At 70.4% G+C, this 57,671-nt stretch carries 42 protein-coding genes (2 of these 42 cut by a window edge); 25 read left to right on the top strand and 17 right to left on the bottom strand.

Translation table 11 applies throughout. The features are described 5' to 3' along the window. Positions 1-1,522 carry the 3' portion of a polynucleotide kinase-phosphatase gene (locus ACZ56V_RS22415; RefSeq protein WP_467384564.1) on the top strand. 1,037 nt of this gene lie to the left of the window's left edge, so 1,522 of the gene's 2,559 nt are visible here — the last part of the coding sequence; its start codon lies off the left edge, out of view; its stop codon occupies positions 1,520-1,522. A gap of 3 nt (positions 1,523-1,525) precedes the next feature. Here ACZ56V_RS22415 and ACZ56V_RS22410 read toward each other — a convergent pair whose 3' ends face one another. After that, positions 1,526-2,851, bottom strand: a complete 1,326-nt coding sequence (locus ACZ56V_RS22410) for a cation:proton antiporter (protein WP_467384562.1) — start codon at positions 2,849-2,851, stop codon at positions 1,526-1,528. 290 nt (positions 2,852-3,141) lie between these two features. Between ACZ56V_RS22410 and ACZ56V_RS22405 the strand changes: the two genes are divergently transcribed. From ACZ56V_RS22405 to ACZ56V_RS22395, 3 genes are all read left to right on the top strand, one after another. Next, the gene (locus ACZ56V_RS22405; RefSeq protein WP_398913784.1) at positions 3,142-4,365 is read left to right on the top strand and encodes an arginine deiminase; all 1,224 of its coding nucleotides are present in this window, start codon (positions 3,142-3,144) and stop codon (positions 4,363-4,365) included. A gap of 68 nt (positions 4,366-4,433) precedes the next feature. Beyond that, the gene (gene argF, locus ACZ56V_RS22400; RefSeq protein WP_398913782.1) at positions 4,434-5,441 is read left to right on the top strand and encodes an ornithine carbamoyltransferase; all 1,008 of its coding nucleotides are present in this window, start codon (positions 4,434-4,436) and stop codon (positions 5,439-5,441) included. Between the two features lie 103 nt (positions 5,442-5,544). Beyond that, a complete protein-coding gene (locus ACZ56V_RS22395) occupies positions 5,545-6,996 on the top strand; it encodes an amino acid permease (protein ID WP_468944605.1) in 1,452 nt (483 codons plus the stop codon). Here ACZ56V_RS22395 and ACZ56V_RS22390 read toward each other — a convergent pair. Further along, positions 6,953-7,396 carry an ATP-binding protein gene (locus ACZ56V_RS22390; RefSeq protein WP_356364669.1) on the bottom strand — a complete coding sequence of 148 codons (444 nt, stop codon included), beginning with the start codon at positions 7,394-7,396 and terminating at the stop codon, positions 6,953-6,955. The genes ACZ56V_RS22395 and ACZ56V_RS22390 overlap by 44 nt on opposite strands. A gap of 191 nt (positions 7,397-7,587) precedes the next feature. On the opposite strand from ACZ56V_RS22390, the gene ACZ56V_RS22385 reads away from it, so the two are divergent. Both ACZ56V_RS22385 and ACZ56V_RS22380 read left to right on the top strand, forming a co-directional pair. Beyond that, positions 7,588-8,415 carry an enoyl-CoA hydratase family protein gene (locus ACZ56V_RS22385; RefSeq protein WP_468944601.1) on the top strand — a complete coding sequence of 276 codons (828 nt, stop codon included), beginning with the start codon at positions 7,588-7,590 and terminating at the stop codon, positions 8,413-8,415. A 4-nt stretch (positions 8,416-8,419) separates the two neighbouring features. Beyond that, complete coding sequence (locus ACZ56V_RS22380) at positions 8,420-10,825, top strand: bifunctional salicylyl-CoA 5-hydroxylase/oxidoreductase (protein WP_398913777.1); 2,406 nt, start codon at positions 8,420-8,422, stop codon at positions 10,823-10,825. Here the strand turns inward: ACZ56V_RS22380 and ACZ56V_RS22375 are convergent. From ACZ56V_RS22375 to ACZ56V_RS22365, 3 genes are all read right to left on the bottom strand, one after another. Continuing rightward, on the bottom strand, positions 10,813-11,724 hold the full coding sequence (locus ACZ56V_RS22375; protein ID WP_398913776.1) for a sulfotransferase family protein: 912 nt from the start codon (positions 11,722-11,724) through the stop codon (positions 10,813-10,815). The two genes, ACZ56V_RS22380 and ACZ56V_RS22375, sit on opposite strands and share 13 nt — an antisense overlap. Positions 11,725-11,807: 83 nt before the next feature. Continuing rightward, positions 11,808-12,653 carry a PaaX family transcriptional regulator gene (locus ACZ56V_RS22370; RefSeq protein ID WP_398913774.1) on the bottom strand — a complete coding sequence of 282 codons (846 nt, stop codon included), beginning with the start codon at positions 12,651-12,653 and terminating at the stop codon, positions 11,808-11,810. Between the two features lie 15 nt (positions 12,654-12,668). After that, a complete protein-coding gene (locus ACZ56V_RS22365; RefSeq protein ID WP_468944596.1) occupies positions 12,669-14,357 on the bottom strand; it encodes an AMP-binding protein in 1,689 nt (562 codons plus the stop codon). A gap of 151 nt (positions 14,358-14,508) precedes the next feature. Between ACZ56V_RS22365 and ACZ56V_RS22360 the strand changes: the two genes are divergently transcribed. Genes ACZ56V_RS22360 through ACZ56V_RS22350 form a run of 3 tightly spaced genes read left to right on the top strand, consistent with a single transcriptional unit; the run spans position 14,509 to position 17,021 of the window. Further along, complete coding sequence (locus tag ACZ56V_RS22360) at positions 14,509-15,771, top strand: acyl-CoA dehydrogenase family protein (protein ID WP_468944593.1); 1,263 nt, start codon at positions 14,509-14,511, stop codon at positions 15,769-15,771. Further along, positions 15,768-16,166 carry a RidA family protein gene (locus tag ACZ56V_RS22355; RefSeq protein ID WP_356364655.1) on the top strand — a complete coding sequence of 133 codons (399 nt, stop codon included), beginning with the start codon at positions 15,768-15,770 and terminating at the stop codon, positions 16,164-16,166. Before ACZ56V_RS22360 ends, ACZ56V_RS22355 begins: the two co-directional genes overlap by 4 nt. Positions 16,167-16,193: 27 nt before the next feature. Further along, positions 16,194-17,021 carry an alpha/beta fold hydrolase gene (locus tag ACZ56V_RS22350; RefSeq protein ID WP_468944589.1) on the top strand — a complete coding sequence of 276 codons (828 nt, stop codon included), beginning with the start codon at positions 16,194-16,196 and terminating at the stop codon, positions 17,019-17,021. A gap of 48 nt (positions 17,022-17,069) precedes the next feature. Here ACZ56V_RS22350 and ACZ56V_RS22345 read toward each other — a convergent pair whose 3' ends face one another. Continuing rightward, complete coding sequence (locus ACZ56V_RS22345; RefSeq protein WP_467384551.1) at positions 17,070-17,279, bottom strand: DUF5999 family protein; 210 nt, start codon at positions 17,277-17,279, stop codon at positions 17,070-17,072. A 239-nt stretch (positions 17,280-17,518) separates the two neighbouring features. Between ACZ56V_RS22345 and ACZ56V_RS22340 the strand changes: the two genes are divergently transcribed. Then, positions 17,519-17,962 carry a DUF6299 family protein gene (locus ACZ56V_RS22340; protein ID WP_467384549.1) on the top strand — a complete coding sequence of 148 codons (444 nt, stop codon included), beginning with the start codon at positions 17,519-17,521 and terminating at the stop codon, positions 17,960-17,962. A 141-nt stretch (positions 17,963-18,103) separates the two neighbouring features. Here ACZ56V_RS22340 and ACZ56V_RS22335 read toward each other — a convergent pair whose 3' ends face one another. The 3 genes from ACZ56V_RS22335 to ACZ56V_RS22325 all read right to left on the bottom strand — a co-directional run bounded on the left by ACZ56V_RS22335 (position 18,104) and on the right by ACZ56V_RS22325 (position 20,556). Beyond that, positions 18,104-18,949 carry a DUF2637 domain-containing protein gene (locus tag ACZ56V_RS22335; protein ID WP_468944585.1) on the bottom strand — a complete coding sequence of 282 codons (846 nt, stop codon included), beginning with the start codon at positions 18,947-18,949 and terminating at the stop codon, positions 18,104-18,106. A gap of 604 nt (positions 18,950-19,553) precedes the next feature. Beyond that, positions 19,554-19,739 carry an SRPBCC domain-containing protein gene (locus tag ACZ56V_RS22330; protein WP_467384612.1) on the bottom strand — a complete coding sequence of 62 codons (186 nt, stop codon included), beginning with the start codon at positions 19,737-19,739 and terminating at the stop codon, positions 19,554-19,556. Between the two features lie 28 nt (positions 19,740-19,767). Continuing rightward, a complete protein-coding gene (locus ACZ56V_RS22325) occupies positions 19,768-20,556 on the bottom strand; it encodes an OBAP family protein (RefSeq protein WP_468944583.1) in 789 nt (262 codons plus the stop codon). A 735-nt stretch (positions 20,557-21,291) separates the two neighbouring features. Here ACZ56V_RS22325 and ACZ56V_RS22320 point away from each other — a divergent pair. Further along, positions 21,292-21,810 carry a transglycosylase SLT domain-containing protein gene (locus ACZ56V_RS22320; protein ID WP_398913757.1) on the top strand — a complete coding sequence of 173 codons (519 nt, stop codon included), beginning with the start codon at positions 21,292-21,294 and terminating at the stop codon, positions 21,808-21,810. 282 nt (positions 21,811-22,092) lie between these two features. Here ACZ56V_RS22320 and ACZ56V_RS22315 read toward each other — a convergent pair whose 3' ends face one another. Beyond that, positions 22,093-26,604: a DUF6531 domain-containing protein gene (locus tag ACZ56V_RS22315; RefSeq protein WP_468944580.1), complete on the bottom strand. Its 4,512-nt coding sequence runs from the start codon at positions 26,602-26,604 to the stop codon at positions 22,093-22,095. An 82-nt stretch (positions 26,605-26,686) separates the two neighbouring features. On the opposite strand from ACZ56V_RS22315, the gene ACZ56V_RS22310 reads away from it, so the two are divergent. Next, complete coding sequence (locus ACZ56V_RS22310; protein WP_468944578.1) at positions 26,687-27,850, top strand: DUF6183 family protein; 1,164 nt, start codon at positions 26,687-26,689, stop codon at positions 27,848-27,850. A 217-nt stretch (positions 27,851-28,067) separates the two neighbouring features. Here ACZ56V_RS22310 and ACZ56V_RS22305 read toward each other — a convergent pair whose 3' ends face one another. After that, positions 28,068-29,597 carry a helix-turn-helix domain-containing protein gene (locus ACZ56V_RS22305; protein ID WP_109029773.1) on the bottom strand — a complete coding sequence of 510 codons (1,530 nt, stop codon included), beginning with the start codon at positions 29,595-29,597 and terminating at the stop codon, positions 28,068-28,070. A gap of 86 nt (positions 29,598-29,683) precedes the next feature. Continuing rightward, on the bottom strand, positions 29,684-29,881 hold the full coding sequence (locus ACZ56V_RS22300) for a DUF4236 domain-containing protein (RefSeq protein ID WP_104631285.1): 198 nt from the start codon (positions 29,879-29,881) through the stop codon (positions 29,684-29,686). Between the two features lie 306 nt (positions 29,882-30,187). Between ACZ56V_RS22300 and acnA the strand changes: the two genes are divergently transcribed. After that, positions 30,188-32,902 (top strand): aconitate hydratase AcnA, encoded by a 2,715-nt coding sequence (acnA, locus tag ACZ56V_RS22295; RefSeq protein WP_398913747.1) that lies wholly within the window; start codon positions 30,188-30,190, stop codon positions 32,900-32,902. Positions 32,903-32,993: 91 nt separating this feature from the next. On the opposite strand, the gene ACZ56V_RS22290 is transcribed toward acnA, so the two are convergent. Continuing rightward, on the bottom strand, positions 32,994-33,926 hold the full coding sequence (locus ACZ56V_RS22290) for an FG-GAP repeat domain-containing protein (protein ID WP_398913745.1): 933 nt from the start codon (positions 33,924-33,926) through the stop codon (positions 32,994-32,996). A gap of 231 nt (positions 33,927-34,157) precedes the next feature. Beyond that, positions 34,158-37,964: a GH92 family glycosyl hydrolase gene (locus tag ACZ56V_RS22285; protein WP_468944574.1), complete on the bottom strand. Its 3,807-nt coding sequence runs from the start codon at positions 37,962-37,964 to the stop codon at positions 34,158-34,160. A 427-nt stretch (positions 37,965-38,391) separates the two neighbouring features. Here ACZ56V_RS22285 and ngcE point away from each other — a divergent pair, with 427 nt between their 5' ends. From ngcE to ACZ56V_RS22250, 7 genes are all read left to right on the top strand, one after another. Beyond that, positions 38,392-39,840: an N-acetylglucosamine/diacetylchitobiose ABC transporter substrate-binding protein gene (ngcE, locus tag ACZ56V_RS22280; RefSeq protein WP_398913741.1), complete on the top strand. Its 1,449-nt coding sequence runs from the start codon at positions 38,392-38,394 to the stop codon at positions 39,838-39,840. Between the two features lie 85 nt (positions 39,841-39,925). Then, complete coding sequence (locus ACZ56V_RS22275; RefSeq protein WP_398913739.1) at positions 39,926-40,852, top strand: carbohydrate ABC transporter permease; 927 nt, start codon at positions 39,926-39,928, stop codon at positions 40,850-40,852. A gap of 3 nt (positions 40,853-40,855) precedes the next feature. Next, positions 40,856-41,779: a carbohydrate ABC transporter permease gene (locus ACZ56V_RS22270; RefSeq protein WP_398913737.1), complete on the top strand. Its 924-nt coding sequence runs from the start codon at positions 40,856-40,858 to the stop codon at positions 41,777-41,779. Between the two features lie 194 nt (positions 41,780-41,973). Beyond that, positions 41,974-43,185, top strand: a complete 1,212-nt coding sequence (locus tag ACZ56V_RS22265) for an ROK family transcriptional regulator (RefSeq protein ID WP_467380775.1) — start codon at positions 41,974-41,976, stop codon at positions 43,183-43,185. 133 nt (positions 43,186-43,318) lie between these two features. Next, on the top strand, positions 43,319-44,422 hold the full coding sequence (locus ACZ56V_RS22260; RefSeq protein WP_467381117.1) for an ABC transporter substrate-binding protein: 1,104 nt from the start codon (positions 43,319-43,321) through the stop codon (positions 44,420-44,422). Positions 44,423-44,583: 161 nt separating this feature from the next. After that, positions 44,584-45,375 carry an ATP-binding cassette domain-containing protein gene (locus ACZ56V_RS22255; protein ID WP_198601322.1) on the top strand — a complete coding sequence of 264 codons (792 nt, stop codon included), beginning with the start codon at positions 44,584-44,586 and terminating at the stop codon, positions 45,373-45,375. Next, on the top strand, positions 45,372-46,664 hold the full coding sequence (locus tag ACZ56V_RS22250) for a sugar ABC transporter permease (protein WP_398913733.1): 1,293 nt from the start codon (positions 45,372-45,374) through the stop codon (positions 46,662-46,664). The genes ACZ56V_RS22255 and ACZ56V_RS22250 overlap by 4 nt, the downstream gene beginning before the upstream one ends. Before the next feature lie 96 nt (positions 46,665-46,760). Here ACZ56V_RS22250 and ACZ56V_RS22245 read toward each other — a convergent pair whose 3' ends face one another. Further along, positions 46,761-48,284 (bottom strand): glycosyl hydrolase family 18 protein, encoded by a 1,524-nt coding sequence (locus tag ACZ56V_RS22245; protein WP_468944568.1) that lies wholly within the window; start codon positions 48,282-48,284, stop codon positions 46,761-46,763. 382 nt (positions 48,285-48,666) lie between these two features. Here ACZ56V_RS22245 and dxs point away from each other — a divergent pair, with 382 nt between their 5' ends. Together dxs and ACZ56V_RS22235 are read left to right on the top strand one after the other, a co-directional pair. Further along, a complete protein-coding gene (gene dxs, locus ACZ56V_RS22240) occupies positions 48,667-50,595 on the top strand; it encodes a 1-deoxy-D-xylulose-5-phosphate synthase (protein WP_398913729.1) in 1,929 nt (642 codons plus the stop codon). A 150-nt stretch (positions 50,596-50,745) separates the two neighbouring features. After that, positions 50,746-52,257, top strand: a complete 1,512-nt coding sequence (locus ACZ56V_RS22235; protein WP_356364603.1) for an amino acid permease — start codon at positions 50,746-50,748, stop codon at positions 52,255-52,257. A 64-nt stretch (positions 52,258-52,321) separates the two neighbouring features. Here the strand turns inward: ACZ56V_RS22235 and ACZ56V_RS22230 are convergent, their stop codons facing one another. Then, positions 52,322-52,699: a PIN domain-containing protein gene (locus ACZ56V_RS22230; protein WP_468944563.1), complete on the bottom strand. Its 378-nt coding sequence runs from the start codon at positions 52,697-52,699 to the stop codon at positions 52,322-52,324. Between the two features lie 90 nt (positions 52,700-52,789). On the opposite strand from ACZ56V_RS22230, the gene ACZ56V_RS22225 reads away from it, so the two are divergent. Then, positions 52,790-53,815: a DUF8189 domain-containing protein gene (locus tag ACZ56V_RS22225; protein ID WP_468944560.1), complete on the top strand. Its 1,026-nt coding sequence runs from the start codon at positions 52,790-52,792 to the stop codon at positions 53,813-53,815. Between the two features lie 67 nt (positions 53,816-53,882). Here the strand turns inward: ACZ56V_RS22225 and ACZ56V_RS22220 are convergent, their stop codons facing one another. Then, a complete protein-coding gene (locus ACZ56V_RS22220; protein ID WP_467380781.1) occupies positions 53,883-54,998 on the bottom strand; it encodes an LCP family protein in 1,116 nt (371 codons plus the stop codon). 435 nt (positions 54,999-55,433) lie between these two features. Here ACZ56V_RS22220 and ACZ56V_RS22215 point away from each other — a divergent pair, with 435 nt between their 5' ends. Together ACZ56V_RS22215 and ACZ56V_RS22210 are read left to right on the top strand one after the other, a co-directional pair. Then, positions 55,434-56,477 (top strand): PLL family lectin, encoded by a 1,044-nt coding sequence (locus ACZ56V_RS22215; protein WP_467380783.1) that lies wholly within the window; start codon positions 55,434-55,436, stop codon positions 56,475-56,477. Between the two features lie 230 nt (positions 56,478-56,707). Beyond that, on the top strand, positions 56,708-57,671 hold the beginning of the coding sequence (locus ACZ56V_RS22210) for a bifunctional glycosyltransferase/CDP-glycerol:glycerophosphate glycerophosphotransferase (RefSeq protein ID WP_468944555.1). 2,999 nt of this gene lie beyond the right edge of the window; 964 of the gene's 3,963 nt are visible here — the first part of the coding sequence; it begins with the start codon at positions 56,708-56,710; its stop codon lies beyond the right edge, outside the window.

Raw genomic sequence — 57,671 nt, 5'->3', positions numbered from 1 at the left:
CGACACCACCGGCGAGACCGACGAGTTCGGCCTGCCCGTGCGCTACCCGTGGGCCGAGGACTACCGGGGCCGCGCGGCGGTGGTCTACGGCCACACCCCCGTCCCGGAGGCCACCTGGCTGAACAACACCATCTGCCTGGACACCGGCGCCGTCTTCGGCGGCAGGCTCACCGCGCTGCGCTGGCCGGAGCGCGAGCTGGTCGACGTACCCGCCGAGCGGGTCTGGTACGAGCCGGCCAAGCCGCTGCGGACCGAGGCGCCCGGCGGACGCGACGGCCGCCCGCTGGACCTGGCCGACGTCCAGGGCCGCCGGACGGTGGAGACCCGGCACGCCGGGCGGATCACCGTGCGCGAGGAGAACGGGGCGGCGGCCCTGGAGGTCATGAGCCGCTTCGCCACCGACCCCCGCCTGCTGCCGTACCTCCCGCCGACCATGGCACCGACCGCCACCTCCGGGGTGGACGGCTACCTGGAGCACCCGAAGGAGGCCTTCGCGCAGTACGCGGCCGACGGCGTCGCACGGGTGGTGTGCGAGGAGAAGCACATGGGCTCGCGGGCGGTGGTCCTGGTCTGCCGCGACGCGGACGCGGCCCGCGCCCGTTTCGGGGTCGACGGGCCGACCGGGTCCCTCTACACCCGTACCGGCCGCCCCTTCCTCGACGACGCCGCCGTCACCGAGGAGATCCTCGACCGGCTGCGCACGGCGATCGGCGAGGCCGGGCTGTGGGACGAGCTGTCCACCGACTGGCTGCTCCTCGACACCGAGCTGATGCCCTGGTCGCTCAAGGCCTCCGGCCTGCTGCGCTCCCAGTACGCCGCGGTGGGCGCCGCCTCCGGCGCGGTGTTCCCGGGCGCGCTGGCCGCCCTTGAGGGGGCCGCGGCGCGCGGCGTCGAGGTGCGGGACCTCCTCGGCCGCCAGCGCGACCGGTCCGCCGACGCGGCCGCCTTCACCGACGCCTACCGCCGGTACTGCTGGCCCACCGACGGCCTGGACGGCGTCCGCCTGGCCCCGTTCCAGATCCTCGCCGTGCAGGGCCGCAGCCTGGCCGGGCTGCCGCACGACGAGCAGCTCGCCCTCGTCGACCGGCTCGTCGAGCACGACGGCAGCGGCCTGCTGCAGACCACCCGCCGCCTGTACGTCGACACCGGCGACCCCGAGTCGGTGGCGGCCGGCACCGACTGGTGGCTGGAGATGACCGGCCGCGGCGGCGAGGGCATGGTGGTCAAGCCCGTCGGCGCCCTGGTCCGCGACGGCAAGGGCCGTCTGGTGCAGCCCGGCATCAAGTGCCGCGGCCGCGAGTACCTGAGGATCATCTACGGCCCCGAGTACACCCGCCCCGACCAGCTCGCCCGGCTCAGGCACCGGTTCCTGAACCACAAGCGGTCCCTGGCGATCCGCGAGTACGCCCTCGGCCTGGAGGCCCTGGACCGCCTCGCCGACGGCGAGCCGCTGTGGCGGGTGCACGAGGCGGTGTTCGGGGTGCTGGCCCTGGAGTCGGAGCCGGTGGACCCGCGGCTGTGACCCTCACTCGCCTCGCCCCGGTCCCTCGGCACCGCCCTCGGCCGCCGCGTACGGCTGCACCGCGGTGGCGCCGGGGGCCGGTGCCGCGGGGCGGTCGCGTGCCGCCAGGTGCCGGGTCAGCACGAGGAGCGGCTGGGTCAGCAGGGTCGTGGTGAGCGCCATGAACACCAGGACCGTGTAGAGCGGCGCGCTGACCAGCCCCGCCTCCAGGCCGGCGTTGAGGGCGATCAGCTCGGTCAGGCCCCGGGCGCTGAGCAGCACCCCGACGGTGCGGGCGTCGTGCCGGTCGAGACCGCCGAGCCGGGCCGCCACCAGCCCGCTGCCGACCTTCGTGGTGACCGCGAGCACCGTCACCACCAGCAGCACCGTCCAGCCGGTGCCGGTCATGCTGTTCAGGGCCACGGACTGCCCCGAGAGCACGAAGAAGAACGGCAGCAGCAGGGAGCTGATCTCGTGCAGCGGGCGCAGCAGATCCGGATCGAGGGTGCCGCCCTCCTCCCGCGGAGTCACCAGACCGGCGAGCAGCGCCCCGAAGATCACGTGCAGCCCCAGCCAGTGCGTCACCCAGGCCGACCCGAGGGCGAAGCCGATCAGCAGCGCCAGCCGCAGCGAGGGCTCCAGGCGCGTCCGCCACAGCAGTCTGCGCAGCACCGGCCGGGCCGCGAGCGCCATCACGGTGACGAAGCCGACGGCGAGCGCCGCCCGCCACGGCCAGGCCGGCGCCGCCTCGCCCGCCCCGCTGTCGAGCATCGCGCCCGCCAGCACCGTCCAGCACACCGCGTCGAGGACCCCGGCCGCCGAGACCGCCACCACCCCGGGCACGGTGCGGGTGAGGCCGTTCTCCCGCACGATCGCGGTCAGCACGGGCACCGCCGTTATCGACAGGGCGATGCCCGCGAACACCACCGCGGCGGTCGACAGGTCCCGCCCGCCGCCGAGGTCGCGCAGCGTGTCCCGGAACAGCAGGGCGGTGCCGCACCCCACGGCCATCGGCACCACGAACGAGGCCAGGGCCACGGTCACCGAGACCCGCGCCCGGTCACCGAGGATCTTCAGGTCCAGCTCGTATCCCACCGCGAACAGGAACACCACCAGGGAGAACTGCGAGAACCCGGTCAGCGCCGGGCCGATGGCCGCCGGGAAGAGGCCGTCGTACGCCTGTGGGGCGAGGGTGCCGAGGAGGGAGGGGCCCAGGGCGATGCCCGCCGCCAGCTGGCCCACGATGTAGGGCTGCCCGAGCCGCCGGGCCAGCCCGCCACCCGCATGCGCGGCGACCAGGATCAGAGCCGATGCGCCCACCAGGTGGGCGATCAACGCGTCAGGACTCAAAGTGTCTCCGCACGCTCCGGTGTCCGATGCCGGCCTCGTCGGGAGCCGGCCGGCACTGCCAACCTCCACAGTCTGGGCGCGGCCCGGCGTCGCATCGCAGGTCGTACACCGGCCCCCGCCCGGAGCACGGGAAGCACGGAAGGCGGCCGTCCCCATACGGTGCACCGGCGTTCGCGCGACGGGCTTCGCTGCGCCCGAGGGGCGCGTCCCGCCCCGCGCGTAAAGGACCGGAGCGCACGGGTCCGCGGAAGCGGGGGGTGAACAGGCGCCCGAGTGGTCAGGATGGAGGCATGGGATTCCAAGTCGACTCCGAAGCCGGGCGGCTCACCCGCGTCATCCTGCACCGGCCGGATCTCGAGCTCAAAAGGCTCACCCCCAGCAACAAGGACGCCCTTCTCTTCGACGACGTGCTGTGGGTGCGCCGGGCGCGCGCCGAGCACGACGGGTTCGCCGACGTGCTCCGCGACCGCGGGGTGGCGGTGCACCTCTTCGGCGACCTGCTCACCGAGACCCTGGACGTCCCGGCCGCCCGGCGGCTCGTCCTGGACCGGGTCTTCGACGAGAAGGAGTACGGAGTACTGGCCACGGACCACCTCCGGGCCGCCTTCGAGACCCTGCCCGCCCACGAGCTGGCCGAGTGGCTGGTCGGCGGCATGACCAAGCGGGAGTTCCTGGACGCGCACCCGGAGCCGACGTCCGTGCGCTTCCACGCCATGGAGCTGGACGACTTCCTGCTCGGCCCGCTGCCCAACCACCTCTTCACCCGGGACACCTCGGCCTGGATCTACGACGGCGTCTCCATCAACGCGATGCGCTGGCCCGCCCGGCAGCGGGAGACGGTCCACTTCGAGGCGATCTACCGGCACCACCCGCTGTTCCGCGACGAGACCTTCCACCTCTGGTCCGAGGGGCAGGCCGACTACCCCTCCACCATCGAGGGCGGCGACGTCCTGGTCATCGGCAACGGCGCCGTGCTCATCGGCATGAGCGAGCGCACCACGCCCCAGGCCGTCGAGATGCTCGCCCACAAGCTGTTCGCCGCCGGGTCCGCCCGGACCATCGTGGCCCTCGACATGCCCAAGCGGCGCGCCTTCATGCACCTGGACACGGTGATGACGATGGTCGACGGCGACACCTTCACCCAGTACGCCGGGCTCGGCATGCTCCGCTCCTACACCATCGAGCCGGGCGCCGGGGAGAAGGACCTGAAGGTCACCGACCACCCGCCGGAGCACATGCACCGCGCGATGGCCGCCGCCCTCGGCCTCGGCGAGATCCGGGTCCTCACCGCGACCCAGGACGTGCACGCGGCCGAGCGCGAGCAGTGGGACGACGGCTGCAACGTCCTGGCCGTCGAACCCGGCGTCGTCGTCGCCTACGAACGCAACTCCACCACCAACACCCACCTGCGCAAGCAGGGCATCGAGGTGATCGAGATCCCGGGCAGCGAACTGGGCCGGGGCAGGGGCGGGCCGCGCTGCATGAGCTGCCCGGTCGAACGCCTCGCCGTATAAGAATTCGGGATGTCGTATATAGTTCCAGAAGTTCCCCGTTCTTCGTCCCGTACCTCTGGAGCGCCCTCATGGCGACAGTCCCGACCGCCCTCGCCGGCCGCCACTTCCTCAAGGAGCTCGATTTCACCGAGGAGGAGTTCCGCGGCCTGGTCGAGCTGGCCGCCGAGCTGAAGGCCGCCAAGCGGGCCGGGACCGAGACGCGGTACCTCACCGGCCGGAACATCGCGCTGGTCTTCGAGAAGACCTCGACCCGCACCCGCTGCGCGTTCGAGGTCGCCGCCGCCGACCAGGGCGCCTCGACCACGTACCTCGACCCGGCCGGTTCCCAGATCGGCCACAAGGAGTCCGTGAAGGACACCGCGCGGGTACTGGGCCGGATGTTCGACGGCATCGAGTACCGCGGTGACAGCCAGGCCAAGGTCGAGGAGCTGGCGGCCTTCGCCGGGGTCCCTGTCTACAACGGCCTCACCGATGACTGGCACCCCACCCAGATGCTCGCCGACGTGCTCACCATGACCGAGCACAGCGACCGCCCCCTGCGGGAGATCAGCTTCGCCTACCTCGGCGACGCCCGCTTCAACATGGGCAACTCCTACCTGGTCACCGGCGCCCTGCTCGGCATGGACGTGCGCATCGTCGCCCCGAAGGCCTACTGGCCCGCCCAGGAGGTCGTCGACCGGGCGCACCGGCTCGCCGGGGCCGGCGGGGCACGCATCACCCTCACCGAGGACGTGGCCGAGGGGGTGCGCGGCGCCGACTTCGTCGTCACCGACGTCTGGGTCTCCATGGGCGAGCCCAAGGAGGTCTGGGCCGAGCGGATCAAGGCCCTCGCGCCCTACGCCGTGACCATGGACGTCCTGCGTGCCACCGGCAACCCCGACGTCAAGTTCCTGCACTGCCTGCCCGCCTTCCACGACCTGGGCACCAAGGTCGGCCAGGAGATCTTCGAGGCCCACGGGCTCGACTCCCTGGAGGTCACGGACGAGGTCTTCGAGTCGGAGCACTCGGTCGTCTTCGACGAGGCGGAGAACCGCCTGCACACCATCAAGGCCGTCCTCGTGGCCACCCTGGCCTGACCAGGACCGTTATTCTGACCGGCGGCCCCGGAGCCACCCCTTCCGGCGCCGCCCGCGCGACCACCGTCGCGCCCCGCACCACCAGAAACGAGCACCACCCGCCATGCCCGCTTCCCGCGTCAAGTCCCCCCACCTGCTCGTCGCCGAATCCGGCGCCGACCGCGAAGGCCACGGCCTGAAGCGCACGATGGGGCTGTTCCAGCTCGTCTGCTTCGGCGTCGGCGCGATCGTCGGCACCGGCATCTTCGTCGGTCTGTCCGACTCCGTCGCCGAGGCCGGTCCGGCCGTCGTCGTCTCCTTCGTCCTCGCCGCGACCACCTGCGTGTTCACCGCGTTCGCCTTCGCCGAGCTGGGCGGCGCGATCCCGGTGTCCGGCTCCTCGTACTCCTTCGCCTACGCCGGGCTCGGCGAGCGGACCGCGTTCCTCGTCGGCTGGTGCCTGCTCCTGGAGTACGGCGTGTCGGTCTCGGCGGTCGCGGTGGGCTGGAGCCAGTACGTCAACGAACTGCTCGACAGCGTCCTCGGCGTCCAGCTCCCGCACGCCCTGTCCGCGGGCCCCGGCGACGGCGGCGCCGTCAACCTGCCCGCGGTGATCGTCATCGCCCTGGCCTGCGTGCTCCTGGTGCGAGGGGTACGGGAGAGCGCCCGCGCCACGGCCGCCATGGCCGTCCTGAAGCTGGCCGTCCTGCTCGCCTTCTGCGCCATCGGCTTCTCCGCCTTCCGGGACGGCAACCTCACCCCGTTCTCCCCGGCCGGCCTCGGCGGCATCGGTGCCGGAACCACCGCCGCCTTCTTCTCGTACATCGGTTTCGACGCCATCACCACGGCCGGCGAGGAGGCCAAGAACCCGCGCCGGGACATCCCCGTCGCGATCCTGGTCTGCATCGGTCTGGTCACCCTGCTGTACTGCGCGGTCGCCGTCGCCGCGATCGGCGCCGTCGGCGGCGACCAGGTCGGCGGCCGGCCCGCCGCGCTCTCCTACGTCGTCGACCGGGTCACCGGCTCGGCGATCGGCGGCGGCGTGGTCGCCTTCGGCGCGGTCGTCGCCATCGCCTCGGTGGTGCTCGCCGTGATGTACGGCCAGACCCGCATCCTGATGTCGATGTCCCGGGACGGACTGATCCCCCGGGTCTTCGAGAAGGTCTCCCCGCGCACCGCGACGCCCGTCGCCGGCACCCTGATCGTCGGCGCGGTCTTCGCCCTCCCGGCCGCCTTCGCCCCGCTCGACGCGGTGGTCAACCTGTGCACCATCGGCACCCTCGCCACGATGGCCGCCGTCAACGTCTCGGTGATCACCCTGCGCCGCCGCGAACCGGGCCTCGCCCGCACCTTCCGCGTCCCGCTGTACCCGGCGACCCCGCTGCTCGGGGTCGGCTTCTGCCTGTACCTGATGTACGAGACGGGCGGCGCCACCTGGCTCCAGTTCGCGGTGTTCCTCGCGGTGGGCCTGCTGGTGTACACGGCCTACGGGCGGCGGCACTCCCGCCTGGCCGGGGCCGCGGACGCGTCCGTCACGCCGGAGGGCGACGCTGAGCGGGTACCGCAGGAAGCCTGAACCAGACCGCCTTGCCCGCTCCGGTGGGCCGGTGACCGCAGGACGAGCTGAGGGCGCGGATGAGGAGCAGGCCGCGCCCGTCCTCACGCCACGGGTCGGGCGGCTCCATGTCCGGCCGGGTGAGGTCGGCCGGCGGCGACGGGTCCGGGTCGTGCACCTCGACCTGGCAGCCGGTCGGCCGCAGCTCCACCACCAGCTCGATCGGCGTCGGGCCGACCGGCGTGTGCTCCACCGCGTTGGCGACCAGCTCGGCCGTGAGCAGCTCCGCGGTGTCGCCGTCGGCCGTGTGCTCCAGCTCGGCCAGGGCATTGCGCACCAGAGCACGCGCCACCGGCACGGCCGCGGCGGAGTGCGGCAGCGCGATGCGCCAGGAGGCGGGTGCGGGGGAGTGATCGTGCACGGCAGTCCGTTTCGTGGAGCAGGGGTGTCCTGTCCTGCTTTCAACCTTATGAATGGTACGGCGCCGCCCGGCAGAGCCGTTCGACGGGCGCCCCCGGGACCTTCGGCCCGAGCCGCCGAAGCCTTGTCGCGCCCCGAGCCTTATCGCGCACCCGTGACGACAGTCACAGATGAGTGATAACTTCGAGTGCCATGAGTCCCTTCACCGGCTCCGCCGCCCCCACCCCCGACTGGCGGCACCTGCGTGTCGAGATCACCGACGGCGTCGCCACCGTCACCCTCGCCCGCCCCGACAAGCTGAACGCGCTCACCTTCGAGGCCTACGCCGACCTGCGCGACCTGCTCGCCGAGCTGTCCCGCGGGCGGTCCGTACGGGCGCTGGTGCTGGCCGGTGAGGGGCGCGGCTTCTGCTCCGGCGGTGACGTGGACGAGATCATCGGCGCGACCCTGTCCATGGACACCGCCCGGCTGCTGGACTTCAACCGGATGACGGGCCAGGTGGTGCGGGCGGTACGGGAGTGCCCGTTCCCGGTGATCGCCGCGCTGCACGGGGTCGCCGCGGGCGCGGGTGCGGTCCTCGCCCTGGCCGCCGACTTCCGGGTCGCCGACCCGTCCGCCCGCTTCGCCTTCCTCTTCACCCGCGTCGGCCTCTCCGGCGGCGACATGGGTGCCGCCTACCTGCTGCCCCGCGTCGTCGGCCTCGGGCACGCCACCCGCCTGCTGATGCTCGGCGACCCGGTCCGCGCACCCGAGGCCGAGCGCATCGGCCTGATCAGCGAGCTGACCGAAGAGGGCCGCGCCGACGAGGCCGCCCACATCCTGGCCCACCGCCTGGCCGACGGCCCGGCCCTGGCCCACGCCCAGACCAAGGCCCTCCTGACCGCCGAGCTGGACATGCCGCTGGCGGCAGCGGTGGAACTGGACGCGTCCACCCAGGCCCTGTTGATGACGGGCGAGGACTACGCCGAGTTCCACGCCGCCTTCACGGAAAAGCGCCCCCCGAAGTGGCAGGGGAGGTAAGGCGATGGTGTCGACGCAGGGGAGCATGCCAACCTCAGGGGCGCGGGGCTGTGTTGATCAGCGGCTCCGCCGCGGGGCGCGGCCAGCCACAACGAACCCGCACTCGCCCGCGAAGACAACCCACCCCCTCAACACGGCGATCATCGGCGGAGGCCCCGGCGGCCTCTACACCGCCGCCCTCCTCAAACGCCTCGCCCCCGACCGCGAGATCACCGTCTACGAACGCAACGCCCCCGACGACACCTTCGGCTTCGGCGTGGTCCTCTCCGACGAAACCCTCGGCGGCATCGAACACGCCGACCCGGTCGTCTACGAGGCCCTCAAGACCCACTTCGTCCGCTGGGACGACATCGACATCGTCCACCGAGGCACCCGCCAGACCTCCGGAGGACACCGCTTCGCCGCCCTCGGCCGCCGCCGCCTCCTGGAGATCCTGCACGAGCGCTGCCACGACCTCGGCGTGGAGCTCCGCTTCCGCACCGAGGCACCGCCCCCGGACCGCCTCGCACGGACCCACGACCTCGTCGTCGCGGCCGACGGAGTGCACAGCGCCACCCGCGAGGCGTACCGCGACGTCTTCCGGCCGCACCTCACCCCCCACCGCTGCCGCTACATCTGGCTCGCCGCCGACTTCGCCTTCGACGCCTTCCGCTTCGAGATCGCCGAGACCGAACACGGCGTGATGCAGCTGCACGGCTACCCCTTTGCGCCCGACGCCTCGACCGTCATCGTCGAGATGCGCGAGGAGGTCTGGCGGGCCGCCGGTTTCGACGAACTGGACGAGACCGAGTCCACCGCCCGCTGCGCCAAGATCTTCGCCGACGCGCTCGGCGGCCGGCCGCTGCGTTCCAACAAGTCGGCGTGGACCACCTTCCGCACGGTCGTCAACGACCGTTGGTCGCACGGCAACGTCGTCCTGCTCGGCGACGCCGCCCACACCGCCCACTTCTCCATCGGCTCCGGCACCAAACTCGCCGTGGAGGACGCCCTCGCGCTCGCCGCCTGCCTGGAGGAGCGGCCCACCCTCCAGGAGGCGCTGACCGCGTACGAGGAGGAGCGGCGCCCCGTCGTCGCCTCCACGCAGCGGGCGGCCAAGGCCAGCCTGGAGTGGTTCGAGGACCTGGACCGGTACCTCGGCCAGCCGCCCCGCCAGTTCGCCTTCAACCTGCTCTCCCGCAGCCGCCGGGTCACGCACGAGAACCTGCGGCTGCGCGACGCCGACTTCACCGGCGCGGTGGAGCGCGAGTTCGGCTGCCCGCCCGGCACGCCCCCGATGTTCACCCCGTTCCGGTTGCGCGGCCTGACCCTGCGCAACCGCGTCGTCGTCTCCCCGATGGACATGTACTCCGCCACCGACGGCGTCCCCGGAGACTTCCACCTGGTCCACCTCGGCGCCCGGGCCCTGGGCGGCGCCGCACTGGTGATGACCGAGATGGTGTGCGTCAGCGCGGAGGGCCGCATCACCCCCGGCTGCGCGGGCCTCTACACCGGCCGTCAGGGCGAGGCGTGGCGGCGGATCACCGACTTCGTGCACGACAGCGCGCCCGGCACCGCGATCGGCGTGCAGCTGGGACACAGCGGCCGCAAGGGCTCGACCCGGCTGATGTGGGAGGGCATGGACCAACCGCTCCCCGACGGCAACTGGCCCCTGGTGGCGCCCTCCCCGCTGCCGTACCGCCCCGACAGCCAGATCCCGCGCGAGCTGTCCCGGGCGCAACTGACGGACGTACGCGAGCAGTTCAGGTCCGCCGCCGTACGGGCCGCCGGGGCCGGCTTCGACCTGCTCGAACTGCACTGCGCCCACGGCTACCTGCTCTCCGGCTTCCTCTCCCCGCTCACCAACCGCCGCACCGACGCCTACGGCGGCTCACTGGAGAAGCGGCTGCGTTTCCCGCTGGAGGTCTTCGACGCCGTACGCGAGGTGTGGCCGGACGAGCGGCCCATGACCGTACGGATCTCCGCCACCGACTGGGCCGAGGGCGGCACGCGTGCCGAGGAGGCGGTGGAGACCGCGCGCGCCTTCGCCGCGCACGGGGCCGACGCCATCGACGTGTCCACGGGCCAGGTCGTCGCCGGCGAACGGCCCGAGTTCGGGCGGTCGTACCAGACGCCGTACGCGGACCGCATCCGGCACGAGGCGGGCGTCCCGGTGATCGCCGTCGGCGCGATCTCCTCCTGGGACGACGTCAACTCGCTGATCCTGGCCGGACGGACCGACCTGTGCGCCCTCGCCCGCCCCCACCTCTACGACCCGCACTGGACCCTGCACGCCGCCGCCGAGCAGGGTTACGACGGTCCGGGCGCCCCGTGGCCGGCGCCGTACCGGGCGGGCAGTCGCCCACCGCGCACCGGGCGCACCGACGCCCCCAAGCCGAGGCTCACGCTGCACGGCCCGCGTCAGGACGTGTAGCCCCAGGCCGCGCACATCGGGCGCAGCCGCTCGGGGATCTCGTCCTCCCCGGGCAGCGCGCGCCCCGGCTGCACGGTGCCGGTGCGGATGTTCTCGCGCCAGTCGCCCAGTCCCCGGACCAGCTCGGCGCTGCTCTTCCTGCCGTAGTCCAGCATGGCCGGCGCGTAGTCGACGCCGAGGTACGCGCACAGCCGGCGCATCTCGCGCTCGGGGTCGCCGGTGATGTCCTCGTAGCGCACGGTGAATCCGTCGGCGTCCGCCGTACGGGCCTCCTCGACGGCCGTCATGTAGCGCAGCACGTCCGTGACGGCCGTGTCGTGGGGCCGCTTCACGGGGTCGGTCTCGTGCCAGGAACGGGCGGTCGACGCGGGATGGCGCAGCAGGAAGACGAAGCGCGCGTCGGGCCAGCAGTCCTTGAGGCGCCGGTACAGGTACACGTTGGCCGGTGTCTTCTCGACCACGAAGTCCTTGCCGGACCTGATGAGTTCGCGGTGCAGGACGCGGTCCCACAGCAGGTGCTCCAGGTCGCCGCGCCGCAGGCCGAGGGCGCCCATCGCGCGTTCGGAGAACCAGTTGGCGCAGGTGACCTCCAGCCGGCCGAGGTGCAGCTCGTGCGGGGCGTGCAGCCGCGGGTGGGCGCCCAGCATCATGCGCAGCAGGGTGGATCCGGACCGGATGGACGAGATGATGAAGACGGGTTGTCGCACCAGCCGTTCGGCCGGCAGCTCCTCGGCCGACGGACATCGGTACGCGGCCTCCTGCCGCGCCGCGGATCGCGCGGCGGCGGACTTCTTGCCCTGCCTCCCCTTCGGGCTTCCCTTCACCGCCTGGGGTGCTCTCCGTACCTGGAGGCCGGTGGTCACGGTGAGGGCCCGGTTCAAGTTGCGTGCGAGACTCATGCGTCCGCACGGTAGGGGCGAAACCTGAGAAGAGGGTCTGAGGAGGCTGAGGGTTCACTGATCCCGTAAGAAGGTGACGTGGTTCACTTCTCGGCGGATGGGGCCGGTCCCATCGCCGCGTAGTGCGCGCCCGCGTCCCGCAGCCGCTCGTGCAGCGCCCGGAAGACGGCCGCCGAGCGTGTGCCGGGCCAGCCCGCGGGCAGCAGCCGGGCGGGCAGCCCGGGGTCCGTGTAGGGCAGGTGGCGCCAGGAGTCCAGGGCGAGGAGGTAGTCGCGGTAGGCCTCCTCGGGAGGCGTGTCCGTCCGGCGCTCCCAGTCGTGCAGCACGCGCGCGTGGCGGTCGAGGAACGCCTCGTGCTCCTCGGCGATCGCGGCCAGGTCCCACCAGCGGGCCACCGCCTCGGCGGTCGGCGTGAAGCCCAGGTGCTCGCCGCGGAAGAAGTCCACGTAGCTGTCCAGGCCGAGGCGGCCCAGGGTGTGCCGGGTCTCCGCGTACAGGCGGGCCGGGGCGATCCACACGCCAGGGGCGGCGGTGCCGAAGCCTAGACCGGCCAGGCGCGAGCGCAGGACGTGCCGCTTCTGGCGCTCCGACTCGGGCACGGAGAACACGGCGAGCACCCAGCCCTCGTCCCCGTGGGGTGCGGTGGCGTAGACGCGCCGGTCCCCGTCGTCCAGCAACTGACGGGCCTCGGCGGAGAGTTCGTAACCGGCCGCTCCCTCGGTCGTACGGGCCGGCAGCAGCAGCCCGCGCCGCTTCAGCCGGGACACCGACGAGCGCACGGAGGGCGCGTCCACCCCGACGGCCGACAGCAGTCGGATCAGCTCGGCGACGGGCACCGGGCCCGGCGCGAAACGGCCGTACGCGCCGTAGAGCGTGACGATGAGGGACCTCGGAGCGTGCTGTACGTGCTGGTCGGACACGTTGATCATCTTATGTCGTCGGCGTCACGCCCGGCCGCCCAGGGGATCCGGACGAGCACCGGGACCGGTGGCGGGGGCGGGGGCGAGGCCCGGACCGGACGGGGCGAGGAGGCGGTAGCGCTGGAGCTTGCCGGTCGCCGTGCGCGGCAGCGCGTCCAGGAAGACGATCTCCCGCGGGCACTTGTACGGCGCCAGCTCCGACCGCAGGAACTCGCGCAGCGCGTCCGCGTCCCGCGCGGCCCCCTCCCGCAGCACCGCGTGCGCCACCACGACCTGCCCCCGGCGCTGGTCGGGACGGCCCACCACCGCCGCCTCCACCACGTCCGGGTGCCGCAGCAGCGCGTCCTCCACCTCGGGACCGGCGATGTTGTACCCGGCGGAGATGATCATGTCGTCGGCGCGTGCCACGTACCGGAAGTACCCGTCGGGCTCGCGGACGTAGGTGTCTCCGGTGACGTTCCAGCCGTCGCGCACGTACTCCCGCTGGCGCGGATCGGCCAGGTACCGGCAGCCCACCGGCCCGCGCACCGCCAGCAGTCCGGGCTCCCCGTCGGGGACGGGCGTGCCGTTCTCGTCCTGCACGCGCGCGTGCCACCCCGGTACCGGAACGCCCGTCGTGCCGGGCCTGATGGCGTCGTCCGCCGCGGAGACGAAGATGTGCAGCAACTCGGTGGCGCCGATGCCGTTGATGATCCGCAGTCCGGTGCGCTCGTGCCAGGCCCGCCAGGTGGCCGCGGGCAGGTTCTCGCCGGCCGAGACGCAGCGCCTGAGGCTGCTCACGTCGTACCCGTCCAGCTCGTCGAGCATCGCGCGGTACGCCGTCGGCGCGGTGAACAGCACCGACACCCGGTGCTCGGCGACGGCCGGCAACAGCTGCCTGGGGCCCGCCTGTTCCAGCAGCAGCGTGCTCGCCCCGGCCCGCATCGGGAAGACCACGAGACCGCCGAGCCCGAAGGTGAAGCCGAGCGGCGGGCTGCCCGCGAAGACGTCGTCCGGGCGCGGCCTCAGCACGTGCGCGGAGAAGGTGTCGGCGATCGCCAGCACATCGCGGTGGAAGTGCATACAGCCCTTGGGCCGCCCGGTGGTGCCGGAGGTGAACGCGATCAGCGCCACGTCGTCCGCGGCGGTGTCGACGGCCCGGTACGGCGTCCCGGGCACCCCACCGGACGTCGTACGGCGTCGCAGGTCGTCCGGCGCGTCCCCGCCGTACGTGGTGACGGCCAGACCGGCGATCTCCGCCTTGGCGAGGTCGTCGACGGCCCGGACGTCGCACAGCGCGTGCCGCACCCGCGCGATCTCGCAGATCGCCCGCAGTTCGTGCGGACGCTGCTGGGCCAGCACCGTGACCGCCACCGCGCCCGCCTTCAGCACCGCCAGCCAGCACGCCGCCAGCCACGGGGTGGTGGAGCCGCGCAGCAGCACCCGGTTGCCCGGGACGACGCCGAGGTCCCCGGTGAGCACGTGGGCGATCCGGTCGACGCGGTCCCGCAGCTCGCCGTACGTCCAGGTGTCCCCGGACGCGGTGCGGAAGGCCGGGCGGTCGCCGGGCGGGCCGGTGAGCAGCTCGGCCGCGCAGTTCAGCCGCGCCGGGTAGCGCAGCTCGGGCAGGTCGAAGAGGAGCTGGGGCCACTGCTCGGGGGGTGGCAGGTGGTCGCGCGCGAAGGTGTCGACGTGGGCGGAGCGGTGCGGGTCCGCGTGGCGCGGATCGGCCATGGCGGTTCGCCCCCTTTGTCGTGGTGGGCTCGCGCAACGAGCGTATCGTGTTGGTGACGGCAGTCAACGGGGCGCGATAACCTCGGTCGTGGCCCGGCAGCCCGTCAGGTGGTCCGGCAGACGGGCAGGGCGGCAGGGGAAGGGACCGGCGATGACCGCATTCTCGCTCGAACCGGCACAACTCACCTGGTGCGACGAGCTGCGCTCGCTGGCCGCCGAACGGCTGCGCCCGCTCGCGGAGAAGGGCGAGCCGGGCCGCGTCAACCGCGCCCTGGTCGCCGAACTGGGCGCCCTCGGCCTGCTGCCCCGCCTGTTCACCTCGGGCGCGCTCGACCTGTGCCTGATGCGCGAGTCCCTCGCCCGCGCCTGCACGGAGGCCGAGACCGCCCTCGCCCTCCAGGGCCTCGGCGCCCACCCCGTGCACGCCCACGGCACCGAGGCCCAGCGCGCCCGCTGGCTCCCCCGGGTGAGCGACGGCACCGCGGTGGCCGCCTTCGCCCTCAGCGAGCCCGACGCCGGCTCGGACGCGGCGGCGCTCTCCCTCCGGGCGGAACCGGAAGCGGGCGGCGAACCGGACACCGGGCGGGCAGGGGTGGCGCGCACTCCCGGTTCAGGGGCGGCCCCCGCCCCCCTGGCCGCCGACGCCGACGGGCCCTCCGGCTGGCGGCTCACCGGTGAGAAGTGCTGGATCTCCAACGCACCCGAGGCCGACTTCTACACCGTGTTCGCCCGCACCACCTCCGGCGCCGGAGCCCGCGGCGTCACCGCCTTCCTCGTACCCGCCGACCGCCCAGGACTCAGCGGCACCCCGCTCGACATGCTCTCGCCGCACCCCATCGGCGCCCTCGCCTTCGACGCCGTGCCCGTCACCGCGGACGACGTGCTCGGCGAACCGGACCGCGGCTTCCGGGTGGCCATGGACACCCTCAACCTGTTCCGCCCCAGCGTCGGCGCCTTCGCCGTCGGCATGGCACAGGCCGCCCTGGACGCGACCCTCGCGCACACCGCCGCCCGCGACGCCTTCGGCGGCAAGCTGCGCGACCTCCAGGCCGTCTCCCACCAGGTCGCCGAGATGGCCCTGCGCACCGAGGCGGCCCGGCTGATGGTGTACGCGGCGGCGACGGCGTACGACGCGGGCGCGCCGGACGTCCCGAAGCGCGCCGCGATGGCGAAACTCCTCGCCACCGAGACCGCCCACTACGTCGTCGACAAGGCCGTCCAGCTGCACGGCGCCCGCGCCCTGCGCCGCGGCCACCTCCTCGAACACCTCTACCGCGAGGTGCGCGCCCCGCGCATCTACGAGGGCGCCAGCGAGGTGCAGCGCGGCATCGTCGCCAAGGAGCTGTACCGGACGCACCGGACCCACCCGACGCACCGCTCGCAGGACGACACGACCGAGGAGGCCGGAGCATGACCGCCGAACGGGTCAACCCACCCGAACTGTCCCCGCCCACCGGCTTCTCCCACGCCGTCGTCGCCACCGGCACCCGCGTCGTGTTCCTGGCCGGGCAGACCGCCCTCGACCCCGACGGCAAGGTCACCGGCGACACCCTCCCCGCCCAGTTCGAGCAGGCCCTCACCAACCTCCTCACCGCCCTGCGCGCCGCCGGCGGCACCCCCGCCGACCTCGCCCGCGTCACCGTCTACGCCACCGACGTCGCCGCCTACCGCACCCACGCCGCCGAACTGGGCCGCACCTGGCGCGAGCTGGCCGGCCGCGACTACCCGGCGATGGCGGTCGTGGAGGTCGTACGGCTCTGGGACGAACGGGCACGGGTGGAACTGGACGGGTTCGCCGTACTGCCGTAACCCGCCCGCGGCCCCTACCATTCCGGCATGCCGGACATCGAACTGAGCGCGGGAACCATCGAGTACGAGGACACCGGCGGCGACGGCCCGGTCGTCGTCCTCCTCCACGGCCTCGTCCACGACTCCACCGTGTGGCGCAAGGTCCTCGCCGACCTGCGCACCGACCACCGGGTGATCGCGCCGACCCTGCCCTACGGCGCCCACCGGCTCCCGCTGCGCCGGCCACCCACCCCCGACCTGGTCAACGAGCTGATCGCCGAGTTCCTCGACCGCCTCGACCTGACCGACGTCACCCTCGTCGAGAACGACTGCGGACGGGCCCAGACGGTGGCCGCCCGGCACCCGGAGCGGCTCGCGCGGCTGGCGCTCGTCGCGTGCGAGGCGTTCGACAACTACCCGCCGGGTCTGCCCGGGAAGCTGATCGGCATCGCCTGCCGGGCCCCCGGCGGCGTGTCCCTGCTGGTGCGCACCCTCGGCCTCAAGCCGCTGCGCCGTCTCCCGGTCGGCATCGGCGCCCTCACCAAGCGGCCCGTGCCGGACGCGGTCGTCGACGGCTGGCTGCGCCCGCTGCGCACCGACCCGGCGATCCGGCGCGACTTCCGCCACTACGGCACCCACGTCCGCCGCGACGAACTGCTCGAAGCCGCCCAGGGCCTGCGGCGGTTCGACCGGCCCGCGCTCGTCGTTTGGGCGACCGAGGACCTGATGATGCCCCGCGCCCACGGCCGGCGCCTGGCCGAACTCCTCCCGCAGGGGCGGCTGGTGGAGGTCGAGGACACCCGGACGCTGATCCCCGAGGACCAGCCGGAGCTGCTCGCCTCCCTGCTGCGGGAGTTCGTCGCCGAGAAGCACTGACCCCGCCGACTCCGCCGCACACTGCCGCGCCCGGCGGTGCGGAAGCGGTCAGGCCGCCATCGCCAGGTGCCCGCCCGGCACCCGGTGCGGGGCGACGACCAGGCCGCCGGGCCGCAGCTCGCCGGTGTCGTCGAAGACGATCGTGCCGTCGCACAGCAGGTTCCACCCCTGCTCCGGATGGGCGGCGACGGTGTGCGCGGTGACGAAGCGCGCCTCGGGGGAGTCGGCTGCGGGGCAGGAAGGCCGGTGGGTACACATGGCGCACCTCCACGTCGGGAGACCGTCCCGTCGTCGGGACCGTCGCATGTACAGACGGTGCGCCCGCCGGGAAGTCATCGCCAAGACCCGGGCGGCAAGCGTGACAACACCCGGACAAGTCGGCGACGGTTCCACGACGGCCGACGCGGACTCGCCACCGAAGGGGTGACGGTCACTGCCGTCCGCCCCTGAGCCCGGTAGCAGTGGAACCCCTCATTCCGAACTACCGGGAGGTTCCCATGCCCGTACGGTCCGCCGCACTCGCCACGGCCGCCGGCGCCGCCCTGCTCCTGCTCTCCGCGCCCGCCGCCACGGCCGCGCCACACGACGCCCGCCTCGTCGCGGAGTCGGTCACGGTCGACCCGACCGGCCGCATCGCCGCCGACGGCAGCGTCACCCTCTCCGGCACCTACCGCTGCACCGGCGGCACCGGCCCGGTCTACGTCAGCTCCACCGTGAGCCAGAGCGACCCGTCCGTCCGGTACGGCGTCGGCGGCACCCGCGCTGTCTGCGACGGCCTGGAGCACCGCTGGGTCAACACCGGCACGCCCGACACGGTCGTGCTCAAGCCCGGCGCGGCCCACGTCGAGGCCACCCTGATGGAGCTGCGCCCCATGGGCATCGTGCCGCTCCCGAGCTTCCACGCCCGGCAGGGACAGGACGTGACACTGACGGCGGGCTGACCCACGCGGTGGGCCTTCCGTATCTGTCCGTAGCTGCCCGAACCCGTCCCGGCGCGATCCCCGACGCATTCCGCATTCCCTTTTCCGCACATCCTCCGGAGGGAATGGAAGCCCGTTCCGGTCACCTTGTTCCGTTCCGGGTCAGGTTCGTTTCCCGGGGCCCGTGCCGGGCCTTGGTGGACGGACGAGACTCTGCCGCTGCTGCGGAAGCGACACCGGATCGCCGGCCGCCTTGCCCGACAGGTCGTCACCCGGAGTGACCACGGCGCGCTGCCGGTGGCGCGGCACCGCACGCCGGGGCGGACGGGTGAGCGTGATCTGCCGGACGACCTGCTGGAAGCAGACCAGCGACGCCAGGCCCGGCAGGGCGGCCGCCGCCGCGTCGCTGACGGTTCTGGGTGCCTCCGCGACGCACAGCAGCATCGCGATGGCCGAGAACAGCAGGACGACGGCCCAGGAGTGCACCGCGCGGCGCTGGTGCAGCGCCGCCCGCAGCACCGCCAGCGAGGCCACCAGCCAGGGGCCGTAGACCAGCAGCGGCCACCAGGACACCACGCTGCCGCGGGTGCGGGTCACGGCGGCCAGGCGCAACGGTTCATAGGCCACCATGCCGCCGAACAGGGACACGGAGGCCGCGATGACCGCGGCGAGCGCGGCGACGAACAGGCTCGCGGCGCGCAGCCGGCTCACCTTTCTCCCTCTGCGGACCCTGCGGTGACTCGTCGGGGACTCCCTCAACGGGGGCAGCTCCGCCGTGATCTCCTGCAGATTGCTCAGCGGTGTGCCCGGGGCGGGTGCGAGCGCCGAGGTGTCCGTCGCGGAGGGAACGCCGGTCCGGGGCTCCATCGCGTCCTGGAGCAGGAACGCGAGTTCCTCGGCCGGGTCCCAACCGGGTTCGGGCGGGACCAGGGTCTCCTGGAAGGCCGCTTCGGACGCACGGTGCCGGCCGGTGCCCGTGATGCGGAACGGACCTTCGCCGTACGGCATGTCGGGGTGAGTGTGTTCTTCGTACACGAGGTGCCGGTCACTCCGCCCGGGTGTACGTCAAGGAGCCCTGCGTACGGCCCCACCGCTCGGCGAGGCCGCTCTCCAACTCGGTCATGACGTCCAGGAAGCGCTGCAGGACGGGCTCGGTCACCCGGAGGGGGACGGGGAGCCCGCCTCTGGTCAGAGTCCCGTCACTCGGTGACGGACAGTGATGTCTGCCGGGCTTGAAGGTGTACGGGCCAAGCGACGTCAATTCCCCGTTTTCCTCGGTCATATCCGAAGTAACGTCTGCCTACTCCGTCGGATGCGCGGCAGTCGAGTGAACGATTTCTGCGATCCTTACCCAATCTCGAATTCACACCGGTTCGGTCGTGGTCCGGTACGAAAAGCGCCGGAGCATCGTGCGAACGGGCGAAAACGCGACGTTCGGCCGCGCGTCCGGGTGACCTTTCGAAACGTGTCCGAACGTCCGCGCCGATCGCCGCGACCGGTTCCCCCTGGGCCGCCGGCGCCGGCCGCCCTGCCGGTGCTGGTCCGCCCGGCCGGCAGGCGAGGCACGCACACCCCCACCACCGGAAGGCGAACCGGCCGCGTGCGTGACCCGTCAGTACGTTCCCCATACGTTCTCCAGCGCGGCGATGACGTGGGAACACCAGCCTCCGCCCATGATCCGGTGGGCCGTCCGCTGAGCCGGGTCGTCCGGGTCGAAGCCGTCGCCGGGCATCATCCACCGGCCGATCAGGTCGGGCTCGGTCAGGGCCCGCCAGACCTTGGCGGGTGGGTGGGGCAGGCTGACACGGGCGGTGGGCGCTGAGCGGTCAGCGCTTGAAGTCCATCTCCTCGACGCGGGTCTGCACCGTCCGGCCGCTTTCCCAGGCGTTGGCGCCCGGTGCCACTTCCGGCATGGGGATGTCCGCCCGGTTCTCCCGTTTGCGGGAGGTCGAGAGGCCCAGCCTGTCGTCCCGGGCCCGGATCATCTCGTCCGACGCCTGTCCGTCGCCGGTGAAGCCCATCATCAGTTGAGGGATGCCGTACGGGAAGTCGTCGCGGTCGTACTGCCACGTGTGGAAGGTCTTCCCGTACGTGGTCACGAGGTCCTCGAAGTAGGCGTGCTCGGCCAGGTCGGGGATGCCGGGAGCGGTGAGGCTGCCGGACTTGACCTCGTAATGGTGGCTGTGCCACAGGCGCTTCTCGTCCTCGGGCAGGCCGCGGAAGCGTTCCTCGCTGATGATGTACTCGATGCCGATCAGACGGGCGTCGGGCGCGTTGCGGTCGAAGATCACGCACTGGTGCAGGTCGTGCTGGAGATGTATGCAGAAGTGCGTGGCCTCCACCTGGCGTCCCATGTCGTCGGCGTACATGTGGAAGCCGTTGAGGTACGTGCTCATCGCGTCGAGCGGATACTTCGTCTGCATGGCGCCGGCCGCCAGGTCGAGGGCGCGGTGCTTGAACGGGTGCCCCTTGCCGACCTTGCTGATCGTGGCCACCTTACGGCCGAACAGCAGGCCGCCCGCGGCCGTCAGGCCCGCCGCGACACCGATGCCGATGCTCGCGGCCGGCCCCCGGCCGGAGCCGCGTGAGCGGTGCGTGCCCTGTACGAGTCTCATGGGCGGCGAGTCCCCTCTGCCGGGCGGCCGTAACGGGCCGCGTCCCGGTGCTCGGCGTCCCCGTCGGCAGACCGGTGCCGTGCTCGGCCGTACTGGCGGGCGCCACCGGTAGCTGATGAGGCCGAATGCCCTCATCGCCGTCCTGTACGGCCCAGAGGGCGAGGGTGCTGAACGACCTGCTCGCGGCCCTCGGCACGCGGTCCTGAGGCGCGTCCCCCGGCTGCGGCGGGCGCGGAGTTCCGCGCGTACCGACTGACACACCCTCGTCACGCGCGTCCTCGTGCACCACCTCGCCCGGTCCCGGGACGCCGGCCTTCCTCACAGCCCCGAACGGTGACCGTGTCCTCCCGTTGAGTGAAGCGCCTGCCTCCGCAGGGTGACAGCAGTCGACCGCCGGGTGACCGGCTCTGTGAGGGCGCGCACAGGGCTCACGTCACACGGGGCCGGGGATAGTAGATGCCGGACGGCGGCTCACCTGCGGGGTCGCCAGTCGTCCGCGCGGTCACGCGGCCGGGTCTGCGAAGCGGCGTAGTAGGTCACACACTTGTCGCGGCGCCGGAGCGTTCCGCAGTGTGTTCGGCGTACCGGGGAGCCGAGCGCCGGGACCGGACGGGAAGAGCCCGTCCGTGATCCAGACACCGGCCCTGATGACGCGAAGCCGCGTCCAACGCGGACACCGCGTCGCCGACCCCCCGTCGGCCTCCCCATCACGTTCCCGAATGGAGAGGTACACCCATGCACGCCATCATGCGCCGCCCCAGCTTCCGCAAGTCCGCCGTGGCCTCCCTCGCCGCCGCGGGCGCCGCCGCCGTCACCCTCACCCTCGCTCCGAGCCCGGCACATGCCGCCGAGCCGGCCAAGGCCTCCACCGCGCAGACCCAGGCCCAGACCGACAAGATCAAGGCCATCGTCAAGGCCGGCGAGAAGAAGCACGGCGACGACCTCGACGGCTGGATCCGCACGGCCCTGGACGTCATGGACGCCAAGAACATCCCGGGTACCTACGAGGGCCTGCACCGCAACATCATGCGCGAGTCGTCCGGCAACCCGAACGCGCAGAACAACTGGGACGTCAACGCCCAGAACGGCATCCCCTCAAAGGGTCTGCTCCAGACCATTCAGCCCACCTTCGAGGCCTATCACGTCAAGGGCACCAAGGACTCCATCACCGACCCGGTCGCCAACATCGTCGCCGCCTGCAACTACGCGGCCGACAAGTACGGCTCCATGGACAACGTCGACTCCGCCTACTGACCGGCGGACCCACCGACCGCCTGGGCCCCAGGGACGACCGGTCCCGTGCGGAGGCCGGCGGGGCCCAGGCAGCACGGCGGGGCCGGAGGGACGACACGTCCCCTCCGGCCCCCCTGCGTCGCACTCCGTGCGTCTCAGAAACTCCCAGAGGCGCCACCACGCGCTGCGGCCGACGAGGGTGCGCAGCACCGGCCACAGCTCCAGGAGCAGGTCCTGGTCGAGGAGAGCTTGATGTGACGGTGTTGCGACGGCGGTCGGCATGTCCGTCACCGACCGGCCCTCTCAGACCGGATACGCCGTATGGATATGGCCGTCGCGGATGACGACTTCCACCTCCCTGGTCTCCCGTCCGCTGCCGTTGATGCCCACGGGCTCGCCGTGTTCAAAGCGGTGCAGGTGGCTGTCCTGTCCGGCCCTGGCGCGCGGGTTGGGGATGGCGGGCGTGCCGTCGACGCCCTCGCGGAGCCGCCGGCCCAGGACGAAGTCGTCGCCCTCCCAGAAGAAGTCCTCGTAGAACTCACCTGGCAGTGAGGGTTCCGGCCCGGTGGGGTCGGCGTTGTCCCGCACGCGGTCCTGGGCACCGGGGCCGTGCTGGCCCTCGATGTGGGCCTCCCGTTGCTCCGTGATGCCGTGCCTGCTGCTCTCGCAGCTCACCAGCCCCCACGGATCGGTCCAGCGAAGGGGGTCGAGGACGTAGGCGTGGTGGTTCGGCGCGGGAGCGAGGCCCAGGGGGTCCGGGCTGATGTAGCGGGCGTTCTCGGGGTCGTAGTAGCGCCGGAAGTTGTAATGGAGGCCGGTTTCCGGGTCGTGGTACTGGCCCGGGAAGCGCAGAGGGCAGTCGACCGGGCCGGCGGGACCGCCCACCGGCGTGCCCCACAGCGTCGTGCGTGCCCGCCAGGCGACCCGTCCCTCCTCGTCGACCAGCTCGGTGGGGGTGCCGACCAGGTCGGTGACGATGGCGTAGAAGCGGCGGTCGACCTCGTCCTGGTCGATCTGCAGCAGCGCACGGTCGGTGCCCGGAGCCCATTCCCAGCTTCGGGTGGGACCGCCCGTGGAACTGCTCTGTTCCACCAGGTGGGAGCCGTCCCAGGTGAAGACCGTCTCCTCGACCGGCAGACCCGCGTCGGACAGCAGGCGCTTGGCGACGCGGCGGCCGAGGCCGTCGTAGAGGTACGCCCAGCGACGGCCGTCCGGGGTCGTGACCTGAGTGAGCCGGTCCTCGGCCTCCCACGCGTAGGTCCACTCCCGCGTCCCCCCGGACAGCAGCTTGCGCGTCTGCCGCACGAGGCGCCCCTGTGCGTCGTGGACGTAGGTGATGTGTCCGGCCCTGCGGATGAGTGTGCCGTCGTGGACCCGTTCCCCTTGCGGGCCCTCCGGTGCGTCCGCCCGGCTGACGTTGCCTGCCGCGTCGTAGGCGTAGCGCTCCGACCACCCGGTGGCGGAGACCGCCTCCACCCGGCCGAGACGGTCACGGCTGAACCGGCGGGTGCCGTGGGTCTGGTCCTCGACGGCGGTCAGGCCGCCGTCCGGTCCGTACGTGTACGAGCGGTGCAACAGGGTCTCGTCCGGCGAACCCGTGTCGGAGGCGACTCGGCCGAGGACCCTCTGCTCGGTCAGACGGTGGCCGGCGTCCCACTCCTGCGTCAGTACCGTCGTCTCCCCGAGCCGCCGCTCGGTCTCGTGGCCCGAGGTCCCGTAGGCGAAGGACAGCGAGTTGTCGGCGAGCCGGACCCGGGTCGGCCGGTTGTTCGCGTCCCATTCCCAATGGCTGACGGCACCCGACGGAGTCCGGCGTTCCGTCCGCCGGCCGAGTACGTCGTACGACGTGCGGACCGCGCGGCCGTTGCACTCCTCGGAGACGACACGGCCCACCACGTCGCGTTCGAAAGTGAGCGTCGTCTCGGGGGTGACCGCCGTGATGAGTTGACCCGAGGAGTCGTAGGCGAAGGTCGCGATCGCCTCGCCGGACCGTCGCTCCACGACCCGGCCGCACGCGTCCCGCACGTATGCCGTGATCTCGCCCGCGCCGTTGGTGCGCCGGATCAGACGGCCCGCGGCATCGTAGGTGTAGGCGACGGCTCGGCCGTTGAAGTCCACTTCGCGGACGAGGCGGCCCGCCGGGTCGTAGATGTACGACCACACCGCACCCGACGCGCTCGTCACGGACGTGAGCCGCAGTTCGGTGTCGTACGCGAACCACGTCGTCGAACCGTCCGCCTCCGTCCTGGAGCGGAGCCGGTCGAAGTGGGTGAAGGTGTGGGTCGTGCTCCGGCCGTCGAGGCCGGTGTAGCGGACGATGTTGCCCTCGCCGTCGTAGGACCAGCTCTCACCGCTGCCGTCGGCCATGACGCGCTCGGCGGGGTAGCCCTCCACCGTCCAGGTGGTGCGTGTCGCCGCGCCGGCGGCGTCGACGGTACCCACGATGCGGCCGAAGGCGTCGCGGGTGACGTGCGACGTACCGCCCAGTGGCGCGGTGACGGAGTCGGGCAGCCCCAGCGGTCCCGGTTGGACGCGGTGGGTCGCTCCCAGGGCGTTGGTGACGCCGAGCAGTCCACCGGAGGGTTCATGGGCGTAGGTGGTGACGGCACCGTCGGCGTCGACGGTCGCCGCCGGGTGGCCGTGCTCGTCGTACGCGTAGCCTCGCCTGCCGCCGTTAGGCAACGTGATCCACAGGGGACGGTCGGAGGAGTCGTACTCACAGGTGGTGACCGTGCCGTCGGGACGGACCACAGAGATGAGGTTGCCACGCTCGTCGTAGCTGAAACGGGACGTGTAGCCCAGCGGATTCGTGCGTGAGAGCAGCCGGTTGTACGCGTCCCACTCGGCGTGGGTGGTGTTGCCGAGCGGGTCGGTCTGGGCGACGACCTGCCGGCGCTCGTTGTACCGGTAGGTCGTGGTGTGGCCGAGCGAGTCGGTGTAGCGGGTCTCCCGGCCTTCCGGGTCGTAGGCGACGGAGCAGGACAGGAACCCGTCGGCGCCTTCACCGCGTATGCAACGGTCCTGGTCGTCGTAGGTGAAGCGGTACCAGGTGCCGTTGCGGTCGGTCCAGGATGTGATGCGTCCCTGGAGGTCGTAGTCGTACCTGAGGGGAAGACCGCTGGAGTTGTAGATCTCCGTCAGGTGACCCTCGGGGCTGTAGCCGTAGCGCCGCAGCGTCGTGCCGTGCGGCCCCGTCTCCTCGTCGCGCAGCCGCAGGCCGACTATGCGGTTGCCCTCGGTGTCGATGTGCACATGGCGGCCGCCGGAGTCGCGGACGGCGACGGGGGCGCCGGTGTCGTCCCGGTCGATGTCGATGCGCCGTCCACCGCGGTCGGTCACGGCGGCCAGGGGAAGGGTGAACGCCTCGTACGCGGCGACGGGTCCGGCGAGCGGGGCGAAGTGGCGGGTGCGTCCGGAGGCCGGGTCGGTGATGCGGAGGGGGCTCTCGGGGGAGCCGTCCCAGTCCAGCGGCCAGCGCGGGCCCTCCGTCGGCATGACCGACGTACCGGGGGCGGGCACGGGATACACGAGGATCATGCCGTCTTCAGCGGCGAAGACGACGCCTTCCGCGTCCAGCTCAAGGCGCTCGTCGAACGTCGAGGCCCAGGACGGGCCGAACCACGAACCCCAGTTGTACGTCGAGAGGTGCGTACGCCGCAGCACGAGAGGGAGGAGCCCGGGAAGCTCGACGTCGGTCTCCTCCACGAGCATCTCGCCGGAGACCATGTCGATGGGATCGCCGTTCTTGCAGCGCCCCTTGGCCGGTTTGCTCTTGCCGACCGCGTCGTCGGCTCCCTTGCGCAGGCCTCGTCCCAGGCCCTTGGCCATCGCCTTGAGGCCGCCCTTGCCCAGGGCTTTCGCTCCTGTCGCGAGCTTGCCGAGTGTGGTGATGCCCTTGCCGCCAGGTATGCAGTCCAGGGCCGCGAAGCCCACGTCCCAGAGCGACGCTTGGCCTTTGCGGTATTTGTTGAGTGTGTCGGCGAGGACGACGAGGGCGGCCACGACGACGATCGCGGCCAGGATCGGCCCGCCGATGATCATCGCTACGACGCCGACGACCGCGACGACGACCTTGCAGACCGCGACGATCGAGTCCCAGTTGTCGGAGAACCAGTCGCCGACGTCCTCCCACCAGGAGCGGTTCTGGATGCCGGCGTCGGAGGCCTCGTCGATCTTGTTCTTGGCTTCCCGGGCCGCGTCGTCGCGCATCTTGCGCGCGTCCTCGGCCATCTTCTTCGCCGCGTCCAGCGCCCCCTGCGCGGAGTCGACGGCCGACTGGGCGTTGGCGTGAGCGGTCTTGGCGTGCTGGACGTCACGGGTGGCGGCACGGACCTTGGCCTCGTCCGGCTTGTCCGCGTCCGACTTGCTGCCCGTCGGGTCGTCCTTGTACTTGTCCGCCTCCTTCGACGCCCGTGTCACCCACGAGTCCGCCGAGGACAGCTTCGACTGCGCCGAGGAAAGGTCCTGGCGGGCCTCCCGCGCCTTGACCAACGCCCGGTCCGCCAGCGCCTGCGCCCGCTCCAGCTTCGGCCAGAAGTCGGCGAGCGCGTCACCGCACATCCCGTACGACTTCTCCAGCTTCTTCAAGTTCTTGGGAACCCCGGAGAACTCCTCCTTGAAGACCGTCGCCGACTTCCCCGCCCACTCGGCCAGGGTGGACTCCCCCGCCATGCCCTTCACCAGACGCAACGCCTCCGAGACGTCGTCGGCGAAGTCGTGCAGCGTCTTCGCGAGCGTCCGCACCCGCTGCGGATCACCCGGAGTCGGGTCCTTGTCCAGGTCCAGGACATGCCAATCCCTCGGCCGGTTTCCCACGCTCTTCCCCCGTCGCACGGTTTCACTCAAGGCACCTATGCCTCAGCAAAGTTACTTGATCCTCGGCCCGTAGACTCGGGGCGTGAGCCACAACCAAGAGACGCCTGGCGACAGCTGTTCCGATCGGCATCGCCGGGAGGAGTCGCAGCGTCTGGCCGAACTCGGACCGGAAGCAATGTACGAGGCGGCGGTGCGGCTGTGCACGGTCCGCGAAGGGCCCCCTGGAGCCTCCGTGGGGACCGTCGCGCGGATCGCCGAGACCCTCGCCGACACGCGTTCGCGGGACTGTGTGATGTTTGCGGCGGACCTCGTGAGTCGGCTGCTGCCCGACGGGGGCATGTCCCCCGGCGAAGGTGATCGATTGCTGCGTTCCGTGGCTGCGAAGCTGGTCAAGGCTCAGCACCTGCGCGACATCGAGCCCTTGTTCGCCGAGTTGCCGGACGGGGTTCCGGGTCCGGCAGTCGAGCTACGGGCCTGTCTTCTCGGAGAGCTGGCACTGATCGGCTCGGGGGGTGGTCGTCGTTCCCTGGAGGCGTACGCCGACAGGCTGCGTGAGCTGGGGCACCCACTGGCTCGGCTGCCCAGGACGCGGCTGGACATCGAGCACCGGTTCGCCGTCCGCGTCCGGGGACTGGGGTCGGTCAAGAGCGCGAAGCAGCTCCGGTCGCGTTTCCCCGAGGCTCCCTCGACTGACGGCGGTGCGGTCGTCGGCCGCGGTGCCAGGGATGCTCGAGACGACGGTCGGGCGAACGCGGCCGCCCGACCGTTCCGTGCCGGCGGATGGGCCCGTGAGCCCGAGGCACGGTTCTTCACGCTGCCGAGCCCGCTCAGCCCCGGCGACTTCGGCATCTCCTTCATCAAAGAACTGTCCTTGCGCTGTCTGGCGGGTGAGGGCAGCCGCCCGGGGAGTGCGCTCGCCTGCGTGACGACACCCGACGATGTGCTCAACGAACTGTTCTCGGCTTCGTACCTCGGCGGTGTGAACGGCCAGGGGCAGGGCGGTGCGTACGCGAGGCTGTATGCCTGGGAGAGTCTCTACGCGCTCATGGGGCTGCCCACCGGTGTACCCCTCTTGGAAGTGGTGCGGCGCGCGGCGGATCACCGGTGGTTGCGGTTCATGGCGTTCACGGACTGGTTCCACCACGACACCTCGGACCTGGCCTTCGCCGTGCTCGATCCCACCCGGACTCGGCTCGCCGTGCTGGCGGCGACCGATACCGATGCCCACGGCGACGCTCTCGGATAGGGAAGACGTCCTGGTACCTTCTTCGCCCTTGTCGTCGGAGTTTGCCGAGATCCTTCCGGCCCTGTGAAGCAGGACGCGGGCGTCACCAGCACCGTTCTCGATGAACGGACGCGTGACGTGCATGTCCGCAGAGAAATCCCAGGGACAACTGCGCGTCCTCCCGGCCCCCGCATCTGCGCAGGCCAGGAGGGTTTCGCGCCGTTTTCTCCTCAGACCCTCAGATGTCCCGGAAGATCTCGATCTGCGCCCCGATCGAGTTCAGCCGCTCCGCGAGGTCCTCGTAGCCGCGGTTGATGACGTAGACGTTGCGCAGGACCGACGTGCCCTCGGCCGCCATCATCGCGAGGAGGACGACGACCGCGGGGCGCAGGGCCGGCGGGCACATCATCTCGGCGGCGCGCCAGCGGGTGGGGCCCTCGACCAGGACGCGGTGCGGGTCCAGGAGTTGGAGGCGGCCGCCGAGGCGGTTCAGGTCCGTGAGGTAGATGGCGCGGTTGTCGTAGACCCAGTCGTGGATGAGGGTCTGGCCCTGGGCCGAGGCCGCGATGGCCGCGAAGAAGGGGACGTTGTCGATGTTCAGGCCCGGGAAGGGCATGGGGTGGATCTTGTCGATCGGGGCTTCGAGCTTGGACGGGCGCACCGTGAGGTCCACCAGGCGGGTGCGGCCGTTGTCGGCGAAGTACTCCGGCGTGCGGTCGTGGTCGAGGCCCATCTCCTCCAGGACCGCCAGCTCGATCTCCAGGAACTCGATCGGGACCCGGCGCACCGTCAGCTCCGACTCCGTGACCACGGCGGCGGCCAGCAGGCTCATCGCCTCCACCGGGTCCTCGGAGGGGGAGTAGTCCACGTCGGCGTCGATGACCGGCATGCCGTGCACGGTGAGGGTGGTGGTGCCGATGCCCTCGACGCGGACGCCCAGGGCTTCGAGGAAGAAGCAGAGGTCCTGGACCATGTAGTTGGAGGAGGCGTTGCGGATGACGGTGACGCCGTCGTGGCGGGCGGCCGCCAGGAGGGCGTTCTCCGTGACCGTGTCGCCGCGCTCGGTCAGGACGATGGGGCGGTCCGGGCGGACGGTGCGGTCGACCACCGCGTGGTAGTGGCCCTCGGTCGCGGCGACGTCCAGGCCGAAGCGGCGCAGCGCGATCATGTGCGGCTCGATGGTCCGGGTGCCGAGGTCGCAGCCTCCGGCGTAGGGCAGCCGGAAGCGTTCCATGCGGTGCAGCAGCGGGCCGAGGAACATGATGATGGAGCGGGTGCGGACGGCGGCCTCGGCGTCGATGGCCTCCATGTCCAGCTCGGCCGGCGGCACGATCTCCAGGTCGGTGCCGTCGTTGATCCAGCGGGTGCGCACGCCGATGGAGTTGAGCACCTCCAGGAGGCGGTAGACCTCCTCGATGCGGGCGACCCGGCGCAGCACCGTGCGCCCCTTGTTGAGCAGCGAGGCGCACAGCAGGGCCACGCAGGCGTTCTTGCTGGTCTTGACGTCGATGGCGCCGGACAGGCGACGGCCGCCGACCACGCGCAGGTGCATCGGACCCGCGTAGCCCAGGGAGACGATCTCGCTGTCCAGCGCTTCGCCGATCCGGGCGATCATCTCAAGGCTGATGTTCTGGTTGCCGCGCTCGATCCGGTTGACGGCGCTCTGACTGGTGTTGAGCGCCTCCGCAAGCTGTGACTGCGTCCAGCCGCGGTGCTGCCGGGCGTCACGGATGAGCCTGCCGATGCGTACGAGGTAGTCGTCTGCCATGAGGTTGAGGCTATCTCAGATATGAGATGGCGCCTCTCGGGGGGTCCGTTCGGGTGACGTGACGTCAAGAAACCCCTGGTGACGGCTCAGCGGCGCCTGCTCGTCGTCGTACGGCGCCATCCGAAAGGTCCCGGCAAATCCATCGATGTCGTACGACGTCCGGTGCTGCTGCGGGTGTGGCGCGGGCCGTTCCCGCCTCCGGTGGTGATGGACCATGAACGTTTGTTGATGTTCAGCCGCACTCCGGGGAGGATCCGGAAGCTCTTGCGGAACGTGAGCGGCATCGTGCCCCCTTCCGAGTCGTGCCGGGTCGGTCCGGCATGCATCGGATACCCCCGTTCGGCGTACTGATGGCCGCACGGGTCACCCGGGATGGGGCGTACGCCACACGGCGCCCGGACATGACCGGGCCGCCCCCATGTACTAGAGTTATCTCGACATCGAGATATCTGCCGAGGCGTACCGCAGTCGCACGCCGCTACCAGGCCTGGTGGTAAGGGTTACCTAACTTAGCCTTACCTTAGCGGATCGGCCAGGGGGGCGTGGCGGCAGGATGCGGTGGTACGCGCACATAAATGAAGGAGACTGTCGTGTCGGCGAACAGCTTCGACGCCCGCAGCACACTGCAGGTGGGCGACGAGTCTTACGAGATCTTCCGGCTGGACAAGGTCGAGGGCTCCGCGCGCCTTCCCTACAGCCTGAAGGTGCTGCTGGAGAACCTGCTCCGCACCGAGGACGGCGCGAACATCACCGCCGACCACATCCGCGCCCTCGGGGGCTGGGACTCGCAGGCCCAGCCGTCGCAGGAGATCCAGTTCACGCCGGCCCGCGTGATCATGCAGGACTTCACCGGCGTGCCCTGTGTCGTCGACCTCGCCACCATGCGTGAGGCCGTCAAGGAGCTGGGCGGCGACGCGGCGAAGATCAACCCGCTGGCCCCGGCCGAGCTGGTCATCGACCACTCCGTCATCGCCGACAAGTTCGGCACCAACGACGCCTTCAAGCAGAACGTCGACCTGGAGTACGGCCGCAACAAGGAGCGCTACCAGTTCCTGCGCTGGGGCCAGACCGCCTTCGACGAGTTCAAGGTCGTCCCGCCCGGCACCGGCATCGTCCACCAGGTGAACATCGAGCACCTGGCCCGCGTCGTCATGATCCGTGACGGCAAGGCCTACCCCGACACCCTGGTCGGTACCGACTCGCACACCACCATGGTCAACGGCCTCGGCGTCCTCGGCTGGGGCGTCGGCGGCATCGAGGCCGAGGCCGCGATGCTCGGCCAGCCGGTCTCCATGCTCATCCCGCGCGTCGTCGGCTTCAAGCTCACCGGTGAGCTGACCCCCGGCACCACCGCCACCGACCTGGTCCTCACGATCACCGAGATGCTGCGCAAGCACGGCGTCGTCGGCAAGTTCGTCGAGTTCTACGGCGAGGGTGTGGCCGCCACGTCGCTGGCCAACCGCGCCACCATCGGCAACATGTCCCCGGAGTTCGGCTCCACCGCCGCGATCTTCCCGGTCGACGACGAGACGCTGAACTACATGCGCCTGACCGGCCGCAGCGAGCAGCAGGTCGCCCTCGTCGAGGCGTACGCCAAGGAGCAGGGCCTCTGGCTGGACCCGAAGGCCGAGCCGGACTTCTCCGAGAAGCTGGAGCTCGACCTCTCCACGGTCGTGCCGTCCATCGCCGGCCCGAAGCGCCCGCAGGACCGCATCATCCTCGCGAACGCCGCCGAGCAGTTCAAGCAGGACGTGCGCAACTACGTCGACAGCGTGGACGAGGCGGGCCAGGAGTCCTTCCCGGCCTCCGACGCCCCCGCCGTCACCAACGGCGTGCCGTCCAACCCGGTCCCGGTCACCGCCCCCGACGGCACCACCTACGAGCTGGACCACGGTGCGGTGACGGTCGCGGCCATCACCTCCTGCACCAACACCTCCAACCCGTACGTCATGGTCGCCGCCGCCCTGGTGGCCAAGAAGGCGGTGGAGAAGGGCCTGACCCGCAAGCCGTGGGTCAAGACCACCCTCGCCCCGGGCTCCAAGGTCGTCACCGACTACTTCGAGAAGGCGGGCCTGACCCCCTACCTCGACAAGGTCGGCTTCAACCTGGTCGGCTACGGCTGCACCACCTGCATCGGCAACTCCGGCCCGCTGCCGGACGAGGTCTCCAAGGCCGTCAACGACCACGACCTCGCGGTCACCTCGGTGCTCTCCGGCAACCGCAACTTCGAGGGCCGGATCAACCCCGACGTCAAGATGAACTACCTGGCGTCCCCGCCGCTGGTCGTCGCCTACGCGCTCGCGGGCTCCATGAAGGTGGACATCACCAAGGACGCCCTGGGCGCCGACCAGGACGGCAACCCGGTCCACCTGAAGGACATCTGGCCGACCGAGGCCGAGGTCAACGAGGTCGTCGCCAGCGCCATCGGCGAGGACATGTTCGCCAAGTCCTACAGCGACGTCTTCGCGGGCGACGCCCAGTGGCAGGCGCTGCCGATCCCGACCGGCGACACCTTCGAGTGGGACAGCGAGTCCACCTACGTCCGCAAGCCCCCGTACTTCGAGGGCATGGGCATGGAGCCGGCCCCGGTCGAGGACATCTCCGGCGCCCGGGTGCTCGCCAAGCTGGGCGACTCGGTCACCACCGACCACATCTCCCCGGCCGGTGCGATCAAGGCCGACACCCCGGCCGGCAAGTACCTGACGGAGCACGGCGTGGAGCGCCGCGACTTCAACAGCTACGGCTCGCGCCGCGGCAACCACGAGATCATGATCCGTGGAACCTTCGCCAACATCCGCCTGCGCAACCAGATCGCGCCGGGCACCGAGGGCGGTTACACCCGCGACTTCACCCAGGACGGCGGTCCGGTGTCGTTCATCTACGACGCCTCCCGCAACTACATCGAGCAGGGCATCCCGCTCGTCGTCCTGGCCGGCAAGGAGTACGGCTCCGGCTCGTCCCGCGACTGGGCCGCCAAGGGCACCGCGCTCCTCGGCGTCAAGGCCGTCATCGCCGAGTCGTACGAGCGCATCCACCGCTCGAACCTCATCGGCATGGGCGTCCTCCCGCTCCAGTTCCCGGAGGGCCAGACCGCGGCCTCCCTCGGTCTGACCGGCGAGGAGTCCTTCTCCGTCTCCGGCGTGACCGAGCTGAACGACGGCACCACCCCGCGCACGGTGAAGGTCACCACCGACACCGGCGTCGAGTTCGACGCGGTCGTCCGCATCGACACCCCGGGTGAGGCGGACTACTACCGCAACGGCGGCATCCTGCAGTACGTGCTGCGCAGCCTGATCCGCAAGTAGGCGGCGGCGCACAACGGTTGAGGGCCGCATCCCCGGTGACGGGGGTGCGGCCCTCGCGCTTGTCCGCCTCGAAGAGGCGTCGCGTACGCCCTTAGAACATCAGGCGGTACGTGTTCCAGCCACCGCTGCCGATCTTCACCCGGGACTTGAACGGGGAAGCGGCGTTGCCGGTGCCCTTGTACAGGTACAGCGCACCGTTCTTGTCGCGCGCGACCACATCGGTGATGCCGTCGATGTCGATGTCGCCGACGGAGAGGATGTTGTTGTACGTGTTCCAGCCACCGCCGACGCGGGTGCGGGACGTGAACGGCGCCTTGTAGTTGCCGGTGCCCTTGTAGAGCCACAGCACGCCCGACTTGTCCTTGGCGACGATGTCGGCCTTGCCGTCACCGGTGAGGTCGCCCTTGCCGGTGATGTGGGTGTAGGAGTTCCACCCGCCGCCGACCTTGTAGCGCTGGGTCAGCTTGCCGTTGCCGTAGCCGAGGTACAGGTACAGGTAGCCGGAGCCGTCGCGGGCGAGCAGGTCGTCGGCGCCGGCACCACCCAGGTTGGCACCGGAGAACACCTGGTTGTAGATCTTCCAGCCGTTGCCGACGAGGGTGTGCTCCTCGGTGTTCCAAGGGGCCCAGTAGAGCTGGCCCCCGGACGTGACGTGCCAGAGGCCGTCCGAGAATCCATCGGAGTCCTGGTCGACCTGCGTCATGGCGCGGGCGGTCTGCCAGCCGTAGCCGGCGTCCCAGCGAGCGTCCAGCCCCCCCTCGAAGTCGGGGTCGTAGCTCCACAGGTCACCCGCGCCGTCCACACCGAACACCGGGTTGATCGGAGCGTCTCCGGGCATGGCGGAGGTGCCGTACTTCTCGCCACCCGACGGCTTCACGTCGAGGTGCGACCGGGAAGCGCTGGCTCCCGGCTCGTCCGCGGCGACGGCGCTGCTCGCACCGGTCGCCACCAGTGCGGCAGTGAGCGCCGCAGCCGTGGCACGCGCCAGTGCGCGACGCGTGTTCAGGCCAGAGCTTTTGGCCACGTGGGTCCTCCATCTGGTCATGCGGAAGGGACCACGAACGGGTAAGTCCGCGAGATCCCGGGATACTTCGTGATCCTTACACATGACGTTCACGGGTCAACCAGATTTACGACCGAGGACGAGAGCGGTACAGAACAGGTACGCAAGCGCAACGTGGGGCGTACAACCTTTTGCGGGGTACGCCGGTCACCCGGCGTACCCCGCAGCGTCATTCCCCGCTCACCTTCGTCTTCAGGCCAGCAACTCCACCTCCGCCAGCGTGTGCTCGCCGTCCAGGACCAGCCGGTACTTCGCGTACGAGCCCGGCGACTTCACCGAGAACGCGCGCGTCTGCCGGTCCCAGGCGAAGGACTCGCCGGAGCGCTCGTCCAGCGTCCGCCACGTGCTGCCGTCGGCCGAGCCCTGGAGCTTCCAGCCGGTCGGGGCCTTGGTGCGGTCCGCCGACGAGGTGAGCGTGTACTGGACCGCCTTGGCGCCCTCGCCGGACACGGGCAGGTCCACCGACGTCACGTTCGCGTCCGTCGCCGAGGTGTTGTCGAACAGCGCGCCCCGGCCCGTGATCGCGTCGGTGCGCGGGGTCGGCACCTCGTCGTCCTCGGTGATCGACGGCGGCGCCGCCTTCTCGCCCGTGCCCCACGAGGAGGGCTTCGCGCCCATGTCGAACTCCAGGACGCCGCCCTTCGCGATCAGCGAGTGGGGGAGCGAAGTGGAGTTCCAGCGCTTGCCGTTGACCTTCAGCCCCTGCACGTAGACGTTCTTCGTGCTGTTCTTCGGCGCCTTGACGACCAGCTCGCGGCCGTTCTCCAGGTGCACCGTCGCTTTGGTGAACAGCGGGGACCCGATGGCGTACTCGCCGCTGCCCATGACCAGGGGGTAGAAGCCGAGCGAGGAGAAGAAGAACCAGGCCGACTGCTCGCCGTTGTCCTCGTCGCCGTGGTAGCCCTGGCCGATGTCGCTGCCGGTGTACAGCCGCTGGAGCACCTCGCGGATGTTCTTCTGCGTCTTGTACGGCTGCCCGGCCGCGTCGTACATGTACAGGGCGTGGTGGGCGACCTGGTTGGAGTGCCCGTACATGCCCATGCGGACGTCCCGCGCCTCGACCATCTCGTGGATGACCCCGCCGTAGGAGCCCTTCAGGTCCGGGGAAGCGGTCTCCGGGGTGGACAGGTAGGCGTCGAGCTTGTCGCCGAGGCCGTCCCGGCCGCCGTACAGGTTGGCCAGGCCCCGGCTGTCCTGCGGGGCGGTGAAGGCGTAGCCCCAGCCGTTGGTCTCCGTGTAGTCGTAGCCCCACACGCGCGGGTCGTACTTCTCGGAGGCCACGCGCCAGTTGCCCTTGTTGTCCTTGCCCTGGAAGAAGCCGGCCTTCGCGTCGAAGAGGTTGACGTAGTCCTGGGCGCGGTTGAGGAAGTACGCGGACTCGTCCTTGTACCGCTTCTCGCCGGTCTCCTTGTAGAGCTTCTCGCCCATCTTGGCGATGCCGTAGTCGTTGAGGTAGCCCTCCAGCGACCAGGACAGGCCCTCGTGCGTCTCGGTACCGGCGTAGCCGAGGAACGGCGAGGTCTCCATGCCCTTGCGGCCCACGCCCGAGGACGGCGGCACGACGGTGGCGTTCTTGACCGCCGCGTCGTACGCCGCCTTCGCGTCGAAGTCGACGCCCTTGACGTAGGCGTCGGCGAAGGCCACGTCGGAGGAGGTGCCGGTCATCAGGTCCGCGTAGCCGGGGGAGGACCAGCGCGAGGTCCAGCCGCCGTCCTTGTACTGCTGCACGAAGCCGTCGACCAGCTCACCGGCCTGGGACGGGGTGAGGAAGGAGTACGCGGGCCAGGCGGTCCGGTACGTGTCCCAGAAGCCGTTGTTGACGTAGACCTTGCCGTCCACGATCTTGGCGCCGGTCTCGGTCGGCGTGTTCTCCTTGACCGCCTTGGAGAACGGGGAGGCGTACTTGTACCTGCCGTCGACCTTCTCGTGGCCCGCGTTCGGGTACAGGTACAGCCGGTAGAGGCCGGAGTACAGCGTGGTCAGCTGGTCCTGCGTGGCGCCCTCGACCTCGACCTTGCCGAGGATCCGGTCCCACTGCTTCTGGGCGTCGCGCTTGACCTTGTCGAAGGAGGCGCGCTTCGGCAGCTCCTGGCGCAGGTTGTCCTTCGCCTGGTCGACGCTGATCAGCGAGGTGGCGATGCGCAGCGTCACCGCGTGGTCCCGGCCGGCGTCGAAGCGCAGGTGACCCTTGACGCCGCTGGAGTCGCCGCCGGTGACCTTGCTGTCGAACTCGCCGTAGACGAAGAGGCGGGTGGCACCGGCGGAGCCGCCGGACTTGACGTCCGAGTAGCCGGTGAAGGTGCCGTTCTCCTTGTCCAGGGTCAGACCGGCCTGGTCGTTGACGTTGTCGAAGATGACGCTCGCGTCGTCACCGGGGTAGGTGAAGCGCATCATCGCCGCGTGGTCGGTCGGCGCCATCTCGGCCTTGACGCCGTTCTCGAACCGCACCCCGTAGTAGTACGGCCTGGCCGTCTCGTTCTCGTGCCGGAAGGCCAGCTCGCGGGCGTCCCGGCCGGTGTCCGGGGTGCCGGAGGCGGCCGACGGCATCACCTGGAAGGTCTGCCGGTCGCCCATCCAGGGGCTCGGCTCGTGGCTCGCGGCGAACGCCTGCACCGTGGGCAGGTTGTCGTCGTTGTTGCCGCTCGCGTACTCGTAGATCCAGCTGAGCGACCCGGCGTTGGTCACCGGCGTCCAGAAGTTGAAGCCGTGCGGCACGGCGGTCGCGGGGAAGTTGTTGCCGCGCGAGAAGCTGCCGCTGGAGTTGGTGCCGCGGGTGGTGAGCGCGTAGTCGGACAGGTGGGCCTTGGGACGCTCCGGCGCGGCCCGCTCGATCTCCACGTCGTCCAGCCAGCCGCGGAACTTGGCCGGGCCCTTGGGGGAGTCGTACGCCACCAGGATCCGGTCGACGGTCTTGCCGGCCGCGACCGAACCGATCCCGGACTTCACGCTGTTCCACTGGTTCACGTAGAGGATCTTGGCGTCGCCCTGACCGCGCGGCGTCAGCGGGAACCCGTGCTGGTCGGTGGCCTTGAGGTCGCTCAGGTAGGTGCCGTCGGTGAAGGCGAGGTCGACGGAGACGTTCGTGGCGTCGTAGTCGAGGTCGCCGTCGGCCATCGACGGGAAGATCTTGTACGACAGCTCGGTGCGCCGGTCGACCGCGACGTTCACGTCGAAGACCTTGTTGTACGAGTAGCCCCGGCCGTCCGCGGTGTGCCGGCCCGCGTAGCGCAGCGCGTGGGTGCCGGTGAACCCGGCGTTCGCCTTCGCGGTCGGCGAGCCCACCGGGCCCTCGTCGACGAAGGAGAGCATGTCCTCGGGTGTGGGGACCTCGGTGGCGCTGGTGGCCAGCTGCACGTCGGCGAGCTGGAGCGCGTCGCCGGCCCCGTTGTTCTTGGTGATCTCCAGCCGGAAGTGCTGGAACTCGGCGCTCTTCGCGAGTTCGTAGGTCTTGGTCTGGAAGCGCTCGCCGAAGTGCTCCCCGGAGCGGGTGTCCAGCGTCTGCCAGTTCTCGCCGTCGGCCGACCCCTTCAGGGTCCAGTCCAGCGGGTCGCGTTCGTCGTGGTCGTTGGCCGAGGTGAGGGCGTACTTGGCGATCTTCGTCGGCGCGTCGAGGTCGAACTCCACCCAGCCGGTGGGCGCGAAGGTCAGCCACTTGGTGGCCGGCTCGTTGTCGACGAGGTTCTCCTTCACCTCCCGGCCGCCCGTGTTCTCGGCGCTGGCGCGCACGCCGGTGACGTTCTCGGTGACGTTGCCGGGTATGCCGGTGCTGTATCCGCCGTCCACGCCGGAGGCCCGCTTGCCGCCGCCCGCGCCGGTGTCGACGGTGTCGGTCCAGTCCGGAGCCGGGTCGTCGGCCTCGAAGGACGACGCGAACTCCCGGTCGGCCTTGGCGGGCGCGTCCGGCAGTGCGACCGCCGCCCCCTGGGAACCCACCGCCAAGGCGAAGGCGGTCGTCATGACGACCGCCGGACCCCATCTGTGCCGAACTCTGTACTGCATGTCCTGGCCACCCTCCCTGCGCGTGGGACAACGTTGTCAAATCAGCTGCGCAAGGACCAGTAGGGGTCAAGTGGCATGTGATGTCAAGGGTGTTGGATGTGGCGTTCGGGGCTTATGGCAGGGATTCCTACGGCATGCGGCGCACAGGCCGCTCATATTTCCGGGAGGTCTCAACTCGGAAAAGACGTACCGCGAACCTTGCATTCGATCTTGCTCCGCCGACGGAAAGTGGACTATACCTGTCGGCCACCGGGGGATACGGGGGGAACCGCGACGAGGAACCGTCCAAGGCGCCCGAACAGCGGTGACAGTATCTGTGACCGCACAGCAGTACCCGCATTTCCTGCACGACCCAGCGTGACCCGATCGCGGTGCCGGGGAGGATCCGGTTCACCGCCTGAGTCCTGGAGAAGGCGAGGACTTGAGCATGGGATCCACTTCCGCCGAGAACAACGGTACGGGCGTCGGCCGCCGCGATCTGATCAAGCGGTCCGCCGCGCTCGGCCTGATCTCCGTACCCACGATGGGCTTCCTGTCCGCCTGCGCGAGCGGCGGCGGGGACGACCAGAAGAAGGCCGAGGCGGGCGAGAAGTCCGCCAAGAACCCGCTCGCGGTCAACGACAGCGCCCAGATGGAATTCGTCCTCTTCGACGGGGGCTTCGGCAAGGAGTACGCCGAGGACGCCGTGAAGCTGTACGAGAAGGCCTTCCCGAAGGCCAAGGTGAAGTTCGCCGCCACCCAGAAGATCCAGTCCACCCTCCAGCCGCGCTTCAACGGCGGCAACCCGCCCGACCTCGTCGACAACTCCGGCGCGGAGCAGATGGACATGGGCGTCCTGGTCGGCAAGAAGCAGCTCGCCGACCTCACCCCGCTGCTCGACGCCCCGTCCTACGACGACCCGAACAAGAAGGTCCGCGACACGCTGCGCCCCGGCATCGTGGAGATGGGCCAGTTCGACGGCGACCCGGTCTGGATCATGTACTACGCCTACACGGTGTACGGCAACTGGTACTCCCAGAAGGCCCTGGACTCCCTGGACGCGGAGTACCCCAAGACCTGGGACGAGATGCTCGCGGTCTGCGAGAAGGCCAAGAAGAAGGGCATGGCCGGCTGGACCTACGCCGGCAAGTACCCGTACTACATCCCCTTCTCGATGTCCCCGATGATCGCCAAGGTCGGCGGCCGCGAGGTGCTCGACGCGATCGACAACCTGGAGCCGAACGCCTGGAAGCACCCGGCGGTCAAGACGGTCTTCGAGGCCTGGTACGAGCTGTACAAGAAGGGCTACATCCTCAAGGGCACCCCGGGCCTGGACCACATCCAGTCGCAGACCGCGTGGGCCAAGGGCAAGGCCCTGTTCATCCCCAACGGCTCCTGGGTGGAGAACGAGTCGGCCAAGGTCATCCCCGCCGACTTCGACCTCGCCGTCTCCGCGCCGCCCGGCATCGACGACTCCGACAAGATGCCCTTCGGCACCATCTGGGCGTCCGGCGGCGAGCCCTTCATCGTCCCGGCCAAGGCCGCCAACGGCGCCGGCGGCATGGAGCAGCTGCGCATCATGCTCAGCGAGGCGTCCTCCAAGAACTTCACCAGCAAGGTGAAGTCCCTGAGCGCCTACAACGGCGGCACCGACGGCATCGAGCTGACCCCGGGCCTCAAGTCGGGCGTCGCGGCGCTGGAGCTGGCGGGCGACAACGTGGTGAACCCGCGCATGCAGGACTGGTACGTGCAGCTCCAGAAGGAGAAGATCGGCGTCTCCTGCCTGGGCGAGATGATGGCGGGCCGGATGACCCCGGCCGAGACCATCAAGAAGATCCAGGGCTACGCCGACGAAGCCGCCAAGGACTCGTCGATCAAGCACTACAAGCACCAGTGAGGACGCGTCACCAGGGCCTGTCCGGCGCCACCGCGCCGGGCGGGCCCTGGCGGCGCCACCCGCGCGCAGATCGGGGTCGGTAGCAATGCAGCACGGCAAGTACCGGTTCATCGTGGGGTTCCTGGCGGTTCCCCTGGGACTGTACGCGCTCTTCGTCATCTGGCCGTTCATCCAGTCCATCTACTACTCGTTCACGGACTGGACGGGGCTGAGCCCCGAGTTCAAGATGGTCGGCTTCGACAACTACTCGCGGATGCTCGACGACGACATCTTCTGGAAGTCGTTGCAACACAGCGTGATGTTCGCGCTGTTGGTGCCGCTGGTGACACTCAGCCTGGCGCTCTTCTTCGCCTTCATGATCAACGTGGGCGGACGGCGCCGCCGCGGCGGCCCGGCGATCACCGGTGTGCGCGGCTCCGGCTTCTACAAGATCGTCTACTTCTTCCCGCAGGTGCTGTCGATCGCGATCGTCGCCCTGCTGTTCCAGTTCGCGTACAACCCGGACAGCGGTGCGATCAACTCGCTGCTGCGCGGGATCGGCCTGGGCTCCGTCCAGCCGCTGTGGCTCGGCGACCCCGACATCGCCCTGTGGTGCGTGATGGCGGTGCTGGTCTGGTCGACGGTCGGCTTCTTCGTGGTGCTCTTCTCCGCGGGCATGGCCTCCATCCCGGCGGAGCTGTACGAGGCCGCGCTGCTGGACGGCGCGAACCGCGCCACCACCTTCTTCAAGGTGACCCTGCCGCTGCTGTGGGACACCGTGCAGTCCGGCTGGGTCTACATGGGCATCCTCGCGCTGGGCGCCGAGTCCTTCGCGGTCGTGCAGATCATGACGACCGGCCCCGGCGGACCCGACTACTCGACCACCGTCATGGTCCTGTACGTGTACCAGAAGGCGTTCCGTGACGGTCAGGCCGCCTACGCCACCACCATCGGCGTCGCCCTGCTCGTCGTCACGCTGGCCTTCGCCGCCGTCGTGATGCGGCTGGGCCGGCGCGAGCGGCTGGAGTACTGATCAATGAAGACGACCGAGACCCCCGCCCCCGTACCGGCCGAACCCGGTACGCCCGTCATCAAGGCCCAGGCCGCCCCCGGCGGACTGAAGGAGGGGAAGAAGGAGGGCACCACCCTCAACGTCTTCTCCCACGGCGTCCTCGTCATCTGGGCGATCATGGTCGGCCTGCCGCTGGTGTGGGCGGTGATGACCTCCTTCAAGGACGACGCCTCCATCTTCGGCTCGCCCTGGGCGCTGCCCGACAAGCTGCACTTCGACAACTGGTCGCGGGCCTGGTCCCAGGCGCACATGAGCGACTATTTCCTCAACACCGTCCTGGTGGTCGGCGGTTCGCTCGTCGGCACCCTGGTGCTGGGTTCCATGGCGGCCTATGTGCTGGCCCGGTTCGACTTTCCCGGCAACCGGTTCATCTATTACTTGTTCATCGCCGGCATGAGTTTCCCGATCATGCTCGCACTGGTCCCGTTGTTCTACGTGGTGGACAACATGGGGATGCTGAACACCATCCACGGGCTGATCCTGGTCTACATCGCCTATTCGCTGCCCTTCACGGTGTTCTTCCTGACCGGGTTCTTCCGGTCCTTGCCCACATCGGTGGCGGAGGCCGCTTTCGTGGACGGCGCCTCCCACTCGAGGACCTTTTTCCAGGTCATGCTGCCGATGGCCAAGCCCGGTCTGATCAGCGTGGGAATCTTCAACTTCCTGGGCCAGTGGAACCAGTACATGCTGCCGACCGTGCTGAACACGGACCCGGACAAGCACGTCCTCACCCAGGGCCTGGTGCAGCTGGCGGTCAGCCAGGGGTACAAGGGCGACTGGTCGGGCCTGTTCGCCGGCCTGGTCATGGCGATGCTGCCGGTGCTGGCCGCGTACATCGTCTTCCAGCGCCAGGTGGTCCAGGGCCTCACGGCGGGCGCCCTGAAGTAGCGCACCGGACACCTCGCTCATGCCGCTCCCGGAGCCCGGGGGCGGCATGCTCGTGTGGGCGGGGAGGACCACAGAGGAGACCCGGATGCGGTTCAACCTCTTGACGGGAGGTGACCCGAACGGCTCAGCTTAGAGTTCACTAGTTGGACATGGAAGGGGCCTCATCGAAGCGGCCCCGCGCGCAGGAGGTCGTCGTGGAGACTCCCGGGTCGCAGTCGTCGCTGCACCGAGCCAACCTGGAACGCGTCGTACGGGCGGTACGGCTCGCCGGTTCGCTCACGCAGGCGGAGATCGCGAGGACGACGGGCCTGTCCGCGGCCACGGTCTCGAACATCGTCCGGGAACTGAAGGACGGCGGGACCGTCGAGGTCACGCCCACCTCCGCGGGCGGCCGCCGGGCCCGCAGCGTCTCGCTCAGCGGGGACGCCGGCATCGTCATCGGCGTGGACTTCGGCCACACCCACCTGCGCGTCGCCCTCGGCAACCTCGCCCACCAGGTGCTCGCCGAGGAGTCCGAGCCGCTGGACGTCGACGCCTCCTCGGACCAGGGCTTCGACCGGGCGGAACAGCTGGTCAGCCGACTGATCGCGGCCACCGGCGTGGACCGCGCCAAGATCGCCGGGGTGGGTCTGGGCGTGCCCGGTCCGATCGACGTGGAGTCCGGGACGCTGGGCTCGACCGCCATCCTGCCCGGCTGGGGCGGCACCCGGCCCGCCGAGGAGCTGCGGGGGCGGCTCGGCGTGCCGGTGCACGTGGACAACGACGCCAACCTGGGCGCCCTGGGCGAGCTGGTCTGGGGCAGCGGCCGGGGGGTGCGGGACCTGGCGTACATCAAGGTCGCCAGCGGCGTCGGCGCCGGTCTGGTGATCAACGGGAAGATCTACCGCGGACCCGGCGGCACAGCGGGCGAAATCGGGCATATCACACTCGACGAGGCCGGTCCCGTCTGCCGGTGCGGAAACCGGGGTTGCCTGGAGACCTTCGCGGCAGCACGCTATGTGCTTCCGCTCCTGCAGCCCGGCCACGGCACCGATCTGACGATGGAGGGCGTCGTGCGGCTGGCCCGGGACGGTGACCCTGGCTGCCGTCGCGTGATCGCCGACGTCGGCCGCCACATCGGCAGTGGAGTCGCCAACCTCTGCAACCTGCTCAACCCGAGCCGAGTCGTCCTCGGCGGCGATCTCGCCGAGGCCGGTGAGCTGGTGCTCGGGCCGATAAGGGAGTCCGTGGGGCGTTACGCCATCCCCAGCGCGGCGCGGCAACTCTCGGTGCTTCCCGGGGCACTTGGGGGCCGTGCGGAGGTGCTGGGAGCCCTCGCCCTCGCGCTGAGCGAGATGGGCGATTCGACGCTCTTGGACGGATCTGCGACCGGCGCTCTGCCGGCGGTTACGCCTGCCTTCACTTAGAGCACGGATGGCACCGTTGTCATCTCGTTAAGGATTTACTTCTTGACGTCGCACGTGTGGCCGAGTTGACTTCCAGCCACCTCGGCCGCAACGACGCGGCCTCGTCAGGGAGGTTTGTGAAGTGAACACGCGTATGCGTCGTGCCGCCGTTGCTCTCGCCGCCGGTGCCATGGCCGTCTCGCTCGCCGCCTGTGGCAGTGCCAAGGAATCCGGCGACGGCAACGACTCGTCCGACTCGGCCGCGAAGAAGGGCGACGACATCAAGGTCGGCCTGCTCCTTCCGGAGAACCAGACCGCGCGGTACGAGAAGTTCGACAAGCCCATGATCGAGAAGAAGGTCAAGGAGCTCACGAACAACAAGGGCGAGGTCGTCTACGCCAACGCCAAGCAGGACGCCAGCCTGCAGAACCAGCAGGTCGACACGATGGTGACCAACAATGTCGACGTGCTGATCGTGGACGCGGTGGACTACAAGGCGATCGCGGGCTCGGTGAAGAAGGCCAAGGACGCCGGCATCAAGGTCGTCGCCTTCGACCGCCTGGCCGAGGGCCCCATCGACGCCTACACCTCGTTCGACAACGTCACCGTCGGCAAGACGCAGGGCGAGGCGCTCCTCCAGGCGCTGGGCGACAAGGCCAAGGACGCCCAGATCGTCATGATGAACGGCTCCTCCACCGACCCGAACGCCGCCCAGTTCAAGCAGGGCGCGCACGCCGCCCTCGACGGCAAGGTGAAGGTCGGCCGCGAGTACGACACCAAGGAGTGGAAGCCGGAGAACGCCAACGCCAACATGGAGGGCGCCATCTCCGCCCTCGGCAAGGACAAGATCCAGGGCGTCTACTCCGCCAACGACGGCATGGCGGGCGGCATCATCACCGCCCTGAAGGCCGCCGGCATCTCCAACGTCCCGGTCACCGGCCAGGACGCCGAGCTCGCGGGTGTGCAGCGCATCGTCACCGGTGAGCAGTACATGTCCGTCTTCAAGTCGTACCCGAAGGAGGCCGAGACCGCGGCCGAGATGGCCGTCGCGCTCGCCAAGGGCGAGTCCCTCGACTCCATCGCCAACGACAAGGTCGACTCCGCCACCGCCAAGGGCATCCCCGCGGTCATCGTCCCGGTCGTCTCGCTGACCAAGGACAACATCAAGGAGACCGTCATCAAGGACGGCTTCTACACGGTCGACGAGATCTGCACCGACAAGTACAAGGCCGCCTGCGACAAGATCGGCCTCAAGTAGGCGGACCCGACGTCCAGGGCCGGCTGAGCCGCCCGGGACCGGCCGCCCCAGCTCCTCCGGCGCCCCGCACTCATCAGCCCCGCAAGCTACGCGGGGCGCCGGACGGAACACCCCCCCCAATACTTCTGCACAACCTCCCGCCGGGTCAGGCGGCGAAGGAGATGGTTCACGTGTCCGCTACGCCCGTGCTGGCGTTGCGCGGGGTCTCCAAGCGATTCGGTGCCGTCCAGGCGCTCACCGAGGTAGAGCTTGAGGTCCACGCCGGTGAGGTGGTCGCCCTGGTGGGTGACAACGGCGCCGGAAAGTCCACGCTGGTCAAGACGATCGCCGGCGTGCACCCCATCGATGAGGGCGCCATCGAGTGGGACGGCAAGGCCGTCTCGATCAACAGGCCGCACGACGCCCAGAGCCTCGGCATCGCGACGGTCTACCAGGACCTCGCGCTGTGCGACAACATCGACGTCGTCGGCAACCTCTACCTGGGCCGGGAGATCCGCCGTCGCGGCGTCCTGGACGAGGTGGAGATGGAGCGCCGCTCCCGCGAGCTCCTGGACACGCTGTCCATCCGCATCCCCAGCGTCCGCATCCCGATCGCCTCCCTCTCCGGCGGTCAGCGCCAGGTCGTGGCGATCGCCCGGTCCATGCTCGGCGAGCCCAAGCTGGTCATCCTGGACGAGCCCACCGCCGCCCTCGGCGTCGAGCAGACCGCGCAGGTCCTCGACCTCGTGGAGCGGCTGCGCGAGCGCGGCCACGCGGTCATCCTCATCAGCCACAACATGGCTGACGTCAAGGCGGTCGCCGACAAGGTCGCCGTCCTGCGCCTCGGGCGCAACAACGGCGTCTTCGAGGTCAAGTCGACCTCGCAGGAAGAGATCATCTCCGCCATCACGGGCGCCACGGAGAACGCCGTGACCCGTCGTGCGGCACGCGCAAATGGGGAGATCAAGAAGTGAGCATCGACAAGACCTCCACCCCCGCCGCGGACAGCGCGGTGGAGAACACCGACGCGGCGGCCGCCGCCGTCACGGCCGTCGACCCCCGGCTGCTGGTGCGCGAGCAGGGCTTCGCCGGCTACATCGGCGAGTTCAAGCGGAAGATGAAGGCCGGTGACCTCGGGTCCATACCGGTCGTCGTCGGTCTGCTGATCATCTGGGCCATCTTCACCAGCCTGAACTCCAACTTCCTCACCGCCGGTAACTTCTCCGACATGTCGGTCGCCATGGTCGGCACCGGCATGATCGCCGTCGGTATCGTCTTCGTCCTGCTGCTCGGCGAGATCGACCTCTCGGTCGGCTCGGTCAGCGGTGTCGCGGGCGCCACCTTCGCGGTGCTGAGCGTCACGCACGGCATGAACGAGTGGCTCGCCCTGCTGCTGGCGATCCTCACCGGTACCGTCGCCGGTGCCATCCACGGCTTCGTCTTCGCCCGCATCGGTGTCCCGGCCTTCGCCGTGACGCTCGCCGGACTGCTGTTCTGGCAGGGCTTCATGCTCCAGATCCTGGGCGACAACGGCACGATCAACCTCGACTCCGACGGCGTCGTCGTCAAGCTGACGAGCTACTACTTCAGCGACGTGGCCGCCGCCTACGGCCTGGCGGTCGTGGTGACCGCGGGGTACTTCCTCGCCGCGTTCTTCGACAACCGCCGCCGCGAGGCCGCCGGGGTCCCGTCCCGGCCGCTGAACGAGATCATCGTGCGCACGGTGCTGCTCGCGATCCTGGCCTTCGCCGTGGCGATCGTCTTCAACCAGTACAAGGGCCTGCCGCTGGCCGTGGTGATCTTCCTGGCGTTCCTGCTGCTCACGGACTTCGTCCTGCGCCGCACCGCCTACGGTCGCAAGATCTTCGCGCTGGGCGGCAGCGTCGAGGCCTCCCGCCGTGCCGGTATCAACGTGGAGCTGGTCCGGATCTCGGTCTTCGCGATCGCCGGCGGCTTCGCGGCGATCGGCGGCCTCTTCGTGGCGTCGAAGATCGCCTCCGCCAACCAGGGCGCGGGCACCGGTGAGTTCCTGATGAACGTCATCGCCGCGGCCGTGATCGGCGGTACGTCCCTGTTCGGCGGCCGCGGCCGCACCTGGGACGCGCTGCTCGGTGTGATGGTCATCGTCTCGATCCAGTACGGCCTCGCCCTGGAGGGCATCGCCTCGCCGGTCCAGTACATGATCACCGGTGGCGTGCTGCTGGCGACCGTCGTCATCGACGCGATCACCCGCAAGACGCAGAAGACGGCCGGCCGCGCATAGCGTCCCGCACGGCCGACGACGGTCCGCCCGCCCGCCCGGCTGAGCCCTGGGCCGGCGGGCGGACCGCTCTGTCGTACGGGTCCTTGCCCGTGGTGGTCAGCAGGCGCCGAGGTCCTGCCAGACGCCCCACTGGCCGGTGGTCCCGGGCTCCTCGCCGGTCGTCCACCACTTGGCCTTCCAGGTGTGCCCCTCGTGGGAGACCTGCTGCCCGCCCGTGTAGACCGCCCCCGACTTCCACGGGGCGGCGGTGCACTGGCCGCCGTTGCCGCCGGTGACGGTCAGCGCGTACGTGGTGCTGTGGCTGCCGGACGGGCTGGTGCCCGTGACGGTGACGGAGTAGGTCCCCGAGACGGCCTGGCCGGTGGTGGAGAGGGTGAGCGTCGACTGCCCGCCCGCCGTGACCGAGCCGGGACTGAACGAGGCGGTGACTCCCGCCGGGACCCCGCTCGCCCTGAGCTGCACCGTCTCCGCCTCACCGGTCTTCACCGCGGTCTTCACCGTGGTGGTGGCCGAGGCACCCGCGGTCACCGTGCCGGAGGCCGGGGTGGCGGAGAGGGAGAAGTCGTTCGCCGGGGCGGTGCCGCCGCTGGTGAAGGGCGCGAAGACGTGCGAGAAGTCCCAGGTGTTCTGCTGGATGCCCGAGCAGTTGTCGGCCGCCGCGCCGCCCGCGCAGCCGCCGTTGTCCCGCTGGAGCGCCCAGAAGGACAGCGTGTTGATGCCCTGCTTCAGTGCCCAGTCGTAGACCGTGCGGGCGTTGGCCAGGGTGAAGGTCTCCGCCGGTCCGAAGTCGTCGACGCCGATCATCTCGATGACGCCGATCATGTGCCAGAGGTCGGCGGAGGACTTGCCGGGGTAGAGCCGGGCCAGCACGTCGTGCAGGCCCTGGGTCGCCGTTTGCGTGTCCCGGGCCATGTCGTGCTGCTGGTTGTCGTAGTAGTCGAACGTCATCAGGTTGACGACGTCGACCTTCGTGCCGTTCTTGACCGCGTTCTCCAGCAGGGCGACGCCGTTGCTCGCGAGGCCGCGGGTGGTGGTGGGCAGCGTGTAGGAGATCTCGAGGTCGCGGCCGTTGGCGGCGGCCCAGTCCTGGACCAGCTTGATGGCCTTGTTGCGGCGGTCGATGCCCGCGGTGTTGTCCAGCGCGTCGATCTCGATGTCCATGTCGAGCCGGGAGACGTCGTAGGTCGTGATGACCTTCTCGTAGGCCGCGGCGATCTGCTGGACGTCGGTGCAGCTGTCGGCGATCTCGGTGCCGGTGGTGTCGGCCGTGTAGCCGCCGAACGAGGGGATGACGTCGCCACCGTTCGCCTGGATGGTGTCGAAGTCGGCACCGAAGGTCGACTGCGCGATCGGCATCGACGTGTCGCCGTTCCAGTACGGCGTGCAGGAGCCCGGTGTCGCCGTCTGGAGGAAGGCCATGGTCAGGTGCTTGGCGCCCGACTGTGCGGCCAGCGCGGACGGGCTCTCGCCGGTCCAGGCCTCGAAGTACGGCGCGAAGACCCGGTCCGGCAGCGGGGTCGCCGCCTGGGCCGGGCCGGTGCCGGACAGGGCGAGGCCCACCGCGGCCACGGTGGTGGCGGCCGCGGTGAGGGCCGCGCGGATGGAACGCATGCGTCTCATGTCAGTCCCGGTGTGTGTGGGGAGGAACGTCGATTCCCGTGCTGTGCTGGGGTGTTGCCGGGTACGGGGATATCGCCGGAGCACCGGGGGACGCAATGGTCTGGACCAGAATGGGACTAGACCAATCGGCCGGGCCGGGCGCCACCCGGCCTGGACACCGCGCGCCCGGTGGACTGGACCACCCGGGTAAAGGTGTCCCCAAGCGGACGGCGCCGTGCCGGCGGACGCGGGCCGGGAAGACGCGGACCGGGAAGACGTAGAACGGCCCGCCCCTGGGTAAGGCCGAACGCGTGACGTACGACGCACCGCCCGGACACGTTCCGCCGGGGCGGAACATTAGACTCGACGAGCCCGGCAACAGCTCTACTGCAAGGAGGCACGGGTGCCGCTGCTGACCCGCATCACGGGACCGCGCGATCTGGACCGGCTCAGCCTGGAAGAGCTGACTCAGCTGGCCGAGGAGATCCGTACCTTCCTCGTCGACGCCGTCTCCAAGACCGGCGGCCACCTCGGCCCCAACCTCGGCGTGGTGGAACTCACCCTCGCCCTGCACCGCGTCTTCGACTCGCCGAAGGACAAGGTGCTCTGGGACACCGGCCACCAGTCCTACGTGCACAAGCTGCTCACCGGCCGCCAGGACTTCTCGAAGCTCAAGATGAAGGGCGGCCTGTCCGGCTACCCCTCGCAGGCCGAGTCCGAGCACGACGTCATCGAGAACAGCCACGCCTCCACGGTCCTCGGCTGGGCCGACGGCATCGCCAAGGCCAACCAGGTCCTGGAGCGCGACGACCACGTCGTCGCCGTCATCGGTGACGGGGCCCTCACCGGCGGCATGGCCTGGGAGGCGCTGAACAACATCGCCGCCGCCAAGGACCGCCCCCTGGTCATCGTCGTCAACGACAACGAGCGCTCCTACGCGCCCACCATCGGCGGCCTCGCCAACCACCTGGCGACCCTGCGCACCACCGACGGCTACGAGCGCTTCCTGGCCCGCACCAAGGAGGTCCTGGAGCGCACCCCGGTCGTCGGGCGCCCCCTCTACGACACCCTGCACGGCGCCAAGAAGGGCCTGAAGGACTTCATCGCCCCGCAGGGCATGTTCGAGGACCTCGGCCTCAAGTACGTCGGCCCGATCGACGGCCACGACCTGGAGGCCCTGGAGTCCGCCCTCACCCGCGCCAAGCGCTTCGGCGGCCCCGTCATCGTGCACTGCCTCACCGAGAAGGGCCGCGGTTACCAGCCCGCCCTCCAGGACGAGGCCGACCGCTTCCACGCCGTCGGCAAGATCCACCCCGACACCGGCCTGCCCATCTCCACCTCCGGCGCCGACTGGACCAGCGTCTTCGGCGACGAGATGCTCAAGCTCGGCAAGGAGCGCGAGGACGTCGTCGCCATCACCGCGGCCATGCTCCAGCCGGTCGGCCTCGACAAGTTCGCCAAGGCCTTCCCGGACCGCGTCTACGACGTCGGCATCGCCGAGCAGCACGGCGCGGTCTCCGCGGCCGGGCTCGCCCACGGCGGCGTCCACCCGGTCTTCGCCGTGTACGCCACCTTCCTCAACCGCGCCTTCGACCAGGTCCTGATGGACGTCGCCCTGCACAAGTGCGGCGTGACCTTCGTGCTGGACCGGGCCGGCGTCACCGGCACCGACGGCGCCTCCCACAACGGCATGTGGGACATGTCGATCCTCCAGGTCGTCCCCGGCCTGCGCCTGGCCGCTCCGCGCGACGCCGACCAGGTCCGCGCCCAGCTGCGCGAGGCCGTCGCGGTGGACGACGCGCCGACCGTGGTCCGCTTCTCCAAGGGCGCCGTCGGCCCCGCCGTACCCGCCGTCGGCCGCGTCGGCGGCATGGACGTGCTGCGCGCCCCCGGCACCGACACGCCGGACGTGCTCCTGGTCTCCGTCGGCGCCCTCGCGCCGATGTGCCTGGAGGTCGCCGACCTGCTGAACAAGCAGGGCATCTCCACCACCGTGGTCGACCCGCGCTGGGTCAAGCCCGTCGACGAGGCCATGGCCCCGCTCGCGGAGCGCCACCGCGTCGTCGTCACCGTCGAGGACAACTCCCGCGTCGGCGGTGTCGGCTCCGCCGTCGCCCAGGCCCTGCGCGACGCCGGCGTCGACGTACCGCTGCGCGACTTCGGCATCCCGCCGCGCTTCCTCGACCACGCCTCCCGCGCCGAGGTGCTGGCCGAGATCGGGCTCACCGCGCCCGACATCGCGCGCCAGGTCACCGGTCTGGTCGCCAAGCTCGACGGCAAGTACGACCGCGCGGGCGCCGAGGTGGAACAGGTGGAGGCCGCGCGCGACTGACGTCCGCACTCCGCACTGGGCCGGATGGGCCGGTTCCGCCACTCGTTGCAGTGGGGGAACCGGCCCATCCGCGTGAAATCGCCCACGCCGGGGCATACGCAGTACGCCCCCTCTCGATCATGTCGAGGACGACAAGCGTGGGAGGTCCCCGTGAGCAACACCCTCTTCAGGACCAAGAAGATCGAGCAGTCCATCCGTGACACGGAGGAACCCGAGCACGCGCTCAAGAAATCCCTGTCGGCGCTGGACCTGACCGTCTTCGGTATCGGCGTCGTCATCGGCACCGGCATCTTCGTACTGACCGGCACGGTCGCCAAGAACAACGCCGGGCCGTCCGTGGCCCTGGCGTTCGTCGTCGCCGGAGTCGTCTGCGCGCTCGCCGCGCTGTGCTACGCCGAGTTCGCCTCCACCGTCCCGGTGGCCGGCTCCGCGTACACCTTCTCCTACGCCTCGCTGGGCGAACTGCCCGCCTGGATCATCGGCTGGGACCTGGTCCTGGAGTTCGCGCTCGGCACGGCGGTGGTGGCCGTCGGCTGGTCGGGCTACATCCGCTCGCTGCTGGACAACGCGGGCTGGCACATGCCCGCCGCGCTGGGCGGCAGGGACGGCGCGGAGGGCTTCGGCTTCGACATCCTCGCCGCGGCCCTGGTGCTGGTGCTCACCGCCATCCTCGTGCTCGGCATGAAGCTGTCGGCGCGGATCACCTCGCTCGTCGTCGCCATCAAGGTGGCGGTCGTCCTCATCGTGATCATCGCGGGCGCCTTCTTCGTCAAGAGCGCCAACTACGACCCCTTCATCCCGAAGTCGCAGCCCGTCGAGGCGGGCGGGGGACTGCACTCACCACTGATCCAGCTGATGTTCGGCTGGGCACCGGCCAACTTCGGCGTGATGGGCATCTTCACGGCCGCCTCGGTCGTCTTCTTCGCCTTCATCGGCTTCGACATCGTCGCCACGGCCGCCGAGGAGACCAGGAACCCGCAGCGCGACATGCCCCGCGGCATCCTCGGCTCCCTGATCATCTGCACCGTCCTGTACGTCGCGGTCTCGATCGTCGTCACCGGCATGCAGCACTACACCAAGCTCTCCGTGGACGCCCCGCTCGCGGACGCGTTCAAGGCCACGGGGCATCCCTTCTTCTCGGGTGTGATCAGCTTCGGTGCCGCCGTCGGCCTGACCACGGTCTGCATGATCCTGCTCCTCGGCCAGAGCCGGGTGTTCTTCGCGATGAGCCGCGACGGACTGCTGCCGCGCTTCTTCTCCCATGTCCACCCGAAGTTCCGCACCCCCTACCGGCCGACCATCCTGCTCGGCGTGATCATCGCGATCGTCGCCGGTTTCACCAGCCTCAGCGAGCTGGCCGAGCTGGTGAACATCGGTACGCTCTTCGCCTTCGTCATCGTCGCGATCAGCGTGATCATCCTGCGCCGGACCCGGCCCGACCTGCCCCGCGCCTTCCGCACCCCGCTGGTCCCGCTGCTGCCCATCGTGTCCGTGGCCGCCTCGCTGTGGCTGATGCTGAACCTGCCCGCCGAGACCTGGGTCCGCTTCGCCGTCTGGATGGCGATCGGCTTCGTCGTGTACTTCCTCTACGGCCGCACCCACAGCCGCCTGGCCCGCGGCGAGGAGGCGCCGGCCGAGCCGCCCGCCCCGAAGGGTCCGTAGCCCGTCGCGGGACCGCGTGATCGGCGGAGCGCGCGCAGCGCCGGCCCGGGTGCGCGCTCCGGCCTCACCCGGGCCGCACCGTCCTCGGCCCCGCGACCTGCGCGCCCAGCTCCGTCACCCGGCGGCGCAGCCCGCGGTCGGCCGTCACGACCAGGACGGGACGGCCGCCCGCCGTCCGCGCGACCAGCTCGACGATGTGGTCGTCCCCGCTGCCGGGCGCGGACTCCACCCGTACGCCGGCCACGGACTCCACCCCGCGGGCCGCGCCCTCGACGACGAGCACGACCTCCACCGGCCCGGACCGCCCCGGCACCCCGTCCGCCGCCAGCCGGTCCCGCAACCGCTCCGCGGCCCCGCGCCGGTCCCGCCACCAGCCGTCGGGCACCGAACCGACCACGTTCGCGGCGTCGACGACCACGAGCAGGGACGCGTTCTCTTCCATCCCGCCAGGGTCGCACGCGCCGTCCGCCCCCCAGCGCCTTCGGCCGTACCCGACCGACACGGAGCCGACGGTCCCGCTTAGAGTGATGCGGTGAATGGCGACTGGCTTCTCCTCGGCCGCGACGGCCGCCTCAGTGTGTACCTCCCGTCGAACGACGCCGCCCTGTGGCGCGCCGAACGCACGCCCGCGGGCCCCTGGGAGGGCCCGCGCCGCATGGGCGGCGACCAGGAACTGCACCCGGGCGGCCTCGCGGCCGGCCGGGGCCCCGACGGCTACGCCCACCTGGTCGCCTGGCGCCCGACCGGTGCCGACCGCTGTGCCCTGGTGCACACCACGCACTTCCGGCCGCTGCTCGCGCCCCTGGACTGGCAGCCGGCCGGCCACCCCAACAAGCAGGGCGGCCGTACCGGAACCCCCGCCGTCGCGGTCGACGCGCAGGGACGCGCCCATGTCTTCGTCCGCAACGGCGGCGGCGGCATGAGCATGGTGGCCCAGCAGGAGAAGGGCGGCTGGGAGCCCTGGCGGGACCTGAAGGGCCGCGGCGTCCAGGAGTCGCCCGCGGCCGTCACGGCCGACTCCGGCCTGGTCGAGCTGTACGCGCCCGTCGAGGGCGGCATCCTGCACTGGAGCCAGGACAAACCGGGTGCGCGACCGGTGCTGGGGGAGCGCCTCGACGCGGCCGTCCGCCCGGGCACCCTGCGCGCCCTGGCGACCTCCGGGGAGCGCACCACGGTCTTCTTCACCGACGACGACTCCGGTGAGCTGTGCGCCTGGCGCCCCGGTGGCAAACCGACCCCCTTGGTGGCCGCCGCCGGCCCCGGCCCCGTGGCCGCCGTCCGCACCGTCATAGACGGCCACGACTGCACGCTGCTCGCCCAGCGTTCGGCGGCCAGCGGCCGTGTCGCCTTCGCCGCGTACCCCACGGAACTGGAGGAGATGGGCGCGGCCTGGACCGAGTCGGGCCCCGCCCTGCCGTCCGACGCGACCGTCTCCCTGGCCCTGGACACCGACGGCCGCCTGGTGGCGGCGACCCTGTCCCCGTCGTCCGGCCAACTGCTGCTGACCCGCCGGAAGGACGAGGCGGGGCTGGCGCTGGGGGCTTGGGGGGCGGTCTGAGAACGGCGGGAACCGGCGGAGAGGGCCCTGACGGCCTTCTCCCCCTGGTGGACCTACCGGTGGCGGGTCAGGAAGTCTTGCCGCCCGCGGGGGACTTCTTCGCCGACTCCGGGATCTCCTTGTCGCCGCGGATCGCCTTCCACAGCGTGGAGGCCTGCGGCTGAGCGGCCACCACCCGGTTCGGGTCGATCTTGTCGTACGCCACCGGCAGCATGATGGTCTCCATCGTCGACGGGTCGACCCCGTTCAGGCTGCGTCCGAAGTCCGCGAGCGCGGTGAGCGAGGCGAGTTCGGAGTCGGTGGTCAGGGCCGCGGTGAGGGTGTCGGCGATCTTGTACGTCTTGGTCGGGCTGCCCAGGAGGTCCTGCTTCTTGATCTCGCTCAGCAAGGCGATCATGAACTCCTGCTGGAGCCCGATCCGCCCGAGGTCGCTGCCGTCACCGATGCCGTGCCGGGTGCGTACGAAGGCCAGCGAGTCGGTGCCGTTCAGCTTGTGCGTACCGGCCGTCAGGTCGAGCCCGCTGGACTTGTCGTGGATGTCCTGGTCGACGGTGACGGTGACGCCGCCTATCGCGTCCACCAGGTCCTTGAAGCCCGCGAAGTCGATCTCCACGTAGTGGTCCATGCGGACCCCGGACATCTTCTCCACCGTCTTGACCACGCAGGCCGGACCGACCTGCGAGTAGACGGAGTTGAACATCACACGCTCGGCCGAGGCCACCTCGGAGCCGTCCGGCTTGGTGCACTCGGGCCGGGTCACCAGGGTGTCACGCGGGATGCTGACGGCGACGGCCTCCTTGCGCCCCTCGGGGATGTGCATCACCAGCGCCGTGTCCGAACGGGCCCCCGCGACCTTGCCGGTGTTCAGTCCGGCGTTGTCGCCCGCGCGCGAGTCGGAACCGAGGATCAGGATGTTCTGCCCGGAGGTGGGGAGCTTCTCCGGCCGGTCCTTGCCGATCGCGTCGTTGATGTCGACGCCGTCGATGTTGCCGTTGAGGTCGCGGTACAGGTAATACCCGTAGCCACCCGCGGCGAGTACGAGCAGGAGCAGGACGACGAGGGTGATGCGCCCCCAGCGCCGCTTGCGCTTCCTGGACCCGCGGTGCCCGTTGCCGCGCCCGGGCGGCGAGGGGCGGTCCGTCTCCGGGTGGCCGTGGTCGGTCCGGTGGGTGTCGGTGCTCATCCAGCTCGTTCCTCCGTGCCCGCCGGTCGGGCGTGACCGCGAGGCGGTCGGGTCGGGTGGGCCGCGTCGATGCGTTCCAGGTCGTACGACACAGAAGGCCCGCTTGACCGGGGCAGGCACAGGCGCACAGGCGAGGTGCCCGAGATGTGTCATCGGAGGGGGGAGGCCGAGAGGCCACGATGAATCGGACAGGTGCCCGAGAACTATAGACGGCTCGTCACACTTTGGGGAATGTCGGGCGGAGCGGCTGCCCCGTGGGCAGGTCCCGGCCGTGTGGAGACGGCTCGAAGAACAAGTGAACGGTCGGCGTATGATGTTCCGGATTTTCGTAGACCCCCAGGTGGGGAACGCGTTGACACCAGGAAGGTGCACCAGGCTATGCGGAGAAGGTCGGCAGGCCCCGCGAGCCGCACGGACGAGCAACAGCAAGGGCCGGTGGCCCGAGCGGCCCACGGCGACTGGCTGACTCTCGGCCGTGACGGGCGGCTCAGCCTCTATGCCGTCACCGACGGAGGTCTGCTGCGCTGGACCGAGACAGCGGTCGGCGGCCCCTCCTGGAGCGGTCCGCACTTCGTCGCGGTGGAAGCGCTCACGCATCTCACCGTGGCGCAGGGCGCGAACCGGTATGTGCATTTCCTCGCCCGCAGGGACCGGAATCATTCCAGCGGTCAGCGCGTCGTCGACATCGCCCACGCGATCCAGTACCAGACCGGACTGGCCTTCACCGACTGGTTCTCCATAGGCAACCCGCACTACAAGCACTGGGACCAGGGCTGGGAGATCGGCCCGCCCGCCGCGGCCGTGGCCCGGGACGGCACCGTGCACGTCTTCGTGCGCAACGCGCAGGGCGGGCTGTCCCTGCGCCGCGAGAGCCCGAACGGCAAGTGGAAGTTGTGGGAGAACCTGGGCGGCGTCGGCCTGGACGCCCGGGCCACCCCGGTGGCGCTCGGCAGCGGGCGGCTCGAGGTGTGCTCCGCGGCCGAGTCGGGTCTGTTCGTCTGGCGTCAGACCGCGCCCGGCAAGGACTTCGAGCAGCCCAGTGGATTCGCGCTGAACCCGGTGCCCGGTACGGCGGCCGCCCTGGAGACGGGGCCGGACAGGGCCACCTATCTGTGGGCGGACGCCAGGCTCGGAGGGACCGCGGCCTGGCGGCAGGGCGGCTGGCCCATGCCTCTCGGCGGCGCTGCGACGCAGGGAGGGTACGCGGTGCTGCGCGCACCGGTCGACGGCTACGACTGCACGGTGGTCGCGTGCCGGGGTGACGGCGAGTCCGTCCTGCTCGGCATGGGCGGCACCGAGAACGAGCAGGCCGGCTTCTGGTGGCAGTCCCTGGACGAGCCCTGCCAGGGCTCCCCTGCGCTGGCCCGGGACGGTCACGGCCGGATCGTCATGGTCCTGATCGATCCGCGGGGCTTCCCGAAAGTGGCCCGTCAGGAGAGCGGATCGGGGCTCTCGCTGTCGCCCTGGAGCAGAATCTGAAAGCGGAACGGCCATGCCTCACAACGGTTACGCCAAGGTGACCGCAAAGGGTTGTAATGATGTACAACACATTGATCACTCTTGACCGTCTCTAAGCTACGTATAAGATGTGAATGACTTGTGACGGGGGGTGTCTGACGTGCGAAAACGTCACAAGTGAACATCGGTGCCAAGGCTGCCAACGTTTTCTGGCGCTCTTGGGGGGCGAAATGTCTTGGTAGGAGCGAGAGTTGGCGGATCACCCGCGTCTGAGCGTTGTCGTCCCTTTTCAGGATGTCGAGATCTACCTCGCCGAGTGCCTGGAGTCGATCGCACGCCAGTCGTTCCGTGACTTCGAGGTCATCCTGGTCGACGACGGCTCGACCGACAGCTCCACCAGGATCGCGGCCGACTTCTGCGCCGCGGACCCACGCTTCCGCCTCGTCCGCCAGGGGTCGCACGGTCCCGGCCACGCTCGCAACACCGGCCTGCGCGCCATGCACCCCCAGGGCGAGTTCCTGGCCTTCGTCGACGGCGACGACGTCATTCCCGAGTACGCGTACGAACTGCTGGTCCGCACCCTTGAGGAGTCCGGCTCGGACTTCGTCTCCGGCAACGTGCAGATGATGAACTCCACCAAGAAGTGGCAGTCGCCCCTGCACAAGGGCCCCATGCAGAAGAACCGGCGCGGGACCCACATCACCCGGTTCGAGGCGCTGATCTACGACCGCACCGTCTGGAACAAGTTGTTCCGGCGGTCCTTCTGGGACTACCACTACATAGAGTTCCCCGAGGGCGTCATGTACGAGGACTCCTGGGTCAACATGTTCGCCCACTTCCGCGCCGAGAAGGTCGATGTCATCACGGACATCGTCTACTTCTGGCGGCGGCGCGAGGGCGGCGCCGCGCCCTCCATCACGCAGCGCCACACCGAACTGTCCAACCTGCGGGACCGGGTGGCGGCCGTGCAGTCGGTGAGCCGCTTCCTGGCCGAGCGGCGCTCCAAGCTGTACGTCGACAGCAAGCGGAAGTACGACCTGGCCTGCCTCAAGTCCGATCTCATGCTGCACCTCAAGGTGCTGCCGGACGCCGACGAGGAGTACCAGAACTGCTTCATGCAGTGGGCCAACGAGTTCCTCGACGAGTGCGACATCAGCGTCATCGACGAACTCCCCGCCGACGCCCGGGTGAAGTGGCTCATGGTCTACGAGGGGC

The organism is Streptomyces sp. NPDC034099 (genome assembly GCF_055575415.1).
The sequence above is the reverse complement of the archived record's forward strand: the minus strand, read 5'-3'. Positions and strand labels throughout refer to the sequence as shown.

Excerpts from the sequence above, each read along its gene's own strand:
- ACZ56V_RS22285 (WP_468944574.1), bottom strand. The coding sequence starts at position 37,964 with ATGCAGTACAGAGTTCGGCACAGATGGGGTCCGGCGGTCGTCATGACG.
- ACZ56V_RS22375 (WP_398913776.1), bottom strand. The coding sequence starts at position 11,724 with ATGAGTCTCGCACGCAACTTGAACCGGGCCCTCACCGTGACCACCGGC.
- ACZ56V_RS22245 (WP_468944568.1), bottom strand. The coding sequence starts at position 48,284 with ATGAGACGCATGCGTTCCATCCGCGCGGCCCTCACCGCGGCCGCCACC.
- ACZ56V_RS22320 (WP_398913757.1), top strand. The coding sequence starts at position 21,292 with ATGCACGCCATCATGCGCCGCCCCAGCTTCCGCAAGTCCGCCGTGGCC.
- ACZ56V_RS22230 (WP_468944563.1), bottom strand. The coding sequence starts at position 52,699 with ATGGAAGAGAACGCGTCCCTGCTCGTGGTCGTCGACGCCGCGAACGTG.
- ACZ56V_RS22325 (WP_468944583.1), bottom strand. The coding sequence starts at position 20,556 with ATGAGACTCGTACAGGGCACGCACCGCTCACGCGGCTCCGGCCGGGGG.
- ACZ56V_RS22220 (WP_467380781.1), bottom strand. The coding sequence starts at position 54,998 with ATGAGCACCGACACCCACCGGACCGACCACGGCCACCCGGAGACGGAC.
- ACZ56V_RS22360 (WP_468944593.1), top strand. The coding sequence starts at position 14,509 with ATGACCGCATTCTCGCTCGAACCGGCACAACTCACCTGGTGCGACGAG.
- ACZ56V_RS22385 (WP_468944601.1), top strand. The coding sequence starts at position 7,588 with ATGAGTCCCTTCACCGGCTCCGCCGCCCCCACCCCCGACTGGCGGCAC.
- ACZ56V_RS22380 (WP_398913777.1), top strand. The coding sequence starts at position 8,420 with ATGGTGTCGACGCAGGGGAGCATGCCAACCTCAGGGGCGCGGGGCTGT.
- ACZ56V_RS22365 (WP_468944596.1), bottom strand. The coding sequence starts at position 14,357 with ATGGCCGATCCGCGCCACGCGGACCCGCACCGCTCCGCCCACGTCGAC.
- ACZ56V_RS22270 (WP_398913737.1), top strand. The coding sequence starts at position 40,856 with ATGAAGACGACCGAGACCCCCGCCCCCGTACCGGCCGAACCCGGTACG.
- ACZ56V_RS22260 (WP_467381117.1), top strand. The coding sequence starts at position 43,319 with ATGCGTCGTGCCGCCGTTGCTCTCGCCGCCGGTGCCATGGCCGTCTCG.
- ACZ56V_RS22340 (WP_467384549.1), top strand. The coding sequence starts at position 17,519 with ATGCCCGTACGGTCCGCCGCACTCGCCACGGCCGCCGGCGCCGCCCTG.
- ACZ56V_RS22345 (WP_467384551.1), bottom strand. The coding sequence starts at position 17,279 with ATGTGTACCCACCGGCCTTCCTGCCCCGCAGCCGACTCCCCCGAGGCG.
- ngcE (WP_398913741.1), top strand. The coding sequence starts at position 38,392 with ATGGGATCCACTTCCGCCGAGAACAACGGTACGGGCGTCGGCCGCCGC.
- ACZ56V_RS22335 (WP_468944585.1), bottom strand. The coding sequence starts at position 18,949 with ATGCCGTACGGCGAAGGTCCGTTCCGCATCACGGGCACCGGCCGGCAC.
- ACZ56V_RS22255 (WP_198601322.1), top strand. The coding sequence starts at position 44,584 with ATGGTTCACGTGTCCGCTACGCCCGTGCTGGCGTTGCGCGGGGTCTCC.
- ACZ56V_RS22300 (WP_104631285.1), bottom strand. The coding sequence starts at position 29,881 with ATGCCGCTCACGTTCCGCAAGAGCTTCCGGATCCTCCCCGGAGTGCGG.
- ACZ56V_RS22350 (WP_468944589.1), top strand. The coding sequence starts at position 16,194 with ATGCCGGACATCGAACTGAGCGCGGGAACCATCGAGTACGAGGACACC.
- ACZ56V_RS22275 (WP_398913739.1), top strand. The coding sequence starts at position 39,926 with ATGCAGCACGGCAAGTACCGGTTCATCGTGGGGTTCCTGGCGGTTCCC.
- argF (WP_398913782.1), top strand. The coding sequence starts at position 4,434 with ATGGCGACAGTCCCGACCGCCCTCGCCGGCCGCCACTTCCTCAAGGAG.
- ACZ56V_RS22305 (WP_109029773.1), bottom strand. The coding sequence starts at position 29,597 with ATGGCAGACGACTACCTCGTACGCATCGGCAGGCTCATCCGTGACGCC.
- ACZ56V_RS22405 (WP_398913784.1), top strand. The coding sequence starts at position 3,142 with ATGGGATTCCAAGTCGACTCCGAAGCCGGGCGGCTCACCCGCGTCATC.
- ACZ56V_RS22355 (WP_356364655.1), top strand. The coding sequence starts at position 15,768 with ATGACCGCCGAACGGGTCAACCCACCCGAACTGTCCCCGCCCACCGGC.
- ACZ56V_RS22395 (WP_468944605.1), top strand. The coding sequence starts at position 5,545 with ATGCCCGCTTCCCGCGTCAAGTCCCCCCACCTGCTCGTCGCCGAATCC.
- ACZ56V_RS22370 (WP_398913774.1), bottom strand. The coding sequence starts at position 12,653 with ATGATCAACGTGTCCGACCAGCACGTACAGCACGCTCCGAGGTCCCTC.